This is a genomic window from Amycolatopsis sp. NPDC006125 (assembly GCF_040614195.1).
In the GTDB taxonomy this organism is placed as follows: domain Bacteria; phylum Actinomycetota; class Actinomycetes; order Mycobacteriales; family Pseudonocardiaceae; genus Amycolatopsis_E; species Amycolatopsis_E tucumanensis.
Map to the genome: position 1 here is coordinate 1 of NZ_JBEXTZ010000062.1, position 51,509 is coordinate 51,509.

At 71.9% G+C, this 51,509-nt stretch carries 48 protein-coding genes and 2 pseudogenes; 25 read left to right on the plus strand and 25 right to left on the minus strand.

The features are described 5' to 3' along the window. Together ABZ193_RS27540 and ABZ193_RS27545 are read right to left on the minus strand one after the other, a co-directional pair. The coding region (locus ABZ193_RS27540; protein WP_354712052.1) for a TetR family transcriptional regulator at positions 1–128 on the minus strand (128 nt) is incomplete at its 3' end. A gap of 41 nt (positions 129–169) precedes the next feature. Then, positions 170–637: an Lrp/AsnC family transcriptional regulator gene (locus ABZ193_RS27545; protein ID WP_354712004.1), complete on the minus strand. Its 468-nt coding sequence runs from the start codon at positions 635–637 to the stop codon at positions 170–172. A gap of 156 nt (positions 638–793) precedes the next feature. Here ABZ193_RS27545 and ABZ193_RS27550 point away from each other — a divergent pair, with 156 nt between their 5' ends. Continuing rightward, positions 794–4,243, plus strand: coding sequence for an indolepyruvate ferredoxin oxidoreductase family protein (locus ABZ193_RS27550; RefSeq protein ID WP_354712005.1), 3,450 nt, complete (start codon positions 794–796; stop codon positions 4,241–4,243). A gap of 213 nt (positions 4,244–4,456) precedes the next feature. Next, complete coding sequence (locus tag ABZ193_RS27555) at positions 4,457–5,101, plus strand: nitroreductase family protein (RefSeq protein ID WP_354712053.1); 645 nt, start codon at positions 4,457–4,459, stop codon at positions 5,099–5,101. A 7-nt stretch (positions 5,102–5,108) separates the two neighbouring features. On the opposite strand, the gene ABZ193_RS27560 is transcribed toward ABZ193_RS27555, so the two are convergent. Next, positions 5,109–6,152 carry a helix-turn-helix domain-containing protein gene (locus tag ABZ193_RS27560; RefSeq protein ID WP_354712006.1) on the minus strand — a complete coding sequence of 348 codons (1,044 nt, stop codon included), beginning with the start codon at positions 6,150–6,152 and terminating at the stop codon, positions 5,109–5,111. Positions 6,153–6,321: 169 nt separating this feature from the next. Between ABZ193_RS27560 and ABZ193_RS27565 the strand changes: the two genes are divergently transcribed. From ABZ193_RS27565 to ABZ193_RS27595, 7 genes are read left to right on the plus strand one after another with little or no spacing between them, the layout of a single operon-like run. Beyond that, positions 6,322–6,765, plus strand: a complete 444-nt coding sequence (locus tag ABZ193_RS27565; protein ID WP_020417246.1) for a cupin domain-containing protein — start codon at positions 6,322–6,324, stop codon at positions 6,763–6,765. A 26-nt stretch (positions 6,766–6,791) separates the two neighbouring features. Continuing rightward, positions 6,792–8,387: an FAD-dependent monooxygenase gene (locus ABZ193_RS27570; RefSeq protein WP_354712007.1), complete on the plus strand. Its 1,596-nt coding sequence runs from the start codon at positions 6,792–6,794 to the stop codon at positions 8,385–8,387. Between the two features lie 25 nt (positions 8,388–8,412). Then, the gene (locus ABZ193_RS27575; protein ID WP_354712008.1) at positions 8,413–8,823 is read left to right on the plus strand and encodes a RidA family protein; all 411 of its coding nucleotides are present in this window, start codon (positions 8,413–8,415) and stop codon (positions 8,821–8,823) included. A 5-nt stretch (positions 8,824–8,828) separates the two neighbouring features. Then, positions 8,829–10,163, plus strand: coding sequence for an MFS transporter (locus ABZ193_RS27580; RefSeq protein ID WP_354712009.1), 1,335 nt, complete (start codon positions 8,829–8,831; stop codon positions 10,161–10,163). A 28-nt stretch (positions 10,164–10,191) separates the two neighbouring features. After that, entirely contained in the window at positions 10,192–11,226 is a 1,035-nt protein-coding gene (locus ABZ193_RS27585; protein ID WP_020417242.1) for an NAD(P)-dependent alcohol dehydrogenase, read from the plus strand. After that, complete coding sequence (locus ABZ193_RS27590; RefSeq protein ID WP_354712011.1) at positions 11,223–12,080, plus strand: alpha/beta hydrolase; 858 nt, start codon at positions 11,223–11,225, stop codon at positions 12,078–12,080. Before ABZ193_RS27585 ends, ABZ193_RS27590 begins: the two co-directional genes overlap by 4 nt. Before the next feature lie 13 nt (positions 12,081–12,093). Further along, on the plus strand, positions 12,094–12,777 hold the full coding sequence (locus ABZ193_RS27595) for a fumarylacetoacetate hydrolase family protein (protein ID WP_354712012.1): 684 nt from the start codon (positions 12,094–12,096) through the stop codon (positions 12,775–12,777). 5 nt (positions 12,778–12,782) lie between these two features. On the opposite strand, the gene ABZ193_RS27600 is transcribed toward ABZ193_RS27595, so the two are convergent. Next, the gene (locus ABZ193_RS27600; protein WP_354712013.1) at positions 12,783–13,346 is read right to left on the minus strand and encodes a TetR/AcrR family transcriptional regulator; all 564 of its coding nucleotides are present in this window, start codon (positions 13,344–13,346) and stop codon (positions 12,783–12,785) included. A 55-nt stretch (positions 13,347–13,401) separates the two neighbouring features. Between ABZ193_RS27600 and ABZ193_RS27605 the strand changes: the two genes are divergently transcribed. Continuing rightward, on the plus strand, positions 13,402–14,886 hold the full coding sequence (locus ABZ193_RS27605) for an FAD-dependent monooxygenase (protein WP_354712015.1): 1,485 nt from the start codon (positions 13,402–13,404) through the stop codon (positions 14,884–14,886). Here the strand turns inward: ABZ193_RS27605 and ABZ193_RS27610 are convergent. Next, entirely contained in the window at positions 14,883–15,455 is a 573-nt protein-coding gene (locus ABZ193_RS27610; protein WP_354712016.1) for a TetR/AcrR family transcriptional regulator, read from the minus strand. The two genes, ABZ193_RS27605 and ABZ193_RS27610, sit on opposite strands and share 4 nt — an antisense overlap. Before the next feature lie 79 nt (positions 15,456–15,534). On the opposite strand from ABZ193_RS27610, the gene ABZ193_RS27615 reads away from it, so the two are divergent. The 3 genes from ABZ193_RS27615 to ABZ193_RS27625 all read left to right on the plus strand — a co-directional run bounded on the left by ABZ193_RS27615 (position 15,535) and on the right by ABZ193_RS27625 (position 17,919). After that, positions 15,535–16,260 carry an SDR family oxidoreductase gene (locus ABZ193_RS27615; protein WP_354712017.1) on the plus strand — a complete coding sequence of 242 codons (726 nt, stop codon included), beginning with the start codon at positions 15,535–15,537 and terminating at the stop codon, positions 16,258–16,260. A 193-nt stretch (positions 16,261–16,453) separates the two neighbouring features. Then, positions 16,454–17,110, plus strand: a complete 657-nt coding sequence (locus tag ABZ193_RS27620) for a DUF1326 domain-containing protein (protein WP_027935754.1) — start codon at positions 16,454–16,456, stop codon at positions 17,108–17,110. Then, positions 17,107–17,919 carry a DUF2182 domain-containing protein gene (locus ABZ193_RS27625; RefSeq protein ID WP_354712019.1) on the plus strand — a complete coding sequence of 271 codons (813 nt, stop codon included), beginning with the start codon at positions 17,107–17,109 and terminating at the stop codon, positions 17,917–17,919. Before ABZ193_RS27620 ends, ABZ193_RS27625 begins: the two co-directional genes overlap by 4 nt. Here ABZ193_RS27625 and ABZ193_RS27630 read toward each other — a convergent pair. Continuing rightward, on the minus strand, positions 17,846–18,424 hold the full coding sequence (locus tag ABZ193_RS27630; protein WP_354712020.1) for a hypothetical protein: 579 nt from the start codon (positions 18,422–18,424) through the stop codon (positions 17,846–17,848). The two genes, ABZ193_RS27625 and ABZ193_RS27630, sit on opposite strands and share 74 nt — an antisense overlap. Positions 18,425–18,622: 198 nt before the next feature. Between ABZ193_RS27630 and ABZ193_RS27635 the strand changes: the two genes are divergently transcribed. After that, positions 18,623–18,961 carry an aldo/keto reductase gene (locus tag ABZ193_RS27635; protein ID WP_354712022.1) on the plus strand — a complete coding sequence of 113 codons (339 nt, stop codon included), beginning with the start codon at positions 18,623–18,625 and terminating at the stop codon, positions 18,959–18,961. A gap of 235 nt (positions 18,962–19,196) precedes the next feature. Here the strand turns inward: ABZ193_RS27635 and ABZ193_RS27640 are convergent, their stop codons facing one another. Together ABZ193_RS27640 and ABZ193_RS27645 are read right to left on the minus strand one after the other, a co-directional pair. Further along, positions 19,197–20,504, minus strand: a complete 1,308-nt coding sequence (locus ABZ193_RS27640) for an MFS transporter (protein WP_354712023.1) — start codon at positions 20,502–20,504, stop codon at positions 19,197–19,199. Between the two features lie 33 nt (positions 20,505–20,537). Continuing rightward, positions 20,538–22,847, minus strand: a complete 2,310-nt coding sequence (locus ABZ193_RS27645) for a cytochrome P450/oxidoreductase (RefSeq protein ID WP_354712024.1) — start codon at positions 22,845–22,847, stop codon at positions 20,538–20,540. A 135-nt stretch (positions 22,848–22,982) separates the two neighbouring features. On the opposite strand from ABZ193_RS27645, the gene ABZ193_RS27650 reads away from it, so the two are divergent. Next, a complete protein-coding gene (locus tag ABZ193_RS27650) occupies positions 22,983–23,645 on the plus strand; it encodes a helix-turn-helix domain-containing protein (RefSeq protein WP_354712025.1) in 663 nt (220 codons plus the stop codon). 282 nt (positions 23,646–23,927) lie between these two features. Here the strand turns inward: ABZ193_RS27650 and ABZ193_RS27655 are convergent, their stop codons facing one another. Further along, positions 23,928–24,350, minus strand: a complete 423-nt coding sequence (locus ABZ193_RS27655; RefSeq protein WP_354712026.1) for a hypothetical protein — start codon at positions 24,348–24,350, stop codon at positions 23,928–23,930. Between the two features lie 70 nt (positions 24,351–24,420). Between ABZ193_RS27655 and ABZ193_RS27660 the strand changes: the two genes are divergently transcribed. Next, positions 24,421–25,326 carry a LysR family transcriptional regulator gene (locus tag ABZ193_RS27660; RefSeq protein WP_354712027.1) on the plus strand — a complete coding sequence of 302 codons (906 nt, stop codon included), beginning with the start codon at positions 24,421–24,423 and terminating at the stop codon, positions 25,324–25,326. On the opposite strand, the pseudogene ABZ193_RS27665 reads toward ABZ193_RS27660, so the two are convergent. The 15 genes and pseudogenes from ABZ193_RS27665 to ABZ193_RS27735 form a co-directional block, all read right to left on the minus strand. Beyond that, positions 25,291–26,239 (minus strand): annotated as a pseudogene (locus tag ABZ193_RS27665) (IS481 family transposase). The gene ABZ193_RS27660 and the pseudogene ABZ193_RS27665 sit on opposite strands and share 36 nt — an antisense overlap. Before the next feature lie 108 nt (positions 26,240–26,347). Then, on the minus strand, positions 26,348–28,057 hold the full coding sequence (locus ABZ193_RS27670; RefSeq protein WP_354712028.1) for an FAD-dependent oxidoreductase: 1,710 nt from the start codon (positions 28,055–28,057) through the stop codon (positions 26,348–26,350). A 41-nt stretch (positions 28,058–28,098) separates the two neighbouring features. Continuing rightward, on the minus strand, positions 28,099–29,160 hold the full coding sequence (locus ABZ193_RS27675; protein ID WP_354712029.1) for an MSMEG_0565 family glycosyltransferase: 1,062 nt from the start codon (positions 29,158–29,160) through the stop codon (positions 28,099–28,101). Continuing rightward, positions 29,157–29,990 carry a carbon-nitrogen hydrolase family protein gene (locus ABZ193_RS27680; RefSeq protein WP_354712030.1) on the minus strand — a complete coding sequence of 278 codons (834 nt, stop codon included), beginning with the start codon at positions 29,988–29,990 and terminating at the stop codon, positions 29,157–29,159. Before ABZ193_RS27680 ends, ABZ193_RS27675 begins: the two co-directional genes overlap by 4 nt. 4 nt (positions 29,991–29,994) lie before the next feature. Continuing rightward, positions 29,995–30,855, minus strand: coding sequence for a carbon-nitrogen hydrolase family protein (locus ABZ193_RS27685; protein ID WP_020417212.1), 861 nt, complete (start codon positions 30,853–30,855; stop codon positions 29,995–29,997). Further along, a complete protein-coding gene (locus ABZ193_RS27690) occupies positions 30,852–32,219 on the minus strand; it encodes an MSMEG_0567/sll0787 family protein (RefSeq protein WP_354712031.1) in 1,368 nt (455 codons plus the stop codon). The genes ABZ193_RS27685 and ABZ193_RS27690 overlap by 4 nt, the downstream gene beginning before the upstream one ends. A gap of 4 nt (positions 32,220–32,223) precedes the next feature. Continuing rightward, positions 32,224–33,285 (minus strand): MSMEG_0568 family radical SAM protein, encoded by a 1,062-nt coding sequence (locus ABZ193_RS27695; RefSeq protein WP_354712032.1) that lies wholly within the window; start codon positions 33,283–33,285, stop codon positions 32,224–32,226. Positions 33,286–33,316: 31 nt separating this feature from the next. After that, positions 33,317–33,829, minus strand: a complete 513-nt coding sequence (locus ABZ193_RS27700; protein WP_017982569.1) for an MSMEG_0572/Sll0783 family nitrogen starvation response protein — start codon at positions 33,827–33,829, stop codon at positions 33,317–33,319. Positions 33,830–33,871: 42 nt separating this feature from the next. After that, a complete protein-coding gene (locus ABZ193_RS27705; protein WP_354712033.1) occupies positions 33,872–34,690 on the minus strand; it encodes an amidohydrolase family protein in 819 nt (272 codons plus the stop codon). Next, entirely contained in the window at positions 34,690–36,003 is a 1,314-nt protein-coding gene (locus ABZ193_RS27710) for an MSMEG_0569 family flavin-dependent oxidoreductase (RefSeq protein WP_354712035.1), read from the minus strand. Before ABZ193_RS27710 ends, ABZ193_RS27705 begins: the two co-directional genes overlap by 1 nt. Further along, positions 36,000–36,293, minus strand: coding sequence for an MSMEG_0570 family nitrogen starvation response protein (locus ABZ193_RS27715; protein WP_084506028.1), 294 nt, complete (start codon positions 36,291–36,293; stop codon positions 36,000–36,002). The genes ABZ193_RS27710 and ABZ193_RS27715 overlap by 4 nt, the downstream gene beginning before the upstream one ends. Positions 36,294–36,422: 129 nt before the next feature. Beyond that, a complete protein-coding gene (locus tag ABZ193_RS27720; protein WP_354712037.1) occupies positions 36,423–36,725 on the minus strand; it encodes a HigA family addiction module antitoxin in 303 nt (100 codons plus the stop codon). Between the two features lie 17 nt (positions 36,726–36,742). Further along, the gene (locus ABZ193_RS27725) at positions 36,743–37,021 is read right to left on the minus strand and encodes a type II toxin-antitoxin system RelE/ParE family toxin (RefSeq protein ID WP_354712039.1); all 279 of its coding nucleotides are present in this window, start codon (positions 37,019–37,021) and stop codon (positions 36,743–36,745) included. A gap of 70 nt (positions 37,022–37,091) precedes the next feature. Next, entirely contained in the window at positions 37,092–38,603 is a 1,512-nt protein-coding gene (locus tag ABZ193_RS27730; protein WP_354712041.1) for an MDR family MFS transporter, read from the minus strand. 79 nt (positions 38,604–38,682) lie between these two features. Continuing rightward, complete coding sequence (locus tag ABZ193_RS27735) at positions 38,683–39,753, minus strand: 2,3-butanediol dehydrogenase (RefSeq protein ID WP_354712042.1); 1,071 nt, start codon at positions 39,751–39,753, stop codon at positions 38,683–38,685. 110 nt (positions 39,754–39,863) lie between these two features. On the opposite strand from ABZ193_RS27735, the gene ABZ193_RS27740 reads away from it, so the two are divergent. The 4 genes from ABZ193_RS27740 to ABZ193_RS27755 all read left to right on the plus strand — a co-directional run bounded on the left by ABZ193_RS27740 (position 39,864) and on the right by ABZ193_RS27755 (position 44,861). Next, a complete protein-coding gene (locus ABZ193_RS27740) occupies positions 39,864–40,331 on the plus strand; it encodes a MarR family transcriptional regulator (protein WP_354712044.1) in 468 nt (155 codons plus the stop codon). A 55-nt stretch (positions 40,332–40,386) separates the two neighbouring features. Next, positions 40,387–42,711, plus strand: coding sequence for a nitrate reductase (locus ABZ193_RS27745; RefSeq protein WP_354712046.1), 2,325 nt, complete (start codon positions 40,387–40,389; stop codon positions 42,709–42,711). Beyond that, the gene (locus tag ABZ193_RS27750) at positions 42,708–43,190 is read left to right on the plus strand and encodes a hypothetical protein (RefSeq protein ID WP_354712047.1); all 483 of its coding nucleotides are present in this window, start codon (positions 42,708–42,710) and stop codon (positions 43,188–43,190) included. The genes ABZ193_RS27745 and ABZ193_RS27750 overlap by 4 nt, the downstream gene beginning before the upstream one ends. A 129-nt stretch (positions 43,191–43,319) precedes the next feature. Continuing rightward, positions 43,320–44,861, plus strand: a complete 1,542-nt coding sequence (locus tag ABZ193_RS27755; protein WP_354712048.1) for a DUF11 domain-containing protein — start codon at positions 43,320–43,322, stop codon at positions 44,859–44,861. 118 nt (positions 44,862–44,979) lie between these two features. On the opposite strand, the gene ABZ193_RS27760 is transcribed toward ABZ193_RS27755, so the two are convergent. Then, positions 44,980–46,170 (minus strand): GAF domain-containing protein, encoded by a 1,191-nt coding sequence (locus ABZ193_RS27760; RefSeq protein WP_354712049.1) that lies wholly within the window; start codon positions 46,168–46,170, stop codon positions 44,980–44,982. 187 nt (positions 46,171–46,357) lie between these two features. On the opposite strand from ABZ193_RS27760, the gene ABZ193_RS27765 reads away from it, so the two are divergent. From ABZ193_RS27765 to ABZ193_RS27785, 5 genes and pseudogenes are all read left to right on the plus strand, one after another. Beyond that, positions 46,358–47,323: a thiamine pyrophosphate-dependent dehydrogenase E1 component subunit alpha gene (locus ABZ193_RS27765; protein WP_027935751.1), complete on the plus strand. Its 966-nt coding sequence runs from the start codon at positions 46,358–46,360 to the stop codon at positions 47,321–47,323. A gap of 14 nt (positions 47,324–47,337) precedes the next feature. Then, a complete protein-coding gene (locus ABZ193_RS27770) occupies positions 47,338–48,369 on the plus strand; it encodes an alpha-ketoacid dehydrogenase subunit beta (RefSeq protein ID WP_020417198.1) in 1,032 nt (343 codons plus the stop codon). Positions 48,370–48,371: 2 nt separating this feature from the next. Then, the gene (locus ABZ193_RS27775; RefSeq protein ID WP_354712050.1) at positions 48,372–49,877 is read left to right on the plus strand and encodes a 2-oxo acid dehydrogenase subunit E2; all 1,506 of its coding nucleotides are present in this window, start codon (positions 48,372–48,374) and stop codon (positions 49,875–49,877) included. A 10-nt stretch (positions 49,878–49,887) separates the two neighbouring features. Continuing rightward, positions 49,888–51,285: a dihydrolipoyl dehydrogenase gene (gene lpdA, locus ABZ193_RS27780; RefSeq protein WP_354712051.1), complete on the plus strand. Its 1,398-nt coding sequence runs from the start codon at positions 49,888–49,890 to the stop codon at positions 51,283–51,285. 75 nt (positions 51,286–51,360) lie between these two features. Further along, positions 51,361–51,509 (plus strand): annotated as a pseudogene (locus ABZ193_RS27785) (lipoyl synthase); the annotation flags it as partial.

A 51,509-nucleotide genomic window follows, 5' to 3' on the forward strand; every position in this document is an offset into this window, starting at 1 on the left:
TGCCGGTACAGCGTCGCGCGGGTCACCTTGGCCTCGGCGACGATCCGGTCGATGCCGACCGAGTGCAGCCCCTCCGCGTAGAAGAGCCGGCTGGCTGTCCCGAGCAGCCGGGAACGTGCTTCCGACACCTGTCACCTGCCTTCCGATCACCCCGAGTGTACGGGTCCGGTCAGGGCGTACTGCCCGGCCATTGCTGGCCCCGTGTCCAGGAATCCAGCACGATGAGCGTTTTCGTGCTGGTGATGCGGTGGCTGCGGCGCAGTTCGTCGATCGTGCGCTGCAGGTGTTGCATGTCGCGCACCCGCAGCCACACCAGCGCGTCCGGGTCGCCGGCGATGGTGAACACGGCCTGCGCCTCGGGCATCCGCGTGGTGGTCTGCACGATCTCGTCGACGTTGGTGGTGCCGAAGAAGCGGAGCTGGGTGAAGGCCTCGATGCCCCAGCCGAGTTTGGCGTGGTCGATCTGCACGGTGAAACCGGTGATGACCCCGGCCTCCTGCAACCGATCGACGCGCCGCTTCACCGCGGCCGTGGACAGCGTGACGCGGGAGGCGATGTCGGACAGCGTCCGGCGGGCGTCCTCCCGCAGCAGCGTCAGGATCTCCCGGTCGGTCGCGTCGATCAGCTCGTCGGCCATGACGGGGGATCGTACGCAACAGATGCGAGCCGGAACACTCCGATCGCGAGAATTTTTTGCGTGCTCGGTGGCACCGGCCTGTTCGTTGTTGCGCGGCACCGCTGGCGTTGGCTGAAGTGATCCACGTCCCAACCGGCGTGACGCGAAAGGCCCGGCATGACGACCTTCACCCTGGATGAGCGGTACGTGCGCGAGACGGGAACGGTCTACCTGACCGGTGTGCAGGCTCTGGTGCGCGTGGTGCTGGACCGCATTCGGCAGGACCGGCGGGCAGGGCGGGACACGGCGGCGTTCGTATCCGGTTACGAGGGTTCGCCCCTGGCCGGGTTCGACCTGGAGCTGGCGCGGCACGGGAAGCTGCTGGACGAGCACGCGGTGGTGCACCGGCCCGGCCTCAACGAGGAACTGGCGGCGACCTCGGTGATGGGCAGCCAGCTGGCCGCGGGTCTGGGCTCGCTGCGCACGGACGGCGTCACCGGCTTCTGGTACGGCAAGGCCCCGGGACTGGACCGGGCCACGGACGCGTTGCGGCACGCCAACCTCGCCGGAACCCACCCGCGCGGCGGCGCGGTCGCGCTCGTCGGGGACGATCCGAACGCGAAGTCGTCGTCGGTGCCATGCGCCTCCGAGCACGCGCTGGCCGACCTGGCGATGCCCGTGTTCTTCCCGGCGGATTCCCAGGACGTCCTGGACCACGGTCGGCACGCGGTGGAGCTGTCCCGGGCCAGTGGGCTGTGGACGGCGATGAAGATCGTCGCCAACGTCGCCGACGCGGCAGGCACCGCCGTGGTCGACCCGTCGTGGACGGCGCCGGTGCTGCCCGAGGGCGCCTACGGCCACCGCCCGAGCAGCCGGCTGCTCGGGCCGGAGCTCGCGACGCTGGAGCACAGCCTGCACCGGGTGCGGCTGCCGCTCGCGCTGGAGTACCTGCGGGCCAGTGGCGTCAACCGGATCGTGCGGTCCGGGCCGGGCGACCGGATCGGGATCGTCACGGCCGGCAAGTCCTATCTGGACCTGCGGCAGGCGTTGCGCGCGCTCGGGCTCGCCGAGGACGCGCTCGCCCGCTTCGGTGTCCGCATCCTCAAGCTCGGCGTGATCCACCCCGTCGAACCCGGCATCATCACCGAGTTCGCGCAGGGCCTCGACGAGATCGTGGTGGTGGAGGAGAAGCGCGCGCTCATCGAACCTGCGGTCAAGGAGATCCTCTACGGTCGCACCGGCGCGCCACGCGTGCACGGCAAGACCGGGCCTGACGGCCGGGTGCTGTTCACCGAGCTGGGCGAGCTGGATCCGGACGTCATCGCCAAGGGACTCGCGCGCCTGCTCGGCGACATCGAGCCGGTGCGCGCGTGGCAAGGGCGGCGCAGGCGGGAGCGGATCGCGGTGCCGCTGCTGGCCCGCACGCCCTACTTCTGCTCGGGCTGCCCGCACAACTCCTCCACCAAGGTGCCCGAGGGCACCCTCGTGGGTGGCGGGATCGGCTGCCACACCATGGCGTTGTTCATGGAACCCGGCCAGGTCGGGGACGTCATCGGCATCACGCAGATGGGCGGCGAGGGCGCCCAGTGGATCGGCATGGCCCCGTTCGTCGAGGCCCGCCACCTGGTGCAGAACATCGGCGACGGCACGTTCACCCATTCCGGCAGCCTCGCCGTGCGGGCGGCGGTCGCGGCCGGCGTGAACGTCACGTTCAAGCTGCTGCACAACTCGGCGGTGGCGATGACCGGCGGCCAGGACGCGGTCGGGGCGCTGCCGGTGCACAAGCTCGCCGAACTGCTCCTCGTCGAGGGCGCGGCGAAGGTCGTGGTCACCTCCGACCAGCCGCGCCGGTTGCGGCGGCTGCGGTTCCCCCGCGGGGTCGAGGTCCGGTCCCGCGACGATCTGCTGCGCACCCAGGAGGAACTGGCCGCGATCCCGGGCGTCACGGTGCTGATCCACGACCAGGAGTGCGCCGCGGAGAAGCGCCGGAAGCGGCGGCGCGGCAAGCAGGAAACCCCGGCCACCAAGGTGTTCATCAACGAACGCGTTTGCGAGGGCTGCGGCGACTGCGGCGTCAAGTCCAACTGCCTGTCCGTGCAGCCGGTGAACACCGAATTCGGCCGCAAGACCCGCATCCACCAGTCCTCGTGCAACGTGGACTACTCCTGCCTCGACGGCGACTGCCCGTCCTTCCTCACCGTCGTGCCCGGAGAAGGGAAGCGCCGCAAGCAGATCGCGTCGCTGGAGGCGTCCGAGCTGCCGGAACCGCGGAACGCGGAAGGCGATGTCGCCGTGCGCATCACCGGGATCGGCGGCACCGGCGTGGTGACCGTGGCGCAGATCCTGGCCACCGCAGCCGTTCTCGACGGCAGGCACGTGCGCACCCTCGACCAGACCGGCCTGGCGCAGAAGGGCGGCGCCGTCGTCTCCGACGTCAAGATCACCACGGAACCGGTGGAGCAGGCGCCCAAGCTCGCCGCGGGGGAGTGCGACCTGTACCTGGCGTGCGACCCGCTCGTGGCGGCCGATCCGGCGCACCTGACCGTGGCCGACCGGGACCGCACGGTCGCCGTGGTGTCCACTTCGGAGATCCCGACCGGACGGATGATCATCGACACCGCGGTGTCCTTCCCCGAGCAGTCCAGCATCCGGTCCGTCCTGGACGGCGCGACAGCTCGCGGGCACTACCTGGACGCCCGCGCGGCGGCCGAGGCGCTGTTCGGCGACGACCAGTTCGCCAACCTCCTCCAGCTCGGCGCGGCCTACCAGACCGGCGCGCTCAACGTGAGCGCCGCGGCCATCGAGCAAGCGATCGAAATCAACGGCACCGCGGTCGCGGCCAATCTGCAGGCGTTCCGCCGTGGCCGCCAGCTCGTGGCCGACCCGGACGCCCTGGCCGGCGAACTGGCCCCGGCGCCGGCGGCACCCGGGGCCACAGCCGACCCTGCGGCCGTGCGACGGGTGCGGTCGCTGGTGCGGGCCGAGGGCGGGGAGCTGGCGCGGCTGCTCGACGTGCGGATCCCGGACCTGATCGCCTACCAGGACGAGGACTACGCCCGCGCCTACGCCGAATTCGTCGAGCAGGTGCGCAGCCGGGCCGGTGACGGCGCGGTCACCCAAGCCGTGGCACGCAACCTCTACAAGCTCATGGCCTACAAGGACGAGTACGAGGTCGCCCGGCTCTCCCTCGACCCGGCGCTGCGGGCGGAGATCGAAGCCGAGTTCGGTCCCGGCGCCCGCTACGCCCACCGGTTCCACCCGCCGGTGCTGCGTGCGCTCGGCCTGAACCGCAACATCGCGCTCGGCCCCTGGGCGCAGCCGGTGCTGCGGCTGCTGCGCGCGGGGCGGCGCCTGCGCGGCACCCGGTTCGACCTGTTCGGCTACGCCCGGGTGCGGCGCGTGGAGCGGCAGCTGATCAGCGAATACCGCGATGCGATCAGCAAGGCCCTCCGCGTCGCCGAGGCGAACGAGCCGTCGCTGCTCGAACTCGCCGAACTCCCCGACGTGGTGCGCGGCTACGAGGACATCAAGCTCGCCAACGTCGCCGTGTACCGGCAGCGCCAGGCGGAGCTGGCCGAGGCGCTGGACGTCTCGGCGAGCGGTCGCACGGCGCAGCACAGTGCCTGACGCGGATTCAGCTGCGGCCTACCCGGTCGGCTTGCGTGCTGCGTGGTCGATGAGGGTCGCGGCGGCGGCGCGGGCGTGGCGGCCGTAGCCGGCGTCGTTCAGGATCATCGCGCGGATCGCGCCCCCGTCCGCGAGCGTGACGAGCTGATCGGCGAGTAGCTCGCCCTGCCCGACACCGCCCCGCCCGCTGAGCTCGCGGGGTACGCCGCGCAGCTGACTCGCTGCCCCCGCGCGACGCGGGCGTTCCGCCCGGCGCCGGTTCCGGAGACGACGCTCCAGGACGTGTTTTCCTTGGCGGCAGCCGCACCGTCGAACTCCAATGCGCAGCCGTGGCAGGTCGAGGTGGTGAGCGGCGCGCGGCGCGACGCCCTCGCGGACGCGCTGGTGGCCGCGCACCGGGCCGGCCGGATTTCGGTCGACTTCCCCTACAGCGAGGACATCTACACGCCCGTGCACCAGCGACGCCGTGCCGCCTTCGGCGTGGCGCTCTACGGCGCGCTCGGCATCGGCCCGGATGAGCGCGACAAGCGCGCCGCATACGACGCCGAGAGCCTGCGGTTCTACGGCGCCCCGCACGTCGCGATGCTGTTCGCGCCGGACACGGCGGAGGCCCGGCTGGCCGCCGACGTCGGCATGTACGGGCAGACCCTGCTGCTCGCGCTGACCGCCCACGGGGTGGCGAGCTGTCCGCAGGGCCTGCTGAGCTTCTACGCGGACACCGTCCGGGAGGTCCTCGGCATCAGCGGCGGGAAGCTGCTGTTCGGCATCTCGTTCGGCTACGCCGACACCGAAGCGCCCGTCAACGCGATCACGGTGGAGCGCGAGCACCTGTCCGTCACCACGCGGTTCCACCGCTGAGCGCGGCTCATCCCAGCCGGTAGCGGCGGAGCCGCTGGTAGAGCGTGCCCCGGGAGATGCCGAGGCGGGCCGCCGCCTCGGACTTGTTGCCCCCGCACTCGGCGAGGGTGTCCGTGATGACCCGGATCTCGGCCCGCTCCAGCGGTCCGTAGGCCGCGGTCTCCCGGCCGGCTGCCGTCCCGCCCGGTGCGGAGCCGCGCGCAAGCACCAGCACGACGCCGTCCTCTAGCCGGCCCGGGGTGACCGGGTACAGGCGCGCGCGGAGGCCGTGCGCGAGCGCGATCTCGCTCGCGGACGGGCCCGCCTCCAGCACCGCCGCCCACAGGGCCGGCCGGTCCAGGCCCAGTTCGGCGGCCTCGTCCTCGACGATCATCGTCTGGCGGTCGAGTGTGACCACCGGCCCGGCTGAGGCGGACCGGAAGGACAGGTGCGCGTCGAGCATCCGCCGCTGCCGGGAGGTCGCCGCCTCGCCCAGCGCGGTCGTGATCCCGTCGACCAGTGCCCGGACCGCGACCAGCAGCAGGTGGTTGGCGTCGTCGGCGTGGCACGCCACGTTCACCATGCCCGCGACGCGCCGGGTGATCGGGTGGACCACCGGTGCGGCGACGCAGGCCCACGGGTGCCACGGTTGCTTGTAGTGCTCGGCGCCGATCACGATCGAGGGGCGGCGGGTGGTCGCGGCGACCCCGATCCCGTTGGTCCCGGCGCTCTGCTCGGCGACCTGCGAGCCGGGCTCGAACTCGATCCGGTCCAGAGCCCGGGTGAGGGTCCGCTCGGACTCCCAGCGCCAGGTCAGGAACCCGTCGGGGTCGGCGAGGGCGAGCGAGGTGTCGCTGCCGGTCAGCAGGTCGGCCATGCCCAGCAGCACCGGTGCCGCGACGCGGACGAACGGGGACTGCACGTCGATCTCGCCGTGCGCCAGGTCCAGCCGGTCCGGGTCGACCCCGTTGCTCCGGGATCGCCGCCACGACGCGACGATCTCCTGCCGGATCCGGGCCTGCGCACCGGACTGGAAGCTTTCCCAAGCCAGCCGGGTTTCCACCGACCTCATCGCGCCTCCTCCTCAGCGCCCGCGAGAACACCGTCCGCCGATTATGGCTGGGACGGTCCGGAAAACGCCTTTCGCTGTGCAAATTTTGGACAGCCACCTCGACCCGGGCAGGGCCCGCGGCGCACCGTTCTCCCATCGTCACAGCCACTGATCGAGGAGGACGGGCCACATGGAGTTCAAGGTCGAATGGGACGGTGACGTCACCCTGGTGCACCCGGAGCGGGAGCAGCGCGCCAAGCAGGACGTCAACGCGCTCTTCGGGGTGAACGGGGTGACCACGCCGTCGAAGCACCTGTCGCTCCTGGTGACCTCGCTGGGGCCGGGGGAGAAGTCGAACGTCCACTACCACCTCGAGCACGAGTCGGCGCTCTACGGCCTGCGGGGCAGCGTGCACTTCTTCTGGGGCGCCGAACTCGAACACGACCTGATCGTGGGCGTCGGCGACTTCCTGTACATCCCGCCGTTCTGCCCCCACGTGTCCTACAACCGGAGCCTGACCGGGGACGCGGCGTTCGTCACCGCCCGCACCGACGCGTTCGAGCAGGAGCGTGTCGTGTTGTTGCCCGAGCTGGAGGACGACCGGTGCAAGCCCCGGGTGTCCTACGTCGACTGACCCTCTTTCCGGAAAGGACGGTCTTGATGATCGAGGTACCTGTGCTCGTCGTCGGCGGGGGACCGGTCGGGATGAGCCTCGCGCTGCTGCTCGACCGGTTCGGGGTGGAGAGCCTGCTCGTCGAGCGACGGCCGGCCACGACCACGCACCCGAAGGCCCGGGGATGCCATCCGCGGACGATGGAGCTGTTCCGCATCTGGGGGATCGAGGACCGGGTGCGCCGCGCGGGGCTGCCGCAGGAGTCGGACGTGGCGTGCTGGTGTGAAAGCCTGAACGGGCCGTTGGTGGCTTACACCGAGCCCGCGCCGAGCCCGCACACCCCGGCGCCGCGCTCGATCGTGCCCCAGGACGCGGTGGAGGAGGCACTGGACGACGCGCTGTCCGCCCGGCCGCTGGCGCAGGTGCGCCGGTCCACCGAACTCGTGTCGCTGGCCCAGGACGCCGACGGTGTGACGGCGCGGGTGCGGCGGACCTCCGACGGCGAGGAGTTCGACGTCCGGGCGCGGTACCTCGTCGGGTGCGACGGCGCGAACAGCCGGGTGCGCGAGACCGTCGGCATCGCGATGGACGGCCCGGAAACCCTGGCGCTCATGGCGAACCACTACTACCGCGCCGACCTCGGGCACCTGCCGCACGTCCGCAGCGCGATCGGGTTCCTGGTGCGGCCGCGCGACCGCAGCCGGCCCGACGTGAACGTCCTGGCCACCGGTCCGGACGGGGACCGGTGGCTGGCGGTGCAGAAGCTGCGGGAGGGCGAGGAGCCGCTGTCCGAGGAGCGCCTCATCCAGGACGTGCGGGTGCAGTGGGAGATGCCCGACCTGAAGGTCGAGCGCATCAACGTGATGACCTGGCGGATGAGCGCCCAGGTCGCGCAACGGTTCCGTGCGGGCAGGGTGTTCCTCGCCGGGGATGCCGCGCACCGGTTCCCCACCGCGGGAGGCAACGGGCTGAACTCCGGCGTCCAGGACGTGCACAACCTGGCGTGGAAGCTCGCGATGGTGCTGGCCGGGCGGGCCGATGACGTCCTGCTCGACACCTACGAATCCGAGCGCCGCCCGGTCGCGCAGTCCAACACCGACTTCGCTGTGCGCAACCAGACGCGGATCGACGAGATGGACGAGGCGTTCCGCCGCCGCGAGGAGGAGCCGCAGCGCTGGCGCGACCTGCTCGTCGACCAGAACAAGCAGCTGCACAGCGACGGCCACACGCTGGGCTACATCTACACCCGCGGCGCCGTCGTCGACGACGGTTCCCCGGTGCCGCCGTACGACTCGCAGTACTACTGGCCGACCGACCGGCCCGGCGCGCGGTTCCCGCACTTCTGGCTCGACGTCGAGAAGACCGAGTCGAGCATCGACTGGTTCGACACCGAGTTCGTGCTCGTCTGCGGGCCGGACGCCGACGTCTGGGAGCGGGCCGGACAGGAGCTGGCGGCCTCGGCTGTCGTCCCGCTGCGGGTCAAGCGGCTGCCGCACCTGCTCGGGCCCCTGTCGATCGGCCGGGAGGGCGCGGCGCTCGTGCGTCCCGACGGGCACGTGGCCTGGCGCGCCCGCCAGGCGGGGGAGGGGTCCGAGCTGGCGGCCGCGCTCGGCCGGGTCCTCGCCGGCGGCACCCTCGCCTGACCGACCTCGAAGGAGAAGAGACACCATGACCATCACGCCGAGTTATGCGAACCCGCCCGGGGTCGGGGCGCCGTTCAGCGCGTACTCCCACGTGGCGCGCGCGGGCGAGCTGGTGTTCGTCGCCGGCCAGTGCGGGATCGTCGAGGACGGTTCCGTGGCCGGTTCCGACGTGCGGACCCAGACGATCCGCGCCTATGACAACGTGCGCACCGTGCTCGAATCGCAGGGCGCCACCCTCCGGGACGTCGTGCGGTTCGTCAGCTACCTCACGTCACGGGATCACGTCGCCGAGTTCTACGCGGCCCGCGAAGAGTACTTCGCCGAGCACTACCCGCAGGGGCAGTACCCGCCGAACACCCTGCTGATCGTCGCCGGACTGGTGCGGGCGGAGCTGCTGGTCGAGATCGACGCGACCGCGTTCCGGCCGGAGGGGTGAGGGCGATGTCCGTGCGGGATTCCATCGACCGGTCGGGTCTGAGCCGGTTCCAGATCAGGGTCATCGCGATCTGTCTCGTGATCAACCTCGTCGACGGGTTCGACGTCCTCGTGATGTCCTTCGCGGCTCCGGGCGTGGCAGGAGAGTGGGGACTCACCGATTCCCGGGTGGGAGTGCTGCTCAGCAGCGGTCTGGTGGGGATGGCGCTCGGGTCGGCCGTGCTCGCCCCACTGGCCGACCGGATCGGCAGGCGGCCGCTCACGCTGGTCTGCCTGGCCTTGTGCACCGCCGGGATGGCATTGGCCGCGCTCAGCACCGGGTTCGAGGTGCTCGCGGCCTGCCGCGTCCTGACGGGCCTGGGCATCGGCGGCATGGTGGCGAGCCTGCCCGTGGTCATCACCGAATACGCGCCGCAGCGGCTGCGCGGCACGATGATCGCCCTGTACGGGATGGGATTGCCCCTCGGCGGTGTGCTCGGTGGTGCGGTCGCGAAGCTCGTGGTCGCCGAGTACGGCTGGCGCGCCACCTTCCTCGTGGGCGCCGTGCTGACCCTGCTCATGGTGTTCGTGGTGGCCGCCGCGATGCCGGAATCACTGGACCACCTGATCAGCCGCCGTCCCCGCGGGGCGCTGGAGAAGGTCAACCGGCTCCTGGAGCGGATGCGGTTGCCCGCGGTGGACGCCCTGCCCGATCCGGAGCCCGGCGAACGCCGGGTGCGGGTGGCGACGTTGCTGACCCGGGACGCGGTGCGCACCGTCCTGTTGTGGATCGCCTACTTCGTGATGATGGCGGGCTTCTACTTCGCCGCGAGCTGGACGCCGCTGCTGCTGCAGCACAGCGGGTCCTCGGCCCAGCAGGGCATGAACGCCGGGCTTCTGCTCAACCTCGGCGGGATCGCGGGCACGCTGCTGTTCGGCTTGCTCGCCCTCGAGGTGCGGTTGCGCGGGCTGACGATCGCCTGTTTCCTCGCGGCGGGACTGTCCTACCTGGCGATGAGCTTGTTCCTCGAGTCCGCCGTCGCCGCGTTGATCGCCGCGGTCGCGGTCGGCATGTTCATCAACGCCAGCGGCAACGGGCTCAACGCCATCGCGCCCGGGCTCTACGCCCCGGCGGTGCGCGCGACCGGCGTCGGCTGGGCTATGGCCTTCGGACGCATCGGGGCCCTGACGGCACCGGTCCTGGCCGGGCTGCTCCTCGACAACTCCTGGTCGCCCCGGTCGCTGTTCGGGCTTCTCGTCGTGCCTCTGGTGGCGGCCGCCGTCGCGGTCCTCGTGATCACCGTGCCCCGGCGGACGGCGCGGACGACCACAGCCGCCGAAACACCTGCTCCGCTCGCCTGAGTCAGACGTTCTTGCAAGGAGGAAGAGCATGAAAGCCGTGCGCCTGCACGACTACCACAAGCAGCCGATCGTCGAGGAGGTGCCGGAGCCGGTCCTGACTGGACCGCTGGACGTGATCGTGCGGATCGGGGGCGCCGGCGTGTGCCGGACGGACCTGCACATCATCGAAGGGCAGTGGGCTGAGGCGATGGGACCGCGGCTGCCCTACACCTTGGGGCACGAGAACGCGGGCTGGGTGCACGCGGTCGGTGGCGGGGTCAGCAATGTCGAGGTCGGGGACGCGGTGATCCTGCACCCGCAGCCCTCGTGCGGGCTGTGCCTGGCTTGCCGGGAGGGCCGGGACATGGCCTGCGCCGCGGCCGCGTTCCCCGGGGTGTCCGACCACGACGGCGGTATGGCCGAGTACCTGCGCACGACCGCGCGGGCGTGCGTCAAGCTCGACCCCGCCACCGACCCGGCCGACGTCGCCGCGCTGGCCGACGCCGGCCTCACCGCCTACCACGCGGTGCGCAAGGCGGTTCCGCTGCTGCCGCCCGGCAGCACGGCCGTCGTCCAGGGGGCCGGCGGGCTGGGTCACATCGGCATCCAGGTCCTCGCCGCCCTGACGGCGACGAAGATCGTCGTGGTCGACCGGGACCCGGCCGCGCTCGCGCTCGCCGCCCGCCTCGGCGCGGACACGACGGTGCGGGCCGACGGCAACCAGGTGAGCGCGGTCCTGGACGTCACGGGCGGGCGCGGCGCCGAGGTCGTGTTCGACTTCGTCGCCGAGCAGGGCGCGGAGAACGACGCCTGGGACATGACCGCGGCGGGCGGTTCCCTGTTCGTCGTCGGCTACGGCGGGGAACTGCGGATCCCGACGGTGGCGGCCGTGGCGGCCGAGAAGAACGTGGTGGGCAACATGGTCGGGACCTACCGCGACCTGGTCGAGCTGATGGTGCTCGCGGAGAGCGGGAAGGTGAACCTGCACACCCGCCGCTACCCGCTCGACGCGGCCGCCGAGGCGCTCGACGATCTGGCGCTGAACCGGATCAGGGGGCGCGCGATCCTGGTTCCGCAGGCATGACGGAGCCCGGTGGCGAGCCGGCCGATCCCCGGTTGGCGCGGCCACATCCGGTGCGGGTGCTCGACGGCGCGGTGTCCTACCTCGACCTCCGGTATGCCACGGTGACCGGCTGGCGTCCGCTGACCCTGGACCTGCACCTGCCCCGGAATCCGGACGGTCCGGTGCCCGTGGTGGTCTACGCGCACGGTGGCGGTTTCGTCGGCGGCGGCAAGGAAATGGGACCGTGGGCGACGCTGCCCGCACGCGGGATCGCGGTCGCTTCGGTCGGTTACCGGCTGGCCGGCGAGGTCGCCCACCCCGGCCCGGTCGAGGACGTGCTGGAGGCGATCCGCTGGGTGCGGGACCGGGGTGGCGAGTACGGGCTGGACCCCGGCCGCATCGCCGGGTGGGGGAGCTCGGCGGGGGCGTACCTGGTGGCCCGCGCCGCGTTCTCCGACGACGTGCCGCTGTCCGCGCTGGTGTTGCACTATCCGGTCACGGATTTCGGGTTGTTGCTGTCGGAGGCGTCCACAGGAGAGGAACGGGAGGCCCTGGCGAAAGTGGTTCGCACGTTCCTCGGCGTTCCGGCCGGGCTTCGCGAGGATCAGCTCGCCGCGGTTTCGGTGGTGACCGCCGCGCGCCGGGCCGGCTACCGGCCGCCCGTCCACCTCAGCCACGGCTCCGGCGACCGGCGGTGCGGCCTCACCCAAAGCCGTCGATTGCACGAGGTGGTCCTGGCGGCGGGCGGCCGGTCCGAACTACTCGTCGTGCCCGGGGCCGATCACGCCGACGCGGTGTTCGCGACGCCGGCTGTCGTCGATCCCGCCGTCGAGTTCCTGCGTGCCGCGTGGGCGCGACACGATCCGTTGGACTGAGGGGAAAAACCACATGCGCATCGGAAACCTGCGCGGGCCCGAGGACCTGGGCGCACCGGTGCCGCGGCCGCGCCAGGTCTTCGCCGTCGGCCTGAACTACGCGGAGCACGCGGCGGAGACGGGTTTGCGTGCCGGCGGGGTGCCGTCGGTGTTCACGAAGTTCGCCGACTCGCTGACCGGGCCGCACGGCCGCATCGTGCTCAGCGGGCCGTCCGTGGACTGGGAGGTGGAACTCGTCGTCGTCATGGCACGGGAAGCGCGGAACGTCGCGGAGGCGGACGCTTGGGATTATGTCGCCGGGCTCACCGTGGGACAGGATTTCAGCGACCGTGACGTGCAGATGAGCGGGGCGCCACCGCAGTTCTCGCTCGGCAAGAGCTTCCCCGGCTTCGGCCCGCTCGGTCCCGCGGTGGTGACCCCCGACGAGCTCACGACACCGTTGCGGCTGCGGTGCTGGGTCAACGACGAACTCGTCCAGGACGGTCACACCGGGCAGATGATCCTCCCGGTGGGCGCGCTGATCGAACGGATCTCGGCGGTGTGCACGCTGCACCCCGGCGACCTCGTCTTCACCGGCACACCGGCCGGGGTGGGCATGGGACGGACCCCGCCGAGGTACCTCGCCCCCGGCGACGTCGTCCGCACCCGCATCGACGGCATCGGGGAGATGAGGCACGTCTTCGTCCAGGAGGCGTGAAGCCGTCACAGGCCGATGAGGGGGAGGAAGATCGTGTCGACGATCTCCTCCAGGACGTGGTCGGGCACGGGGGCGAAGGTCACCAGGATTTCGTGGCGCAGCAGATCGAAGGGGAGCGACTTGATGCGCTCGCTCAACCGGTCCGCGGTGATCTCCCCGCGGCTGACGGCGCGCTCGAACAGGACGTCCGTGGCCTTCTCGTGCCGCGCGGTGAGCACGTCGCCGGGGCTGGTGCCGGTCTCCTGGTAGTAGGAGGACAGGTGCGCGTTCATCACGGTGATCAGCCGGGCGCGCGTGGTGTTGATCTCGCGCATCAGGGTGAGGACGTCCTCCCGCAGGCTCCCGGTGTCGGGGACGTCCACCCGCGCCCGCTCCAGGGCGTGCGCGATCGCCGCCCGGACGAGCGCGTCGCGGTCGGGCCAGCGGCGGTAGAGCACGGGCGGGCTGGTGCCGGCGCGCCGGACCACGGCGTCCATGGTGAATCCGGCATAGCCAACGGCCGTGAGTTCTTCCCACGCCGCATCGAGGAGCGCCTTCTCCAGTGCCGCTCCACGCCGTCGTCCGGCCATTCGCACCTCCATTAGATAGACTCGTCTATCTTAGCGGGTGAGCGGAAGGACGAACATGGACTACGACGTGCTCGTGGTGGGCGCCGGGCCGGTCGGCCTGATGCTGGCCACGGAACTGGGACTGGCGGGGATCCGGGTCGCAGTGGTCGAACGGCGCTCCGAGCCGGACACCGCGCCCAAGGCCGGGGGGATCAACACGGCCTCCGCGGAGATCTTCGAGCGCCGCGGGCTGCTCCCGGCGATCGAAGCGGCGCGCGGACCGCTGCCGTTCCAGGGGGAGCGGAAGCGGGCGATCTTCGCCGGGCACTTCGGCGGGATCCAGGTCCCGGCGGCCGCGGTCGACGAGCAGGAGCCGCTCCTGCGCGGGCGCGGACCCGGCTGGTACCTCCCGGTCGAGCAGGTCGAGGTGGAACGGGTCCTCGGCCGGCGCGCGGCGGAGCTGGGCGCCGAGATCCGGCGCGGCGCCGAAGTGACCGGATTCGACGCGGACGACGACGGTGTCACCGTCCACCTGCGCGTGGGCGGCGACCTGCGCGCGGCGTGGCTCGTCGGCTGCGACGGCGGCCGCAGCCTGGTCCGGCGCCAGGCTGGCTTCGACTTCCCCGGCACGGACCCGACGATCACGGTCCGCCAGGCGACCGGCACCGTGCACGGGGCGGAGCTGCTGGGCCAGGGGTGGCAGTACACGACCGCGGGACTCTACGTCTACGGCCCGAGGCCGGGCTGGATCCGCACCGTCGAGCTGGACGGACCACCGGCGGACCGGGAAGCCCCGGTCACCGCGTCCGAAATGGACGCCAGCCTGCGCCGGGTCAGCGGGCTCGACGTGCACGTGACCGACGTCGTCGACGGCGGCACCCGCTTCACCGACCACGCGCGGCAGGCGAGCACCTACCGGCGTGGCCGCGTCCTGCTGTGCGGGGACGCCGCCCACGTCCACTCGCCGTTCAGCGGCCAGGGCCTGAACCTGGGGCTCGGCGACGCGGTCAACCTGGGGTGGAAGCTCGCCGCCACCGTGCGGGGCTGGGCGCCGGCGGGGCTGCTCGACACCTACGTCAGCGAACGCCACCCGATCGGTGCCGACGTGCTCGACTGGACGCGCGCGCAGGTGGCCGCGATGCGCGGTGATGCCTACAGCCGCGCGCTGCGGGCCGTGGTCGCCGATTTCCTCGGCACCCGGGACGGCGCGACGCTCTACGCGAAGCGGATCTCCGGTCTCGGGCAACGCTACGACCTGGGGGACGGCCACCCGCTGGTCGGCGCGCTGATGCCGAAGCTCCAGCTGGACGACGGCAGCCGGCTGGCCGACCACGCCCGCGGGGGACAGGCTCTGCTGGCCGACTTCGCCGGGAACGACGAGCTCGCCGTCCTGGCGAAGGCGTATGGGACGCGTCTGGAGCTGGTGCGGGGCAGCGCGGAGGGCAGCGGCCTGCGCGGTTTGCTGGTGCGTCCGGACGGTTTCGTGGCGTGGGCGTCGGATGCGGGCGACACCGCCGGCCTGGAAGTCGCGCTGACCCGGTGGCTGGGTGTTCCGGGCTAGGTGAAGACGCCCGCGGTGGCGACCCGGACTCGCTTGCGTGCGGCCTGCTCGTCGTCACCGAAGCGGTCGACGCCCCAGGACAGCGTGACGACCAGCTCGTACAGCTCCTCCGCGGTGACGCTCTCGACGGCGTCGCCGGCGGACTTCGCCGCGTCGAGGAGTTCGCGGGTCCGGTCGAGCAGGGGGTTGCACGCGTGGGTCATCGGTGAGCCCGGGTCGTTGTGCGCGGTGGCGACGCAGGAGGGCAGGTCGTGCCAGATGCGCAGCTGCCAGGTCAGCCGCGCGAGCCATTCGGCGAGCGCCTCGCGCGGGGAGGCGGTGCGGGCCAGTTCGCCGGATTCGGCCACGGCCTCCTCGATGCTGGTCTGCATGACGGCGGCGAGCAGGTCGTCCCGCGTCGGGAAGTTCCGGTAGAGCGTGGCGTTGCCCACTCCCGCTTTCAGGGCGATGCCGTCGAGCGAGGCGAGGACGCCCTCGGTTTCGAACGTCTCACGTGCCGCGAGCAGGATCGCGTCGCGGTTTCGCCGGGCGTCGGCCCGCAGCGGCCGCGCCTTCGCGCTGTCAGCCATGACATCCCTCCTTGCGGAAGTGGGGACTGTCCCCGCATACTGAATTCGGGGACACTCCCCACTTGATGAAGGAGTATAGGTGAACCAGTCACTCCAGGGCCGGACCGTGCTCGTGACGGGCGCGAACGGCGGCCTCGGCGAACAGTTCGTGGCCCAGGCGCTCGAACGCGGCGCGAGCAAGGTCTACGCCGCGGCGCGCAAGCCGAAGAGCTGGAACGATTCTCGCGTCCAGCCGCTGGCCCTCGACATCACCGACGCCGGCGCCGTGGCTCGCGCCGTCACGTCCGCCCCCGACGTCGACCTGGTGATCAACAACGCCGGGATCGCGCCGGAGGGCGACTCCATCGCCGGGCCGGAGGACGAGCTGCGCCGGATCTTCGAGACGAACTTCTTCGGCACGCTCCGCGTCGCGAACGCCTTCGCGCCGGTGCTCGGCGCGAACGGCGGCGGAACCCTGCTGAACATCCTGTCCGCGGCGTCCTGGTTCAGCATCCCGACCGGCTACGCGGCCTCGAAGGCGGCGATGTGGTCGGCGACCAACGCGCTCCGGGTGCAGCTGCGCGGGCAGGGCACCCACGTGATCGGCCTGCTGGTGGGCATGATCGACACACCGATGACGACCGGGTGGGACGTCCCGAAGGTCACCGCCGCGAGCGTCGTCGCCCAGGCCTACGACGGCGTCGCCGACGGTGCGCTCGAGGTACTGGCCGACGAGCCGACGCGCGAGCTGAAGTCCCGGCTGAGCACGAAGGCCGAGGAGTTCTACCCCTGGATGGATGCGCAGCTGGCAGAGCTGGTGTCCTGACTCCGGGTCCAGAGTGGACGACCGCCGGGACTGGTGGCGCCACCAGCCCGGCGGCCACCGCCGGGCCCGAGCTCGCGTGCCAAGAACAGTCGATCCGTCGCGTGCCCGCGCGAATGGTTTTCGCCTGCCGGCGTTGCTTGTTCGACCGACAAGCGGGAGGGACACTGGGCTGATTCCCGAAGGGAGGGTGGCGATGACCGGTTCTTCCGTGCAGCCGTGGCGCTTGCGGGGAGTGTGGTTCGACGCGTGCAAGTGCGCGATCCCGTGCCCGTGTTCCTTCGCCCAGCCGCCGACCTACGGTGATTGCGACGGTGTTCTCCTCTGGCACGTGCGTGAGGGGCGGTACGGCGAGTCCCGATTGGACGGGTTGAACGTCGTGATGCTGGCGTCCTTCGTGGGCAACGTGTGGGGCGATCACAGCGACGCCTACGGCGCGGTGTTCCTGGACGAGCGAGCCGACGAGGCGCAGCGCGGCGCCCTGCAGATGATCTTCGGCGGCCAGGCGGGCGGCTGGCCCGCCCGGTTCACCGAGATGTTCGGGGGTGAGATGCGCGGCATGGAGTTCGCGGCCATCGACGCCTCGATCGCCGAGGACTACTCCGGCTGGAGCGTCAGCATCCCCGGCAAGGCGACCGCGCGGGTCGAGGCGCTGACCGGGCCCACCAGCGAGCCGGGCGCGCGGGTGGAGGTCCACAACCTGCCCGGTGCCGAGGTGGGCCCGGGGCAACCGCCCGCGGTGTGGGGCCGGGTCACCGGGGAGTCCGCCGACGCGTTCGGTTTCCGCTGGGAGCGCAGCGGCAACTCCAGCAAACTCATCCCGTTCGAGTGGAGCGGACCGGACGCGGCATGACCCCGCGGCCGGGCCGGGATGTCGCTTCGCACGCGGCTTCGGTGCGGCGGTGGTCGCGAACCGAGGCCGCGCTGGTGGTCGTGCTGCTGGTGCTCGCCGCACTGGCCTGGGTGCTGACGAGCAGGCTCGCGACCGCGGACATGCGCATGGGGGTCCTGACCGGCGGGCCCGCGATGGACGACATGGCCGGCGCGATGCGGCCGTGGCCAGGGGAAGCGGCGCTGTTCCTCGGCGTGTGGGTCGTGATGATGGCGGCGATGATGCTGCCGAGCGTCGTGCCGTTCAGCCTGGGCATGCGCCGCCTGCTGCGCAGCCGGGGACTGCGTGGCCACGGCCTGTTCGCCGGCTACTTCCTCGTGTGGGCGGTGGCGGGGATCGGGGCGTTCGCGTTCGTGCAGGGCCTGGAGCGGGCCGTGACCGGGCCCAGCGTCACCGCCGTGCGGGCCGGGGGAGTGGTGCTGCTGGTCGCCGGGGTGTACCAGCTGACCCCGTTGAAGCGCGTGTGCCTGCGGCACTGCCGGTCGCCGATGGCGCTGCTGCTCGAACACAGCGAGACGGCGGTGCGCGGCCGGTTCGGTGTCCTGCGGGTGGGGGTGAGCCACGGCGGGTACTGCCTGGGCTGCTGCTGGGCGCTGATGGCGGTGCTGCTGGCCGCGGGGATGATGAACCTGGTCTGGATGGCCGTGTTCGCGGCCGTCGTCGCCCTGGAAAAGGTCACCCGCCACGGCGAACTGATCAGCCGCGTGGTCGGCGGCCTGCTCCTCGCCACGGCGATCGTCCTCCTGGCACAGCCGGCCCTGCTGGCCTAGGAGTGGCGGGCTCCGCCCTCCGGGATCGGGTGGCCGCCCGGCTGGCGAGGAGTTTGAGCCGGCCTTCGGACGCGGTGCCGGGTTCGGCCGTGTAGGTGATCAGGTCGTGCACGGCCCGGCCGGGCAGCGGCAGGTCGAGGGACTGGAAGGTCAGGTCCAGGTGGCCGACTTCGGGGTGCCGGAGCCGGTTGGTGCCGTCGTGGCGGATTAGGACGCCGGGGTCGAGGAAGATGTAGCGGGCGATGTTGGTGCGGCCGCGCTGGTCGGCGGTGGCGCTGTCGAACATCGGCGCGAGCAGGGCACGGGCCAGGGGATTGGCGGCGACGGCGTCCGTGCGGCCGTTGCGCACGAACGCCGAGGACATCGTCATGGAGTCGAGCAGCCACTGGACCCGGGGCGGAATCTCGACGTCCCGGCGCCGCGACGAGCGGGCCAGGTCGAACAGGTAGGCAACCGGCTGAGCGAGTCCGGTCTGCGCGAGATCGTGGAGAAGGCGCAGTCGCACGGGTTCACGCTGTGGGACACCGCGGTGGTGTGTACGGCATGGGCCATCCGGAGACGGTCCTCGCCCGCGCGCTGAAGGGCTATGACCGCGGCGAGTGCCAGCTGTCCACGAAGTTCACCCCGCAGATCGCCGGCGTCGGCGGCGAGCCGGTCGCGGACATGCTGGAGCAGAGCCTCGACCGGCTGGGGCACCGACCAGGTGGACCTGTACTGGATCCACAACCCGGCCGACGTGGCCCGGTGGACGCCGCTGCTGGAAAGCGGCCGGATCAGGCACGTCGGCGTCTCCAACCACAACCTGGCCGAGATCGCCCTGGCCGACGGGATCCTCGGCGAGGCCGGCTTCCGCGTGGAGGCGGTCCAGAACCACTACAGCCTCACCTACCGGAGCTCCGAGCGCGTGGGCATCATCGGCCACTGCCGCGAGCACGACGTGCGGTTCTTCTCCTACATGGTCCTTGAGCAGGGGGCGATGACCGGCAGGTACAGCCCGGCGAACCCGTGTGCAACGGCATCCTGCCGCAGCTGCGGGCGCTGACGGACAGGATGACGGCGATCGGTGCGGACCGGGGCGTCTCCGCCGCCGACATCGCCACCGCTTGGGCCATCGCCAAGCGGACCACCCCGATCATCGGGGTCACGTAGGCGGCTCACCTCGACGGGTGGTCCAGGCGCAGCGCTGGCGGACGCCGCGGACGTCGACACGCGCGGCAGCCGGGAGCACGCCATGTGGCAGCGGGTGCGGCCCAGGCCAGGGCCGCACCCGCGCACACTCAGCCGACGCGGTCGAGGTCCACGCCCCTCGTTTCGCGGCTGGTCGCCACCGCGAGCACGGTGATCGCCATGGTGAGCACGAGGTAGCCGATCACCGCGCCGACGCCGACGCTGTCGATCAGCCACACCGCGATCAGCGGCGCCGGCGCCCCGGCGATGATCGACGAGCCCTGGAACACCAGGGACGAGCCGGCGTAGCGGTAGCGGGTGGGGAACAGCTCGGTGATCCACGCGGCCTCCGGCCCGGCGAGCATGCCGTGGAACAGCGCGCCGGCGCAGACACCGAGCCACAGCATCGGCACGCTGGCGGTCTGGACCATCCAGAAGAACACCGGCGCCCAGACCACCAGCGCGACGGCGGGCACGAGCATCGCGATCTTGCGGCCGACCCGGTCGGACCACGCGCCGCCGCCGATCATGCCCGCGAACTGGCACACCGACGCGAACGTCACCGCCAGCACCACATCGCCGCGCTGGTACCCGAACGACGTCGTGGCGTAGGCGATGACGAAGACGGTGTAGATGTAGAACGCGATGTTCTCGCCGAGCCGCATCCCGAGACCGTGCAGGACCGCGCGGGGCCGGGCCAGCGCTTCGAGCACGCTCGACCTGTGCGCGGCCTTGCGCTCGGCACCGGCCCGGGCGGCCTGGAACACCGGCGATTCCTCGACGCTGCGCCGGATCCAGAACCCGATCACCAGCAGCGGCACCGCGACCAGGAACGCCACGCGCCAGCCCCACGCGTCGAAGGCGTCACCGGGGAACAGGCCGCCGAGGACGGTGACCACGACGGTCGCCAGCACCGTGCCCAGCGGCGCGCCGGCCTGCGGCCACGAGGCCCAGAACCCGCGGCGCTTCGGCTCGCCGTACTCGCTGACCATGAGCACCGCGGCCCCGAACTCGCCGCCCAGTGCGAAACCCTGCGTCATGCGCAGCACGACCAGCAGCAGCGTCGCCCAGATGCCGATCTGGTGGTAGGTGGGCAGCAGCCCGATCGCCGCGGTCGAGGTGCCGAGCAGCAGGAACGTGGTCACCAGCATGGGTTTGCGGCCGAACTTGTCGCCGAGGTGCCCGAACACGATGCCGCCGAGGGGGCGCGCGACGAACCCGAGCCCCTGGGTGGCGAGCGCGAGGAGCAGCTGCACGATCCCGTTGCCGCCGGGGAAGAACAGCGGGCCGAGCACGGTCGCGGCGAGCACGCCGTAGATCGCGAAGTCGTACCACTCCAGCACCGCGCCGGCCATCCCGCCCGCGAGCACGCGCCGGAAGCTGGTGGCGGACCGCGCCTGCCGCACCGTTGACGTCATTGTCAGTTCCTTTCGAATGTCCACAGGGGAGGGTCAGAGCCGGAGGGTGATGCGGTCGCCGCAGGCCCGCGAGCAGCAGGTCATCATCCTGGTGCCGGCGGCCCGTTCGGCCTTGGTGAGGACCACGTCGCGGTGGTCGACCTCGCCGTCGAGGACGGGCACTTCGCACGTGCCGCACAGGCCTTCTTCGCAGTCGCTGGGCACGTCGACGCCGGCGGCGCGTAGTGCGGCGAGCACGGTCTCGTCCGCGGCGACGCGCACCGTGAGCCCGGAGTCGGCGAGGTCGACGTCGAAGGCGTGCTCCACGGCGGGGTCGAGCACTCGTTGGGTGGTGGTGAAGTGCTCGACGTGCAGCGCGTCGTCCGGCCAGTGCGCGCTCGCCTCGGCCAGCGCGTCGAGCAGGCGTTCCGGCCCGCAGGCGTAGATCTGCGTGCCTTCCGCCGGATTCGCGAGCAACGCGACGACGTCGAGGCGCGTTCCGTCCGTGCTGGTGTGGACGTGCAGGCGGTCGCCGTGGTCGCGCCGGCACCGGTCGAGCAGGGCCATCGCGGTGGTGTCGCGGCCGCAGTAGTGCAGTTCGTAGCTGCCGCCGGCGGCCTTGACCTGATCGGCCATGGCGATGATGGGGGTGATCCCGATGCCGCCCGCGACGAACACGTAGTGGCGCGCGGCGGGGTCGAGGCGGAAGTGGTTGCGCGGGCCGCGCAGCGACAGCGTGGCGCCGGGGCGCAGGTTTTCGTGCACGTAGCGGGATCCGCCGCGGCTGTCCGGGTCCTTGAGCACGGCGATGCGGTAGGTGCCGGCGTCCGCGGGGTCGCCGCACAGCGAGTACTGCCGGGACAGCTCGCCGAGCTGCAGGTCGACGTGCGCGCCCGGTGACCACCTCGGCAGGGGCTTGCCGTCGGTGGCGGCCAGGGTCACCTCGACGACGTCCTCGGCCGCGCGCTCGACCGACACGACGCTCACCGTCCGGGCCACGGCGCGCTTGGACGGTTCCCCGATCCGCACCGGGCGGCGCAGCTCGGTGATCGACGGGTCGGCCCGTTCCGGGTTGGCGGCGGGATCCCACTGCACCCACAGGTGTTCCGGGCCGCGGAAGGAGGTGTTGGGGACGTAGGTGAACTCCTGGTCCGGCACGAGTTCCAGGTGCGGCAGCCTGCGGGTGAGTTCCTCGAGGAAGATCTGCAGTTCCATGCGGGCCAGGTTCTTGCCGAGGCACTGGTGGCTGCCGTAGCCGAAGGTCAGGTGGTCGGTGGCGTTGTCGCGGCGGAGGTCGACCTCGTCGGGGTGGTCGAAGTGCCGTTCGTCGCGGTTGGCCGAGGAGTTGACGATGAGCAGCTTGGCGCCGCGCGGGATCGGGACCCCGCCGATCGTGGTGTCCCGGGTGACCAGCCTGCGCCACGCCGCGACCGAACCCGAGTGCCGCAGGCATTCCTCCACGGCGTGGGGGATCAGGTCCGGGTCGGCGCAGATCTCCTCCCACACCGCGCGGTTTTCCAGCAGCAGCTTGATGGCGTTGGCGGCGGCGTTGGCCGTGGTCTCGTGGGCGGCGACGATGCCGGCCATCATGATCGAGTGCAGGTAGGAGTCGGTGATGACGTCGGGGTGCTCCCGCTGCGCGCGGATGCTGTAGGGGATCCAGCCGTGCCCGGACGGGTCCCGGCGCAGTTTGTCCAGCACGGTTCCGGCGTACTGCCAGAACTTGCCGACGTTCTCGGCGACGGCGACCTGCTCCTCGGGTGAGGGCCTGCCCCAGGTGTTGACGGTGTGCGCGATGGAGTACTCGCGCAGAGTCGCCATGTCCTCCTCGGGAACGCCGAGGAAGTGCAGCGCCACGGTGAGCGGGACCTCCCACAACATCTCGTCGACGAGGTCGGCCTTGCCCGCGTCGACGAACCGGTCGACGTACTCGCGCGTCAGCCGCCGGACCATCGGCTCGTGGTGGACGAGCTGCTCCGGGGTGAACGGGTGCATCAGGACCCGCCTGCGGGGCATGTGTTCCGGCTCGTCCTCGTTCACCAGCGTGCGGTTCATCGCGTAGCCGTACTTCGCCAGCGTCGCGGTGGCCTCGGCGGAGACCGGCGTGATCTTCTCCAGCGCGATCGAGGGCGAGAACGTGGTGTTGTCGCGGAAGACAGCCTTGACGTCGTCGTAGCGGGTGACGACCCAGTAGCCCAGGCGCGGGCTGTAGAACACCGGCTCCTCTTCGCGGGACCAGCGCACTGCGGCGGGCGGGTCGGCCTGGTACTCGGGGCCGAACGGGTCGAAGGCGCTCGCCCGGGGCGAGACCGGGCAGCCGGCCGCCGCCGCTGCGTGATCGACCGGGCACGACCCTGTGCTCATGCTGTTCACCTCGTATTTTACTGATAACGCACATATTGTTGCGGTGAGCGAACCGCGGTGTAGCGTAAGTGGGGCACGGGGAGGCGTCAAGGTCCGCCGGTAGAGTCGGGCCGGGATCGACAGCGGAGGGGCGGCATGAGCACGTTGCAGACGCTCGACCGCGGGCTGCGGGCGTTGGAGGTCGTGGCGGAGTCACGATCGGGCATCTCGGTCGCCGACCTGGCGCGCGAACTCGACGTGCACCGGGCGATCTGCTACCGCATCGTCGCCACGCTGGAAGGCCATCGGCTGGTGTCCCGCACGGGGGACGGACGGGTGCGGCTGGCGTCCGGTCTGGCGACCCTGGCGGCGAAGTTCGAGCCGCACTTCAACCAGGACGCGCTGCCGCTGCTGAAGGAACTGGCCAACCGCACGTCCGCGACGGCGTTCCTGTCCGCGGCGGAGGGCACCGAGTGCGTGGTGGCGATGGTCGCCGAACCCGAGGGCACCGTGCTGACCGTCGGCTACCGGGTCGGCAGCAGGCACCCGCTCACGCAGGGCGCGGCCGGCCTCGCGATTCTCGCCGCCCGGCCGGAAGAACCCGGCGAGCCGGACGCGGTGCGGCAGGCCCGCCAGGACGGCTACAGCCTGACGCGCGGCCAGCTGGAACGCGGCGCGGTCGGCCTCGCCGCGGGCATCCGGGCCGGCACGCTGGAACGCAGCGTCGGCGTGGTCGCGATCGACGGCCTCGACACCGGCCTCGCGGCCACCGAGGTGATGGCGACCGCGCGACGGATCGAACAGTTGCTCACGGCCTGAGCCGTGGTGATCAGGCGCCGAGGGCCGCGAGCGGACACCACTCGCGGCTCTCGGGCTTGGTGAAGCCGGTCAGTTGTCGTTGTGCCCTTCTGGTGTTGCAGTTGCCGCTGCCGCCCGCGCTGAGCGTGTAGGAGCCGCCATTCCAGTGCTCGGCTCACCCGTCGGTCTCGGCGACAGGGGACCATTCCCGCTCACGCGGGAAGCGCCAGTCCACAAAGGCCGGCTGTCCGGACACCGGATTCACCGGCAGCAGCCCGTGTCCGATCGCTTCCTTGCCACCGCTTAAGGCCAGTCGACCGCGGCCCCGCGCCGGGCGAATTCGAGCGCGCTCGTGCGGCGATTCCGCTGCCGGCGCCGGTGATCAGTCCGGCCTGTCCCGCGAAGCCCGCCACGACAGGGCCTCGTGGTTGGTCCAGACGACCTGGTAGGGATGCCGTGACTGCCAGCTCTGGATGAGGTCCTCGTACCGGGCACGGTGAAGACCGCGTTGAGCGCGTCGAGGTCGGCGACTCCGAGCTGGATGATCGCGCTGGCGACGAAGACGGGACTGTGGCCGTCGGCGGGCACGCGGATGTGGCGCCGGGCCGCGAAGGTCTGGACGAGGCCGGAGCCCAGCATCAGGTTTTCGATGTCTTTCAGGTATTGATCCAGCTCCGCATCCGGGATGGGCTGGTCGAAGGAGACAATCATGGTGTGGTTGAGCACGAACCGATTCAAGCAACGACGGCCGTGCGGAGTCCAAGACCGGTTCGTCATCCGGCGATAACGTGGAGGCATGATCGAGGTCGAGACGCGCGAGCTGGCCTACTTCGTCGCCGTCGCGGAGGAGCTGCATTTCGGCCGCGCGGCGGTGCGCCTGTCGATCGCCCAGCCGGCGCTGTCGAAAGCGATCCGGCGCGTCGAGGAGCGGCTGGGGGTGCAGCTGCTCGTGCGTTCGAGCAGGCGCGTCTCGCTCACGGCGCCGGGGGAGGCCCTGCTGTACCACGGCCGCCACGCGCTGAACGCGATGAGCGTCGCGGTGCAGCAGGCGCGACAGGCCGGTGACGCCGACGCGCATCTGCGGCTCGTGATCAAACCCGGCGGCGACGCGAACCTGCTGTCGGGGATCCTCACCGCGTACGCCCAGCTGCCCGATGCGCGCCGGGTCGACATCCTCTTCGGTGGTGCCACCGACCGCGCGGACTACGTGCGCGACGGCCGGGCCGACCTGGCGCTGCTGTACGCGCCGTTCGACGATCTCACGGGGCTGGCGTACGAGGCGCTCCACGTCGAGGACCGCGTTGCGATCCTCCCCGCCGATCACCGGCTGGCCGCGCGCGACGAGGTGCGGCTGGCCGACCTCGAGCACGAAACGGTGCCGCGGTGGAAAGGCGTGCCCGGCGGCGGGACGGGGCCGGAGCTGGTGGACGTGCCCCAGATGATCCAGATGATCGCGCTCGGCCGCACGATCGCGGTGCTTCCGCGCTCGCTGGTCGAACCCGTGCCGCCGGGAATCGTGTGCGTCCCGGTCGTCGACGCCCCCGCCAGCGAGATCGTCCTGGCTTGGGCCGAGCTGGACCGCCGTCCGCTCGTGGCCTCGTTCGCGGCGGCGGCGCTCGCCGCCACGGGCAAGCGCTGCTGTCGTGACCTGACAGGTTGTGGAGGGTCAGGGCAGTCGGCTGATGGGTGGGTGGGCTGCTAGGGCGGAGTGTGGGCGTTCAGTGTTGTAGTGCTGGACCCAGGTGGGCAAGGCTGTCAGGCGGTGGGTGTTGGAGGTCCAGGGCTGGGCGTAGGCGAATTCGGTGAGCAGGGTGCGGTGGAAGCGTTCGGCTTTGCCGTTGGTCCAGGGGCAGCCGGGTCTGATGTAGCGGCGGCGCAGCCCGAGGGCGGTGCAGACCGCGGCCCAGCAGGTGCCTCGGCGGTAGACCAGGGCGTTGTCGGTCAGGATTCGCAGCACGGTGATGCCGTGGTGGCGGAACCAGGCCACGGCGCGGTGCAGGAACGCGGCGGCGGTGGTGTCGCGTTCGTCGGGCAGGGCCTCGACGTAGGCCAGGCGGGTGTGGTCGTCGATGGCGACGTGCAGGTAGTCGTAGCCGATACCGCGGCCGCGGACCTGCTCGCGGCGGCCGTGCATCCGCCAGCCGCCGCCGTCAGGCACTCGCCCGAGTTTCTTGACGTCGATGTGCAGCAGTTCGCCCGGGGCGCGGCGTTCGTAGCGGATGCCCGAGTGCCGCCGCCGCACTGGCATCCCGGTGATCGGATCGATCGCCGACAACGGTGGTACGTCCCGACGACGCAGGACACGACCGACGGTGGAGGCCACCAGCCCGAGCTGCCCAGCGAGGAACACCGCACCCCGATGGCACTGCTGACGCAACGCCAGGATCGCGGCTTCGGTCTCCACAGGCAGGCGGGTGGGGCTGTGATGCGGGCGGGAGGAGCGATCGACCAATCCCGCTTCGCCCTCCTCCCGGTGCCGCGCCAGCCACTTGTAGACCGTGGACCGCGCCACCCCGAGCTGCTCAGCAATCCGCGCCGGCGGCCACCCCGCCTGATAACGCTGCACAATCAACTGCCGAGCATACACGCGTGGTGCGTGCGTTAGCGTGACCCATCGAGGACCTCCAGGGCTGGTAGTGGATGCGTCGCAACACCCACTCCGCCCGGAGGCCCTCCCCACAATCAACCCAACACGCCGTCCACAACCTCACGAGTCACGACAGCTAGCTCGCCGGTGCGGGGCGCGCCTCCTTCGCGCGTCCGCGGGGTTGCTGGGCGTTCGCCGCGAAGAGGCGGTGCAGTAGCTGGATCGCCACCGAACCTTCGCCGACGGCCGAGGCCACGCGTTTCACCGATCCGTGCCGGACGTCGCCGGCGGCGAAGACGCCGGGCATGCTCGTTTCGAGGAGCAGCGGGTTGCGCTGCAGTGGCCAGGTGCCGTCGCGGAGGTCGGATCCGGTGAGGACGAAACCCTGGTCGTCCCGGTCGATCTCGGCTGGCAGCCAGTGGGTGTGCGGCCGGGCGCCGATCATGATGAACAGCCCGTCCGCGCCGGTGGTCTCCTCGCCGCCGGTCGCGCGGTCGCGGAGCACGAGGTGGTCCAGCCGCCCGTCACCGCCGCCGCCCACGATCTCGGTTCCGGTGCGGACTTCCAGCCCGGGGGTCGCCGCGATCTCGCGCGTCAGGTACTGCGACATCCCGGCGTCCAGCGACGAGGCGCGGACCACGAGCGTGACGCTGCGGGCGTAGCGGGCGAGGTACAGCGCGGCCTGGCCGGCCGAGTTGCCGCCACCGAGCACGTACACGTCGCGGCCGGTCATGGCGGGCGCTTCGGACGACGGCGGGCCGTAGAAGACCCCGGCGCCGCTCAGGGCTTCCAGCGCCGGCACCCCGAGCTGGTGGTAGCTCGCGCCGGTGGCCAGGAGGACCGCGCGGGTCCGCACACGGGCGTCGCCGGACAGGGTGACGACCACCTCGCCGTCCGCGCGCTCCAGGCCGAGCGCCTGCCGCATGAACGCGAACTTCGCGCCGAAGACCCACGCCTGGTCGTAGGCCTGCTGGGCGAGGCGTCGGCCGCTGACGCCGCGGGGGAACCCGAGGTAGTTGCGGATCAGCGAGCTGGAGGTCGCCTGGCCGCCGAGCCCGCCCTCGTCGACGACCAGCGTGCTGAACCCCTCCGACGCGCCGTACACGGCCGCGGACAGCCCGGCCGGCCCGGCGCCGACAATGACGAGGTCGAACTCCATCCGCTCGGGACTCACCGGCGAGCCCGACGCCACCGCCAGCTCGGTGTTGCTCGGGTCGGTGAGGACCGTGCCGTCGGGGAAGAGGACGACCGGCAGCCGGATCCCGTCACCCACCGCGGCCAGGCGTGCGCGGCCCTCCTCGGAGTCGGCCAGGCAGAACGAGTGCGGGATCGCGCACCGGCCGAGGGTCTGGCGCAGCTCGTAGGCCCGGCCGGACCAGCTCTCCCCGATGACGTGGATGGTGTAGGGCGAGGTCCGCCGCGACTCGGCCCAGTCCAGCAGCGAACTCGAGATCGCCTGGTGGAACGCCTCGTCCGGGGTGGCCATCGGCCGCAGGACGTAGTGATCGATGAGCCCGCGGGCGATCGAGGTGTAGATCGCCTCGCCGGTTTCGCGGTCGCCCCAGTCGCCCCACGCGATCAGCAGCCCGCGTTTCGCGTGGGGGTGGAGGCGGCGGGTGCGGTCCAGCAGCTCGCTGCCGGTCATCCCGGGCAGCCACTGGCCGGCGAGGACGAGCGCGACCTCGTCACCCGCGCCGGCGAATTCCTCGAGGACAGTCAGCGCCTCGCGAGGGGAGGACAGGCACACGATCCGGTAGTGCCGGGCGTAGCGCTCCCGCAGCTCCCGCTCGACATCCCCGAGTACGTCCGCATTCCCGTCAACGGCGACGAGCACTGCGCCGGACATGCCGAAGACTGTAACCGCTCGTCGGCCGCCTGGAAACGGCCTCACTCCGCCAGCAGCCCCCGGTACAGCGCCAGGTGCGCCCGCGCCGCGGCGCCCCAGTCGTAGGACGCCGCCAGCCGGCGGCCGGGTTCCCGCAGCCGGCCGGGGTCAGCCAGCGCGGCTCGCATCTGGTCGGCCAGCCCGGCGGGGCCGGAGGCGAACCGGGCGGCGCCGTCGAACACCTCACGCAGCACGGGGAGTTCGCGGGTGACCACCGGGACCCCGGCGGCCAGCGCCTCCATCGCGGCGAGGCCGAAGCCCTCCTTGGTCGAGGGGAAGGCGAACACGTCCGCCGCCGCGACCAGGGACGGCAGCGACTCGTGGGCGACCGGACCCAGTACCACCGGCTCCACACCCAGCTCGGCAGCCCGCTTCTCCCACGCCGTCCGGTAGTCGCGGTAGTCGAACAGCGTCTCGCCGCCCGCGATCACCAGCCGCACGTCCGGGTCGGTCTCGCGCAGCAGCGCGTAGGCCTCCAGCAGATCCAGCGAACCCTTGCGCGGCTCGATCCCGCCCACCGACAACACAAACCGGCCCGACCACGCGGGATCCGGCTCGGCGGTGGCGAACCGCTCGTAGTCGACGCCGTTCGGGATCACCGTCGCCTCGACACCCCAGCCCTCGCGCAGCTCCCCGGCCACCGCGGCGGACACGCAGACGTGCGCATACGGGCGGCGGATCGCGCGTTCGTGGCAGGCGGCCAGCTCGGGCGTCGTGAAGTGGTCGATGTGGTGCACCGTGCGCACGACCCGCTCGACCGCGTTGGCGCTGATGCAGTCCTGGGCGTGCACGATGTCGTAGCCGCCCGGGTCGGACGCGGCCCGCAGCACCTCGATCGAACGCAGGATCCGCGGCCCCACGCCCTCACCTTCGACGTCCGGGAACGGCACGATCCGCACTGTCACCGCTGGGTCGACCGGACGGAAGAACCCGCTGTCCCCACCGCGGCCCAGCGACCACACGGTCACCTCCGCGCCCTCGGCGGCCAGCGCCTCGGCCAGGGCCAGCGTGTGCACGACCCCGCCGCGCGGCTTCGTCGAGTAGCTGAGCAGGGCGATCCTCACGTGCGGCTCCAGTAGGCGTCGGGTTTGCGCTCGGCCAGGTGGTGCAGCACCCGCCGCGCGGTGGCGACCTCGCCGGCGACGTCGACCTCGGCGATCGCGATGCCGGCCTTGCTCCAGGTGCGGGCGAGGATGTCGCCGCCCGGCCCGACCACCTTGGCCTGGCCCAGGAAGCGCATCCCGCCCATCGCGCCGGTCTGGTTGGACGAGGCCAGCACCACCTGGTTCTCCGCCGCGCGCGCCTGGTCGTAGAGGTCGAACAACCGGGCCTGCCGGTCCTGCGACATGCGCGGCGCGCGGTTGGTGATGCTGGTGGGCCACGCCGACAGGCAGGCCAGGATCTCGGCGCCGTCGAGGGCGAGGCTGCGCGCCGATTCGGGGAACGTCTTGTCGTAGTCGATGAGCATGCCCAGCCGCCCCACCGGCGAGTCGAACGCGGCGAAGGAGGTGCCTGCCGAGTAGGCGGCGACCTCGCCGGGCGGCTGGTGCACCTTGCGGTGCCTGCCGAGCACGCCGTCGCCGGTGACGCACGCCGCCGCGTTGTAGCGGTGCTCGCCGTCGGCTTCGCAGTATCCGACGCACACCACCATGTCCGCGGCGAGCGCGGCGATCTTGCGCAGGTGCACATCGTCCGGGGCGAGCGCGGGCGGCAGCGCGCCGGGGTCGGGGTGCCGCAGGTCGGCGAGGTACCCGCCGAGCGCGGCGTCCGGCAGCACCAGCAGCGCCACCCCCGAGGAGCGGGCGTGCTCGATGAGCGTGGCGATGCGCTGCAGGTCGAAGTCGAGGTCGCGGCCGAAGTGCGCGGCCACGGCTCCGATGCGGATGGTCCCCATCGCGTCAGTATCGCGCCGCGGCGAGTTCCTCCTCGCCGGTGGCCAGCGCCGGGTAGGCCGCCGGCCGCCGGTCCCGCAGGTGCCCCATGGACCGGCGCGCCGTCTCCAGCGCCTGCCGCACGTCGAGCTCGGCGACCGCGATGCCCTCGGCGACCCCGGTGCCGGCCAGGATCTCACCGCCCGGGTCGACGACCTTCGCGCTGGCGACGAACCGCAGGTCGCCGAACGCGCCGGACTGGTTGGCCGACAGCCACACGATCTGGTTCTCCAGCGCCCGCGCCTGGTCGAACAGGTCGAAGCGGCGTTTCCACCGGTCCTGCGCGAGGTCCGCGGCGGGGTTGGTGCGGCTGCCCGGCCACGCCGAGACGCACACGCCGATCTCGGCGCCGTCGAGGGCGAGGCTGCGCGCGGATTCGGGGAACGCCTTGTCGTAGCAGATGAGCATGCCCAGCCGCCCGACCGGCGTGTCGAACGCGGCAAACCCGTCGCCGGCGCGGTAGGTGGCGTCCTCCGACAGCGGCTGGTGCACCTTGCGGTGGTTGCCCAGCACGCCGTCGCCGGTTACGCAGACGACGCTGTTGTAGAGCCGTCCCCCGGCGTGTTCGCAGTAGCCGGCGGTGACCACCATGTCGCCGGCGAGCGCGGCCAGCCGCTTGATTTCGGGGCCGTCGACGTCCAGGGGTGGTGGCCCGTCGGCGTCGCCGTCGAGGTTGGCCAGGTAGCCGCCGAGGCAGGCCTCGGGCAGGGCGAGCAGCCCGACGCCGTCCGCGCGGGCGGTGGCGATCAGGGCGGCGATGCGGTCGAAGTCGCCCTCCAGGTCGCGGTCGAAGGGCGCCGCGACCGCGGCCATCCGCAGGGTGCTCATGAGGTCCCCAATCCGGTCACCCCGGCCGCGATGGCCTGGGTCTGTTCTCCGTCCGGCCAGCGCAGCGCGACGCCGCGCCCGGCCACCAGCTCACCGCATTCGGCGCTCACCGCCGGTCCGGCGTCGAGCTCTGCCGGCCCGGTGGTGAGCATCGCGAAGCCGGGGAAGCAGGTGAGCCAGTCGCCGGCGCTCGCGCCGCGGGGCCGGGGCACGGCGGCCACGTCGAGGACGGCGCCGCAGCCGCTGGCCTCGGCGAGCATCCCGAGCGTTCCGGCGATGCCGGCCATCGACACGTCCTTCGCCGCCGCGGGCCGTGCCCGGGCGACGGCGGTCAGCATGGCGCGCAGTTCCGGTGTGCGGCGGGAGGTCGTCGAATCCCATTGCCGTCCGGCGTATCCGGGCCGCCACCGCCCGCCGAGGTCGGCGGTGAGCCGCACCCGCTGGCCAGGCCGTCCACCGCCACCGGGCACCGGGGAGTCCGTGCGGCCCAACGCGGTCACGGCGAGCGAGGCGGGCACGCCGAGTTGCGTGTGCCCGCCGAGCACGGGCACGCCGTAGGCCTGGCTCGCCCGGCGCAGCCCGCCGAGCACGCGGCTGGCGAACGACGCGTCACGCGCGCCGAGGGCATCCAGCAGCCCGACCGGTTCCGCGCCCATCGCGGCGAGGTCGTTGACGTTGACCAGGACCGAGCACCAGCCGGCCCAGTCCGGGTCGCGCTCCACCATGGACGGCAGGATCGCGTCGCACGCCGCCACCACGTCGCTGCCCGGCACCGGAACCCCGTCGTCGCCGACGAAGCCGGGCACGCCGGTCAGCCCGGACAGCAGCGGCCCGAGGTCGCTCTTGGTCGCCCTGGCCAGCGCGGCGATGCGGCCGATCGGGTACCGCATCAGCACGTGCGGGGTGTCCGCGACCGTCACCGGACGCACCCGGTCCCAGCCCAGCCGGGCGAACAGGCTCTCGTTGCGGGCCTGCACCGTGGCCTCGAACCGCAGCACCCCGGCGTTCTCGGCATGCGCACAGGCGGCTCGCACCAGCGCCGGGCCGACCCGGCCCCGGCACGCGGGGTGCACCACCAGCCGCCCACCCAGCCACCAGCCGATGTCCTCGGCGGTGGCCGGGCCGAGCCGGACACCGCCGATGACCGTGCCCTCCCGGTCCCGGGCGACCAGGACGACGGTGCGCGGGTCGTCGTCCCGCTCGTCCCGGTCGTGCGAGTCGAACAAACCCTGTTCGTGCACGAACACCTCGGTGCGCAGGGCGTGGTAGGCGCGCACCGCGACGGCGTCGGCCGGTTCGATGTGGAAGGCGGGACGCCGGGCCAGGGTCGCCGAATCGCCCAGCAGGGCCAGCACGTCGGGCATCACGTCAGGCTCCCGCCGCGCTCAGCACGCCACACGCCCCGCAGGCCGCGCAGCCGGCTTCCTGGTCCGCGCCGCGCATGTCCGCCTCCAGCAACAACTTCGCGACCCGCTCGCTCACGTCGCGCACCAGCGACGCGGGCGGCCCGGACACGCCGTCCCGCCGCGCGAGGGTGCCGGCCATCGGCCGCATCGGCACCACGAACGGGTACACGCCCCGTTCGATCAGCCGAGCCGCGCCGCTTACCAGCTCGTCCGGATCCTCGCCGAGCCCGATCAGCAGGTACGTGGAGACCTTGTTGCGGCCGAACACCCGCACCGCTTCGTCCCACGCGGCCTCGTACTCGGCCAGCGGCACCGAGCCCTTGCCGGGCATCCACCGCCGCCGGACCTCGTCGTCCAGCGACTCGACGTGGATGCCGATCGACGTCGCGCCCGCCGCACGCAGGTCGGCGATCACCGACAGCTCGCCCGGCGGCTCGATCTGCACCTGCACCGGCAGCCCCGGCACCGCGTCGAGCACCGCCTTGACGCAGCGGACAAGGTGCCGGGCGCCGCGGTCCGGGCCCGCCGTGGTGCCGGTGGTCATCACCATCTGCCGCACCCCGTCGAGCCGGACCGCGGCCTCGGCGACCTCGGCCAGCTGCGCCGGGGTCTTCGCCGCGACGGTGTCCCCGGCCTTGAGCGATTCCTCGATGGTGCAGAACCGGCACCGCTGGTCCTCGGCGTAGCGGATGCACGTCTGCACGACGGTCGTGGCGAGCACGTCCCGCCCGTGCAGCAGCGCGATCTTGCGGTACGGCACGCCGTCCGCGGTCTCCAGGTCGTAGAACTTCGGGCGGGACACCGGTTCCACGGTCAGCCCGAGGTCGATCCGTCCCCTGTAGACACGGCCGTCGCGCAGGGTGTAGGGGCTGTCCGGGTTCAGCGGCAGCGCCGCGTTCGCACCGTCGACGACGAGGTGCCCGTCGTCGCTCGGGCCGGCGCCCTTGCTGCGCCGCACGGGCGCGTCCCAGCGCACCCCGTGCACCGCGAGGTCGGTCCGGGCGTCCAGGTTGTCGGTCTTCACGCGCACTGCCTCCTCTTCCGTCAGCCCGGGGTCACCACATGTAGGTCGAGTTGATGATCGCCCCCTTGCGGGCGTAGTGGATGAGCGCGTCCTGCACGTCCAGCGGGTGTGTCGGGATGACGCCCTCGATCAGGTCCTCCTCCCGCAGCCCGTGCAGGGACAGCCCGAAGCGGCAGCAGTAGACCTTGCCGCCCTCCTTGATGAACGTCTTGAGCTGGTCGTTGATGTTGTGCTCACCGGGGAAGGCGGAGTTGCCCGTGGTGGGGAAACCGCGGGTGGCCATGGCGTTCATCGAGCCGGGGCCGTAGAAGTAGATGGCGGATTCGAAGCCCTTGCGCAGCGCGCGGGTGGCCTGCAGGATCGCCACGAAACTCACCGACGACTCGTGCGCGATGCCGTGCACGAGCGTGAAGTACGACTGGCCGGGTTCGGCCTGGTAGTCCGGGAACACCTTGGTGCCGCCGTAGATGCTGGAGCCCTCCGGCAGCGACGGGTGCGGGATCTCGTTGAGGCTCTGCTGCTCGGTCTCGGTCAGCTCGGACACGATGATTCTCCTTGTTGTTGCGGGGGTTGCCACGGGTGCGGATCACCCGTAGAGCTTGTCGAAGGTGCCGCGGAAAACCAGTTCCGCGAGCTCGCCGTCGCCGGCCGCGGCGGCCAGCCGGGCGTACTCGCCGGCCTGGTCGCCCCACGGCTCGTCGCTGGCGAAGAGGATGCGGTCGCCGCCGATGCCGCGGCGGTCGACCTCGGCGGCCAGCCAGCGCGGCGCGAAGCCGATCGCCCAGGACAGGTCGGTGTAGACCTGCTTGCCCGCCGCGATCCAGTCGAAGAACCGGCTGCCCACGAGCTTGATGTGGCCGCTCATGCCGCCGCCGAAGTGCACCAGGTGCACCTTGACGTCGTCGCCGTAGTGCTCGACCAGCGTGCCGACCTCGTCGATGTCGGAGGCCGCGCCGGGGGAGGTGTGCACGTGGACGACCAGGTCGTGCTCGCGGGCGGTGGCGAAGATCCGGTCCAGGCCGGGGCGGCAGGCCGGGTCGGTGGGGCGGCCGCCGAGCAGGAAGCTCAGTTTCAGCGCCCGGACACCGGGTTCGGCGGCCAGGTTCAGCGCCTTCGCGGTGCGTTCGGCGTCGCGTTCCAGCGGGGAGACCCACAGGCCGGCGCGGATCCGGTCGTCGCGCTGGGCCGCCTCGACGCAGAGTTCGTTGAAGGAGAACGCGATTTCCGGGTCCGGCACCCCGTAGTTGGGGATGACCAGAGCGCGTTCGGTGCCTTCGGCGTCGAGGTCGGCGATCAGCTCGCCGATGGTGGCGCGGGCGCCGAGGTCGGGGTGGACGGCGGGGCCGCCGTAGAACGGGTAGGCGGGCAGCACGCCGAGGTGGCGGTGCGCGTCGTTGACCGGCATCAGGCCACCGTCCGGGGCGCGGTCCAGTACTCGTCGGCCGGGTACGTGCTGTCCGGGGTGCCGGCGATCCAGTGCAGCCCGTCGGTGCGGCGGTGCGCGGAGGCGATGTGCGCGGCCAGGTACTCGGCGTCGTCGGCGACGCCGCAGAACCGGCCGGAGCCCCAGGTGTGCTGCCAGGGCAGGCCGATGAAGTACAGGCCGGGGCAGCTGGTGACGCCGCGTTCGTGGGTGGGGTAGCCCCGGCCGTCGAACACCGGCACCTCGATCCAGCGGTGGTCGCGGCCGAATCCGGTGCTCCACACCACGGAGGTGATGCCGCTGGCGTGGAGGTCCAGTTCGGACGGTTCGGTGTCCGGCTGCCACACCGGGACGTACCGGTCCTCGTGTGGCGCGTCGAGGCCGCGGGCGGTGATCCAGGTGTCGATGGAGTCCTTGATGCCTTCGGAGACGGCGTCGGCGGCGTCGAGGTTCTTCTGGAGATCCTGGGCGAAGGTCAGGCGCCCGCCGTCGATGCCGGTGAGCCGGCCGTAGAGTTGCATGCCGTCTCGGGCGAAGGCGCGCAGGTCGATGTCGCGTCCGCCGTCGCGGCCGGTGACGTAGTGGTTGGCGCGGAACCGGACGGCGTCGGCGTCGGCGAACTCGTCGATGCCGCGCCGGTAGTAGCCCATGTCGTCCAGCCAGGCGACGACGTCGCGGCCCCGGTAGCGGCGGGCGACGCGCGGCGCGGTGCCCACGGCCAGGTGCACGCGGCGGCCGGCCAGGTGCAGGTCCTCGGCGATCTGGCAGCCGGACTGGCCAGTGCCGACGACGAGCACCTCACCCGGCGGTAGTTGTCCGGGATTGCGGTAGTCCGCGGAGTGGACCTGCACCAGGTGCCCGGGCAGCCGTTCGGCCATCCGCGGGATCAGCGGCACCTGGTAGGGGCCGGTGGCGAGCACGACGTGGTCGGCGGTGAGGTCACCCTCTGATGTGGACACCCGGAACCCGTGGGCGGTGCGGCGCAGCCGGGTCGCCTCGATCCCTTCGACGAGCGGGAAGTCGAAGGCGTCCCGGTAGGCGCGCAGGTAGGCGACGATCTCGTCGCGCACCATGAACCCGTCGGGATCGTCGCCGGGGTAGGGGAACCCGGGCAGGCGGCACTGCCAGTTCGGGGTGACCAGGCAGAAGGAGTCCCAGCGTCGGTCGGCCCACTCGTGGCCCGCGGTGTCGCGTTCCAGCACGACGTGGTCGATGCCGCGAGCGGACAGGCAGTGGCTCATCGACAGCCCGGCCTGGCCGCCGCCGACCACGACGACCGTGTGGTGGCCGTTCATCGCTCGAACCCCTCGACAACGACCCGGCCGTCCTCGAACGACTTCGCACGGGCCTCGATGTCGGCCAGCTGGGCCGCGGCTTGGGCGCAGCCGAACCCGTAGATGCGGCGCACCCGCTCCGAGGCCTGGGTCAGCGCCGTGCGGCTGCGGTCGACGAACTCGGCGACCGGATAGCTGTCCCCGGGAACGAAGAACTCCTCCACGACCGTGGAGGGCGAGTAGCATTGCTGAACGGAGGCGTCCGGCCAACGAACGCGAAAGACAATCTCCGGCACGGGTTTCCTCCCCATCTGCGGCGATGGGAGTAGTTCACCGGCCCGCGATGTCGGGGGCGTTGCATCCGGAACACCGGCTCGTTTCGGAACGAGGCCTTTGTTGCCAACGGGTTTCGGATGTCGTTGTGCCGGGGCGTCGGTCGGTCAGCAGGCGAGGTCGAGGGGCCGGATCTCGGCGAGCTCGGCGCCGATCTTGTCGCGTTCGCGTTCGAGGTCGTAGCGGGCCTGCAGGTTCACCCAGAACTGGTCCGAGGTGCCGAAGAAGCGGGCCAGCCGCAGTGCGGTGTCGGCGGTGATGGCGCGCTTGCCGTGCACGATCTCGTTGATCCGGCGGGGCGGAACGTGGATGTCGATGGCCAGCTTGTGCTGGGTGAGGCCGAGCGGGGCGAGGAACTCCTCGGCGAGGATCTCGCCGGGGTGAATCGGGGGTAGCCGGTCGTCGCTCATGGTGTTTCTCCTTCCGGTCAGTGGTAGTCGCAGATCTCGACGTCTTCGGGGCCGGCTTCGGTCCAGCGGAAGCAGACCCGGAACTGGTCGTTGATGCGGATGCTGTACTGCCCAAGGCGGTCGCCGCGCAGAGGTTCGAGCCGGTTGCCCGGGGGGACCGTCAGGTCTGTCAGAGTGGCCGCGGCGTTGACCATCTCCAACTTGCGCCGGGCGACCCGTTCGACGGCTTCGAACCGCCTGACGCGATGCCGTTGCCACAACTTCTCGGTGTCTTTGTCCGCGAACGACCTGATCACCGGAGATAGCATAACGCGGCGCGTTAATAACGTCAAACGTTATGGCATCGCGGTGCGTCTCGCCGGCGACTCAGGCCCCGGGACCCATCGCGCCCATGCTTCGCCCGGGGTGGCGGGGCAGTAGGAGCGCGGGAACGATCAGCACCGCCGTCATGCCGAACGCCACCCAGAACGCGAAACCGAACGACTCGGCCAGGATCGGGGCCACCGTCGCCCTCGCGGTGGGTGGCATCGAGGTGATCTGGTTCGCCCCGGCGCCGACCGCGGGGATGCCGCGCGCGGCGAGTTCGCCGGTGAGGTGCTGGGTCAGCGCGGTCACGAGCAGCGCGCTGCCCAGCGAAGCCCCGATCTGCTGGATCGCCGAGAGCGTGGGCGCGGCGCGGGACACGGCACGCCTGTCGAGCTGCGCGTACGCGGCGGCGAACGTCGGCATCATCACCGACCCCAGCCCCAGGCCGCGCACGAACAGGACCGCGCTCAGCCATCCGTACGACGTGCCGGTCCCGAGCACGCCCAGCGGTGCGGTGCCCAGCAGCGCGAGCACGATGCCCACCGGCACGACGTAGCCCGCCCCGATCCGGTCGGTCAGCCGTCCGGCGAGCGGCATCGCCACCATCGCGCCGAGTCCTTGCGGCGCGATCAGCAGGCCCGCGGCCAGGGCACCTTCACCCCGCACGGTCTGGTAGTACAGCGGCAGCAGGAGCAGCCCGCCGAACAGCGCGACCGCCACGAGGAAGATCGTCACCGTGCCGGCGGTGAAATATCGGTCGGTGAACAGCCGCACGTCGATCAGCGAGGCGGGCCCCCGGGCAAGGCTGTGCCACACGTACAACGCGAGGCCCGCGCCCCCGGCGATGAGCCAGGCGAGCACGCTCCACTGCCCGAAACCGCCCTGCGAGCTGGCCCGCGACAGGCCGTAGAGCAGCACGACGAGGCTCCCGGACAGCAGGACGAGACCACGCACGTCGATCCGGCCGGGGTGCTCGGCCTCGCCGCCGCCGGGCAGCTTCCACACCGCCAGCGCGACCGCGCACGCCGCCACCGGCACGTTGACCAGGAAGATCCAGTGCCAGCTGGCGTACTCGACCAGCAGACCGCCGAGCACCGGGCCGAAGACGGGCCCGAGCAGCATCGGCACCCCGAGGATCGCCATCGCGCGCCCCAGCCGCGCCGGCCCGGCGGCGCGGGTGATGATCGTCTGCCCGCTCGGCAGGAGCATCCCGCCACCGAGGCCCTGCACGATGCGGAACGCGATCAGGCTCTCGATCGACCACGCGCTCGCGCACAGCGCCGAACCCGCCGCGAACAACACCACCGACACGATCCACACCGGTTTGGTGCCGAACCGGTCCACGGCCCACCCGGTGAGCGGGATGACCAGGCCCACCGCCAGGAGGTACCCGGTCACGATCCACTGGGCCGTGGACAGGTTCCCGCCGAGCTGGCGGCTCACGGTCTCCAGCGCGACGTTGACGATCGTCGTGTCGAACACGACCATGATGAACCCGCACACGACGACGAGCCCGGTGACGACGACCTCGCGGTCGAGCTTCTCCGCACGCGCGGTGGTGGAGCGATCCATGACGGCTCCCGCAGGCTGCGACGAAGCTCCAAGCTACGCCCGCACCCGCCCACACGCGAAGCGGTTTCCGCCCGTCACGTCAGGCGAGCTGCTCCCGGGGTGAGACGAGGATCTTGACGTTGTCCTCCTTGTTGTCGATCAGCTCCCGGAACCCGCCGTCGACGAGGTCGTCGAGGGTGATCCGGCCGGTGATGAACTGCGACGCGTCGACCTTGCCCTCACGCAGCAGCGCGATGGTGCCGGCGTGGTCGCCGCAGTAGGCCAGCGAGCCGACCAGGTTGATCTCGCTCATCACCAGGTCGTTGACCGCCACCCGCGGCACGTGGCCCCAGATCGCGACGTTGACCACGGTCCCGCCGGGGCGCACCGACGAGATCGCCGACGCCAGGACCGCGTCGATGCCGGCGCACTCGAACGCCACGTCGGCGCCCGCGCCGTCGGTCAGGTCCCGGATCGCCTCGGTGGCGTCGTCGGCCGTCGGGTCGATGATGACGTCCGCGCCGGCGGGCCCGGCCTTCGCCTTGCGGGCGGCGGCCGGTTCCACCACGATCACCCGGCCGGCGCCGCGGGCCTTGAGCGCGGCGGCGGTGACGAGACCGATCGGGCCCGCGCCGTACACCGCCGCGGTACCGCCCTCGGGGATCCCGGACAGCCGCACCGCGTGGTAGCCCACGGCCAGCGGTTCGACCAGGGCGCCGATGTCGGTGGGCAGGTCGCCGAGCTGGTGGATCCAGCGCTGGTCGACCACACACCGCTCGGCGAAGCCGCCCTCGTTGCCGGACAGGCCGATGAAGCCGAGGTTGCGGCAGATGTTGTAGCGCCCCGCCTGGCAGGCGGCGCACTTGCCGCACACGTGATACGGCTCGACGGCGACGCGGTCACCTTCGGCGATGCCGGCGACGCCCGGTCCGACCGCGGACACCACCCCCGCGAACTCGTGGCCCATCACCACGGGCAGCGCGACCCCGGTGAGCGGGTGCGGCGATCCGGCCGGCGGGATGAAGATCGGGCCTTCCAGGTACTCGTGCAGGTCGGTGCCGCAGATGCCGCACCAGTCGACCGAGACCTCCACCTGCCCCGGCCCCACCTTCGGGTCGGGCACCTCGTCGATCCGGATGTCGCCGGGACCGTGGAACCGTGCGGCTTTCATGGGACCTCCTCGTCGCCGAACCGTGCCGTCGAGGGTGACGTGGCGGCGACGGCGCGGCCAGGGTTGCAACGAGTTGCACCCGGCGGGAAAACCTCCCGTACGGTGGTTGCGTGACGCAACCGAACGCGGTGCAGACGGAGACGGAGGCCGCCCTCGCGGTGCTGCGGTCGATGGTCGGCATCGCCGACGCTACGGTCGAGCGGGGGACCGCGGGGCTGACTCTGACCCAGTTCCGGGCGCTGCGCGTGGTCGCCGAGCGCACCCCGGTCACGATGCGGCGGGTGGCCGCCGAGCTGGGCATGAACCCGTCGTCGGTGACCCGCGCCTGTGACCGCCTGGAGGCGGTCAAGCTGCTGCAACGCGCCGCGAACCCGCTGAACAAGCGGGAAACCCTGCTGGCGCCGACGGCACGCGGGCGCCGGCTGGTCGACCGCGTCGACCACGACCGCAGGTCGGTCCTCGCCGAGGTGCTCGACCGGATGGAACCCCGGGCGCGCGAGTCATTGACGCTCGTGTTCGGCGCCTTCGCCGACGCCGCCGAGGCCGTCCTCCACCCCGGCGCCGACACCGCCCGTTGATTGCGCCGCGCAACCGTGGTGGTTTTCCCGTCGGGGAAGCGGGTAACCCGGTCCGGTGCGACGAGACGCGATCGCCGATCCGTGGGGCGCCCGCACGCCCTACGGGCCCGGGCAGCCCTGGCCCGTGCGGGTCGACTCCCAGCTCGCCGAGGGCCTGACCGAGGACGACGTCGACCGCTGGGTCCCGACGGCGGCGGTCCTGCACTCCAACGGCGACGGCCTCGACCTGGCCGTCAAGGACGGCCGTCTCGTCGGCGTCCGCGGCCGAGCTGAAGACCGGGTCAATCACGGCCGCGTCGACCCGAAGGACCTCTACGGCTGGCAAGCCAACGCCTCGCCGGACCGGCTCACCACGCCGCTGATCCGCCGCGACGGCCGGCTCGTCGAGGCGAGCTGGGACGAGGCGATGGCACTGGTCGCCGACCGCAGCCGAGCCCTGCTGGACGAGCGCGGCCCCAGCTCGATCGGCTTCTACACCAGCGGCCAGCTGTTCTGCGAGGAGTACTACACGCTCGCCGCGATCGCGCACGGTGCGATCGGCACCAACCACGTCGACGGCAACACCCGCCTGTGCACCGCGACCGCGGCCGCCGCGCTCAAGGAGACTTTCGGCTGCGACGGCCAGCCCGGCTCCTACGCCGACGTCGACCACGCCGACGTCATCGCCCTCTACGGCCACAACGTCGCCGAGACGCAGAGCGTGCTGTGGAGCCGCATGCTCGACCGGCTCGCCGGCCCGAACCCGCCGTCGCTGTTGTGCGTCGACCCGCGGGACACGCCGGTCGCCCGCGCGGCCACCGTGCACCTGGCGCCCCTGCCGGGCACGAACCTGGCCCTGATGAACGCGTTGCTGCACGAGATCATCGCCCGCGACTGGGTCGACCACGACTACGTGGACCGGTGCACCGTGGGCTTCGACCAGCTCGCCGCGCTCGTCGCGGACTACCCGCCCGAACGCGCGGCCGAGATCTGCCGCGTCCCCGCCGCGCGCATCCGCGAGGCCGCGGCTCTGCTCGGCGGCGCGCAGCGGCTGCTGTCCACCGTGCTGCAGGGCTTCTACCAGTCCCACCAGGCCACCGCCGCGGCCGTGCAGGTGAACAACGTCAACCTGGTCCGCGGCATGCTCGGCCGTCCGGGGTGCGGGGTCCTGCAGATGAACGGCCAGCCCACGGCCGAGAACACCCGGGAATGCGGCGCGGACGGCGACCTCACCGGGTTCCGCAACTGGGCCAACGACGCGCACGTCGCGGAACTGGCGGACCTGTGGAACCTCGAGGTGCGGCAGATCCCGCACTACGCCCCGCCGACGCACGCGATGCAGATCTTCCGCTACGCCGAGAACGGCAGCCTGCGCCTGCTGTGGGTGTCGGCCACCAACCCCGCGGTGTCGCTGCCCGACCTCGCGCGCATCCGGTCCATCCTGTCGCAGGACCGGTTGTTCCTCGTGGTCCAGGACGCGTTCCGCACCGAGACCGCCGAGCTGGCCGACGTGGTGCTGCCCGCGGCGATGTGGGGCGAGAAGACGGGCGTGTTCACGAATGCCGACCGCACCGTGCACCTGTCGGAGAAGGCCGTCGACCCGCCCGGGCAGGCGCGGCCGGACCTGGACATCTTCCTCGACTACGCGCGGCGCATGGACTTCCGCGACCGCGACGGGCAGCCGTTCCCGCCCTGGCACGACGCGGAGTCGGCGTTCGAGGCGTGGCAGCGGGCCAGCGCCGGACGGCCCTGCGACTACACCGGGCTCAGCTACGGCAAGCTGCGTGAGCGCGCCATCCAGTGGCCCTGCGACGCCGAGCATCCCGACGGCACCGAACGGCTCTACGCCGACGGGAAGTTCTTCGCCCAGCCCGGCTACTGCGAGGAATACGGGCGGGACCTGATCACCGGCGCGCCCGCCGAGGAGAGCGAGTACCGCGCGTTCAACCCGGACGGCAAGGCCATGCTCAAGGCGGCGGAGTACGTGCCGCCGCACGAGATGCCGTCCGCCGAGCACCCGTTCGCGTTGATCACCGGGCGCACGATCTACCAGTTCCACACCCGCACCAAGACCGGCCGCGTGCCGGAGCTGCGGGACGCGGCTCCCGAGGTGTGGGTGGAGATGTCCGAACAGGACGCGAAGGCGCACGATCTGTCCGAAGGGGATCTCGCCGAGATCACCACGCCACGCGGCGCGGTCCGCGCCCGGGTGCGCATCAGCGGCATCCGGGACGGGGTGCTGTTCCTGCCGTTCCACTACGGCTACTGGGACGCCGACGACCCGTCCGGGCGACACCGGGCCGCCAACGAGCTCACGATCACCGACTGGGACCCGGTGTCCAAGCAGCCGCTGTTCAAGACCGCGGCCGCCGCGATCCGCCCCGCGGAGGGGACCCGATGAAGATCGCCCTCGCCCTGCGGGAACTGCACCGCGCCGAGAAGACGCTGGTGCGGGACCTGCTCAAGGTGTCCGACCGACACCACGCCGAACCCGAGATCCACCACGTCACCCGCGACCTGGCGCGCTGGTCCCGCGACCACGTCCGCGCGCTGGCCGAAGCCGGCCGCCCGTACGGCCTGGACCTGGGCGCCGAGGTCGCCGAACGGTCGGGCCCGCTGGCGCCGGTGCGCGCCGCGGTGAGCGAGTTGCTGAGCACCCGGCCCGAGCCGGGGGTGCTGTTGCTGGCCGACCTGCGCCGGCTGCACCGCGCGTGCGCCGGGGTGTCGCTGGACTGGGAACTGCTGGCGCAAGGAGCGCAGGCCATCAAGGACGACGACCTGCTGGCCTTGGCGAGCCGCTGCCACCCGCACGCGCTGCGCCAGCTGAAGTGGACCGACGCGATGCTGAAGCAGCTGTCGCCGCAGGTGCTGGCCGGCTGAGCCCGCCAGAGCCAGCCGGCTATTGCACGGCGCGGGGTCCCCCGGGCTGATTAGCCCACGTCAGATCGTGCCGTTGATCCCGGTCCATCAGTGGTCACCGACCGGTGACATCGACTGATGGAGAAACGGATGTCGCAGGAATCAAACACGCTGAGGCGCGCCGTCGCCCGGGTCGGCGGTGTGCTGTCGGCCGCTGGGCTGGCGGCACTGACCATGGTCGGTGGCGCGTCACCGGCTTCGGCCGCGGACGCGCCGGTCGGCTGTGGTTACGGCACCGGCGGGCCCAGTGCCTCCACCCTGTGCTGGCTCGACATGAGCGCCTACAACAACACCCAGGCCAGCTCCGCCGCGGGCCAGAACATGAAAGTCACCCTGCCCGGCGGCTACACGATGACGTTCAACATCGTGAACCGGCCCGCGGGCGGCCCGGCGGTGCCCGTGGCCGCCTTCGCCGTGCCGACCAACGGAACGGCGTCGGCCATGGGCAACAGGGTCTACAAGAACATCCCGGGCAAGCCCGCGCTGTACACCAGGGTCAGCGGCGCCAACACGCTGACCCTGCGGGACATCGTGGTCACGGACTCCGGCGGAGCACGCGTGAGTGGTTACGCGCTGGTGGGCGCCGACGCCGAGAACACCGGCGCCGAGAGCATCACCTGGACCTCGAACCAGCCGATCAACCAGGTGGCCTCGGTTCCCGGAACCCAGGGCTGCCAGGCGAGCACCGCCACCGGTTTCGGCACCAACACCGTGACCTGCACGGGCACCGGGGGAGCCAACACGACCTGGGGCACGCTCGTGGTCAACTCCGTCGGCGCGACCACCTTCTCCCAGACCCTGCGGTCGAGCGCGGGCATCGAGGCCGTCGCGTTCGCGGTGCAGACCTCGAAGCTGACGCTGAACAAGCAGGTCACCGACCGGCGCCAGGCGAACGACTCGTTCGACATCTCGGTGACCTCGCCGGAGGGCACGACCGTGGGCACGGCCAGCACCGGGTTGTCGAACACCGCCACCACCGGCGCGCTGACCGTCCTGCCGCGCGCGGCCGGGCAGGGCTACACGCTCGGCGAGACCGGCCCGACCGGTAACTACGACCAGTCCTGGGCCTGCACCAACGCCACCACAGGCAGCACGACTCCGCTCCCGTCGGGCACCGGCACCAGCGTGCAGGTCTCCCCGCAGCCGGGTGACGACATCTCCTGCACCCTGACCAACACCGGGCAGAAGACGGACCTGAGCCTCGCCAAGGAGGGCCCGGCCACCGCCGCGCCCGGCGACCTCGTCACCTACCGGTTGATCGTCACCAACCACGGCCCCGGGAACTCGACCGGCTACACCGTCAGCGACCGGCTGCCCGCCGGCCTGACCAACATCACCACGACCACCCCGGGCTGCACCGTCAGTGGCCTGGACCTCACCTGCACCGGCGGCGAGCTGGCGGCCGGTGACAGTGCGGTGATCGAGGTTTCCGGCATCGCCGACGGCAGCGTGAAGACGCTCTACAACACCGCGGTCGTCAAGTCCAACGAGATCGACACCGACCCGACCAACGACACCTCCAACGAGGTCACGACCGACGTGGTGCCGATGGTGTCGCTGGCCGTCGCCGGTGGTGTGCTCGCACTCGGCGGTGGCGGCTACGCCCTCAAGCGGCGCCGCAGCAACGCCTGACCGGAGTGATCAGCAGGGCGGGCGGCTCACCTCTGCGGAGCCGCCCGTCACGCGTTGCGCCGGCTGAAGCGGACCGACGCGATGCTGAAGCGGCTGTCCCCGCCGGCCGGCTGAGCCGCTAGTCGCGGATGACGACGTCCACCGCGTCCCGGAAGCGGTACGGGCGGTGATCGAGCAGGTCGGGGAGCCGTTTGCGCAGCCGGGACAGCTCGGCGCGGACGGTGACGGTGCGGGAGGGGTCGCCGAACAGGCGGGCCGCGAGTTCGGTGGCGGTGAGCCCGGCACGGTGGCGGGCCAGTTCGAGCAGGATGTCCCGGTGGCGCGGGGACAGCCGGTGCGTCCAGCTGCCCGTCTCACCCTCCACGACGAGGCTGGGACGACCGCCGGGGCGCGGGTCGAGCACGACGCGGGTGACGGCGGGCCGCTCGTCGTCCACCGGCCGGACGAGGACGCCGTCGGGCAGGAGTTCGACGGTGCAGTGTCCCAGCGCGGGCAGCCAGAGCCGGTCGGTGTCGAGGGCGCGGGGGAGCGGGACGCGGTCGACCGGGGGCAGTCCCTTGGCGGCGGCGACCCAGCCGGACCGGTCCAGCACCAGCGCCGGCCCGGGGACCTTCGGCAGCAGCGGCGCGGCCGTGGCGCGGAGCCGGTCGAGGGCGCAGCGGTGGTCTTCGCGGAGGCTCGCTTCGGCCAGGCCGGCGAGCGCGGTGACGAGGGCGAGGATCGCGGGGTGCGCGGTCGAGACCGGTCCGCTGATGTCGACCGCACCGAGCAGGGTGCCGTCCCGGGGGTCGCGGATCGGCGCGGCCGCGCAGGACCATTCGTGGTGGTTGCGCGCGTAGTGCTCGGTCGAGTGCACCTGGATCGGGCGGTGCTCGACGAGCGCGGTGCCGATGGCGTTGGTGCCGACCGTGTTCTCCGCCCAGCAGGCGCCGTCCACGAAACCCAGCCGGTCGGCCCGCCGGGCCACGCCGGGATGCCCTTCGCGCCACAGGACCAGCCCGTCGGCGTCCACGATCACCACGATGTGCCCGGTGTCCCCGGCGAGCGGCACCAGCCCGTCCCGCAGCGTCCGCACCGCCTTCCTGGTCAGGCCGCAGCCGGCGCGGCGCTCCTCCAGGTCACCGGGGGACACCGGATCCACGGCGGCCCGGTCCGGATCGACACCCTGACGGCTGACGCGAAGCCAGGACTGCGAGATGACCGGGCGGGGCGCGGTGCCCGGCCGGCCCCCGGCCAGGACGAGGTCCTGTGCCCGGGCCACGTTCCGCGCGTACTGCCGCGGGTCGGCGGTGAACGGGTGGTGGCGCATGGCTCCCTGCCGGTCGCGTCGGTGATCCCAGCTCCCGGCAGGGAACCGCACCGGCGGCCAGGGCGGCAAGGGTTGCAGGGAGTTGCACGTCCCGTTCCCGCACCGCAACCCCCTGCAACGCTGGTCCCGCGGCTCCGGGCGCTCCTACGGTCGGCGTTCACACCGACCCGACCAGCTGAGGAGCGCCATGTCCCTGAACAGGCAGGCACTGTTGCGTGCCTATCGGAGGATGTCCGAGATCCGCGCGTTCGAAGACCGCCTCCACGAGGAGAACGCCACGGGCGACATCCCGGGGTTCATCCACCTCTACTCCGGTCAGGAGGCCATCGCGGTCGGCGTCTGCGAGAACCTCGCCGCGACCGACTACATCGGATCGACGCACCGCGGGCACGGGCACTGCATCGCGAAGGGCTGCGACATCGACGGCATGATGGCGGAGATCTTCGGCAAGGACGCCGGACTGTGCCACGGCAAGGGCGGATCGATGCACATCGCCGACCTCTCGGTCGGCATGCTGGGCGCCAACGCGATCGTCGGCGGCGCGCCCTCGCTCGCGATCGGAGCCGCGCTCAGCGCCAAGACGCTCGGCAACGGCGGGGTGGCCGCCTCGTTCACCGGTGACGGCGGTTCCAACCAGGGCACCGTGTTCGAGGCCATGAACATGGCCGTCGTCCTGAAGCTCCCGATCGTCTTCGTCATCGAGAACAACGGGTACGGCGAGGCCACCGGCACCGACTACGCGGTGGGCGCTCCCGACATCGCCGCGCGCGCGGCGTCTTTCGGCATGCCCGCGGTCACCGTGGACGGCACGGACTTCTTCGCCGTGCACGACGCGGCGCGGGAGGCCGTCGAACGGGCGCGCGCCGGTGGCGGCCCGACGACCATCGAGGCGCAGGCGCACCGGTGGTTCGGCCACTTCGAGGGGGACGCGCAGCTGTACCGGACGCCCGAGCAGGTCGCGGAACTGCGCGCCACGCAGGACCCGCTGCGGATCTTCCGCAGCCGGGTGGACGCCAGGAAGGTGAAGGCGGCCGAGTTCGACGCGATCGACGAGGAGTCCCGCGCCCGGGTCGACGCGGCCGTGGCGAAGGCCCGCGCGGCCGCGTACCCGCCCGCGGAGAACTTGCTGACCGACGTCTACGTCTCGTACTGAGAAAGGGAAATCCCATGGCCACGTCGAAGAAGACGTACCGCGAGGCGATCAAGGACGCTCTCGCGCAGGAGATGGCGCGCGACGCCGCGGTGGTGCAGATCGGCGAGGACCTGCGCGGCGGCCAGGCAGGCACCAACCCCGACCTGGAGACCAAGAAGATCGAGGCGTTCGGCGGCGTGCTGGGCGTCACCAAGGGACTGTGGACCGAATTCGGGTCCGACCGGGTGATCGACACCCCCATCACCGAGTCGGCGATCATCGGGATGGCGGCGGGGGCCGCGCTCACCGGCCTCCGCCCGGTCGCCGAGCTGATGTTCATGGACTTCTTCGGGGTCTGCTACGACGCGCTCTACAACCAGGCCGCGAAGTTCCGGTACATGTTCGGCGGCAAGGCCCGCACCCCGATGGTGGTGCGAGGCATGATCGGCGCCGGGTTCTCCGCCGCCGCCCAGCACTCGCAGTCCCCGTACAACGTGTTCGCCGCGGTGCCGGGCCTGAAGGTGGTCGCGCCGTCCAACGCCTACGACGCCAAGGGATTGCTGATCCAGGCGATCCGGGACGACGACCCGGTGGTGTTCTGCGAGCACAAGACGCTCTACGACCAGAAGGCCGAGGTGCCCGACGAGGCCTACACCCTCCCGTTCGGGGTCGCCAACTACACCCGCGAAGGCGACGACGTCACCGTGATCGCCTTGTCGGCCATGGTGAACCGGGCCAACGAAGCGGCCGACAAGCTCGCCGCCGAAGGCATCTCCGTGGAGGTGGTCGACCCGCGCACGGTGTCCCCGCTGGACGAGGAAGGCGTGCTGGAATCGGTGGCCTCCACCGGACGGGTCGTGATCGTCGACGAATCCGCCGCCCGCTGCGGTTTCGGCCACGACCTCGCGGCGTTGATCGCGACCAAGGCGTTCGGGTCGCTGCGCGCGCCCATCGAGCTGGTCACCCCGCCGCACACGCCGGTGCCGTTCTCGCCGGCGCTGGAGCAGGCGTGGCTGCCGAGCGCGGCGCGCATCGAAGCCGCCGTCCGCAAGACGCTGGCGGTCTGATCATGAGCGACATCAAGCTGATCGAGATCCCGAAGTGGGGCCTGTCCATGGAGGAAGGCACCGTGACCGCGTGGCGGCTGGCGGAGGGGGCCGGCTTCCGCAAGGGCGACCTGCTGTGCGAGGTCGAGACGAGCAAGATCACCAACGAGATGGAGGCGCCGTTCGACGGCGTGCTCCGGCGCGTCCTCGCGCGGCCCGGTCAGACGCTGCCGGTCGGCGCGCCGATCGCGGTCTCGGCCCCGGAAAGCGTGAGTGACGACGAGATCGAGCGGTTCCTCGCCCAGCACGGGACCAGCGCGCCGGGGGACACCGCGCCGGTCGTGGCCAACGGTGACGGTGCGAGCCTCGCCGATCCGGTTCCGGTGCGGCCCGCCGCTCCCGAGCCGGGTCCGGCGGGGGACACGGTCGTGCCCGCGGAGTTGCGGGGGCGGACCGGCGAGGACGTCTTCGCCACGCCCCACGCCCACCGGCTCGCCCGGGAGCTGGGCATCGACCTGGCGAAGGTGCCGGGCAGCGGGCGTGACGGCCGGATCTCGGTCGCCGACGTCCACGCCGCGATCGGCGCGGCGGGTGGGCGGGTCGCGTCCACGCCCGCGCCGCCGCGTCCCACCGTGCCGGGACGGTCCAGCCAGGACGACAGCACTGTGCCCGCCACCCCGGTGGCTCGTCGTCTGGCCGCGCGACTGGGCATCAACCTGCACGACTGCCGCGCCACCGGCTCCCGCGGCCGGGTGTGCGAGGCGGATGTCCGGGAGGCCGAGCGCAGGTTCGGCCTGACGGCCGCGCCCGAGGCGCCTGCGGCTCCCGCCGAGAGCGGCGAGCGGGTGGAAATCGTGCCGTTGTCGGCGATGCGCAAGGAGATCGGGCGGCGCCTGCAGACCTCGAAGCAGACCGCGCCGCACTTCCGGGTGAGCGTCGACCTGGAGATCGACGAGCTGCTGGCGTTGCGCGAGCGGATCAACGCGACCGTGCCGAAGGTGAAGCTGTCGGTCAACGACTTCCTGATCAAGGCCTGCGCGGCCGCGTTGCGGCGGGTGCCCGACGTCAACGTGCAGTTCGACGAGAGCGCGCAGGCCGTGCTCCGGCACTCCGCGGCCGACATCTCGGTCGCCGTCGCGCTCCCCGGCGGCCTGGTCACCCCGATCGTCCGGGCGGCGGAGGGCAAGTCGCTCGCCGAGATCTCGGCCGAGGTGCACGGCCTGGTCACCAAGGCCAAGACCGGCAGGCTGCGGCCCGAGGAGTTCCAGGGCGGCACGTTCACGATCTCCAACCTGGGCATGTACGGGGTGAAGGAGTTCGACGCGATCATCAACCCGCCGCAGGGCGCGATCCTCGCCGTCGGCGCCGGCCGGCCGTGCCCGGTCGTCGCCGGTGGGGAGGTCGTCGTGCGCACGCTGCTGACCGCGACGTTGTCCTGCGATCACCGCGTGATCGACGGCGCGCTGGGCGCGGAGTTCCTGCGGGAGCTCAAGCGTCTCGTCGAGTCGCCCGCCCTGATGCTCGTCTAGGAGGACTGCCATGAGCGAGAAGTACGACGTCCTCGTCGTCGGCAGCGGCCCGGGTGGTTACGTCGCCGCGATCCGCGCGGCCCAGCTGGGGCTGCGCACCGCGGTCGTCGAGCGCGACCGGCTCGGCGGGATCTGCCTGAACTGGGGGTGCATCCCCACCAAGGCGATGCTGCACGGGGCGGACGTCGCGCACACCCTGGCCAACCTCGAGCCGCTCGGGTTCCGCGCCACCGGGGTCACCTTCGACATGGCCGGGCTGGTGGAGTTCAGCCGCTCGGTGTCGGAGCGGTTGTCGAACGGGATCGGCTACCTGCTGAAGAAGAACGGCGTGGACGTGATCACGGGGACCGCCCGGTTGGCGGGCCGGGGCGAGATCGACGTCGCCGCCGACGGTGCGCTCACCCGCTACCAGGCGGACCACACGATCCTCGCGACCGGGGCCCGGCCGCGCTCGATCCCCGGGGTGGAGCCCGACGGTGACCGCGTGTGGACCTACTTCCAGGCGCTGACGCCGCCGTCGCTGCCGAGTTCGCTGCTGGTCGTGGGCTCCGGTGCGATCGGCGTGGAGTTCGCCAGCCTCTACCGGGACCTGGGGACGGCGGTGACGCTCGTCGAGGCGATGCCGCGCATCATGCCGGCCGAGGACGCCGCGGTCGCCGAGCACGTCCGCAAGCGGTTCACGGAGCGCGGCATCACCGTCCACCAGGGAGCGATGGTGTCCGGTGTGGACGCCGGGATCGACGCGGTCACCACGACCCTCACCCTCGCCGACGGGGCGGAGGAGAAGATCACCACCGAGCGGGTGCTGGTCGCGGCGGGCATCCAGGGCAACGTCGAGGATCTCGGGCTGGAGGAGGCCGGGGTCGAGGTGGACCGCGGGTTCGTCCGGACCGACGAGTGGTGCCGGACCACCGCGTTCGGCGTCTACGCGATCGGTGACGTCGCGGGCGCGCCGTGCCTGGCCCACAAGGCCAGTCACGAAGGCGTGCTGTGCGTGGAGAAGCTGGCCGGGGTCGAGCACGTCCGGCCGCTCGACCGGCGGCGGGTGCCGGCCTGCACCTACGCGCGGCCGCAGGTCGCGCACCTGGGCCTGACCGAGGAGCAGGCGCGCGCCACCGGGCGGAGCGTGCGGGTCGGCAGGTTCGACTACACCGCGTCGGGCAAGGCGCTGGCGATCGGCGAGGGCGACGGGTTCGTCAAGACCGTGTTCGACGCCGACACCGGGGAACTGCTCGGCGCGCACATGGTGGGCCCGGAGGTGACCGAGCAGATCCAGGGGTTCGGGATCGCCCAGTCCCTCGAAGCGACCACGGAGGATCTCGCCGAGGTCGTGTTCGCCCACCCGACGCTGTCCGAAGCGATGCACGAATCGGTCCTGTCCGCTCTGGGGCGCTCGCTCAACAGCTGACCAGCCCGGTTCCCCTGCCGCGCCGCGACCCGGCTCCGGCGCGGCAGGGGAACTGTCCACGTCCCGGAGGTGCCCATGGACCGTCCCAGCCGGAAGCTGCTGCGGCTCGAGGTCCGCAACAGTGAAACGCCGATCGAGAAGAAGCCGTCCTGGATCAAGACCCGCGCGAAGATGGGGCCGGAGTTCACCGAGCTCAAGGGCCTGGTGCGGCGGGAGGGCCTGCA

What these genes read in the sequence shown, in the direction of transcription:
- ABZ193_RS27715 (WP_084506028.1), bottom strand. Translation starts at nt 36,293, where the DNA reads ATGGGGAGGAAACCCGTGCCGGAGATTGTCTTTCGCGTTCGTTGGCCG.
- ABZ193_RS27770 (WP_020417198.1), top strand. Translation starts at nt 47,338, where the DNA reads ATGGCCACGTCGAAGAAGACGTACCGCGAGGCGATCAAGGACGCTCTC.
- ABZ193_RS27730 (WP_354712041.1), bottom strand. Translation starts at nt 38,603, where the DNA reads ATGGATCGCTCCACCACCGCGCGTGCGGAGAAGCTCGACCGCGAGGTC.
- ABZ193_RS27600 (WP_354712013.1), bottom strand. Translation starts at nt 13,346, where the DNA reads ATGGCCGGACGACGGCGTGGAGCGGCACTGGAGAAGGCGCTCCTCGAT.
- ABZ193_RS27750 (WP_354712047.1), top strand. Translation starts at nt 42,708, where the DNA reads ATGAAGATCGCCCTCGCCCTGCGGGAACTGCACCGCGCCGAGAAGACG.
- ABZ193_RS27595 (WP_354712012.1), top strand. Translation starts at nt 12,094, where the DNA reads ATGCGCATCGGAAACCTGCGCGGGCCCGAGGACCTGGGCGCACCGGTG.
- ABZ193_RS27755 (WP_354712048.1), top strand. Translation starts at nt 43,320, where the DNA reads ATGTCGCAGGAATCAAACACGCTGAGGCGCGCCGTCGCCCGGGTCGGC.
- ABZ193_RS27670 (WP_354712028.1), bottom strand. Translation starts at nt 28,057, where the DNA reads ATGTCCGGCGCAGTGCTCGTCGCCGTTGACGGGAATGCGGACGTACTC.
- ABZ193_RS27775 (WP_354712050.1), top strand. Translation starts at nt 48,372, where the DNA reads ATGAGCGACATCAAGCTGATCGAGATCCCGAAGTGGGGCCTGTCCATG.
- ABZ193_RS27610 (WP_354712016.1), bottom strand. Translation starts at nt 15,455, where the DNA reads ATGGCTGACAGCGCGAAGGCGCGGCCGCTGCGGGCCGACGCCCGGCGA.
- ABZ193_RS27705 (WP_354712033.1), bottom strand. Translation starts at nt 34,690, where the DNA reads ATGCCGGTCAACGACGCGCACCGCCACCTCGGCGTGCTGCCCGCCTAC.
- ABZ193_RS27585 (WP_020417242.1), top strand. Translation starts at nt 10,192, where the DNA reads ATGAAAGCCGTGCGCCTGCACGACTACCACAAGCAGCCGATCGTCGAG.
- ABZ193_RS27570 (WP_354712007.1), top strand. Translation starts at nt 6,792, where the DNA reads ATGATCGAGGTACCTGTGCTCGTCGTCGGCGGGGGACCGGTCGGGATG.
- ABZ193_RS27590 (WP_354712011.1), top strand. Translation starts at nt 11,223, where the DNA reads ATGACGGAGCCCGGTGGCGAGCCGGCCGATCCCCGGTTGGCGCGGCCA.
- ABZ193_RS27735 (WP_354712042.1), bottom strand. Translation starts at nt 39,753, where the DNA reads ATGAAAGCCGCACGGTTCCACGGTCCCGGCGACATCCGGATCGACGAG.
- ABZ193_RS27620 (WP_027935754.1), top strand. Translation starts at nt 16,454, where the DNA reads ATGACCGGTTCTTCCGTGCAGCCGTGGCGCTTGCGGGGAGTGTGGTTC.
- ABZ193_RS27550 (WP_354712005.1), top strand. Translation starts at nt 794, where the DNA reads ATGACGACCTTCACCCTGGATGAGCGGTACGTGCGCGAGACGGGAACG.
- ABZ193_RS27640 (WP_354712023.1), bottom strand. Translation starts at nt 20,504, where the DNA reads ATGACGTCAACGGTGCGGCAGGCGCGGTCCGCCACCAGCTTCCGGCGC.
- ABZ193_RS27720 (WP_354712037.1), bottom strand. Translation starts at nt 36,725, where the DNA reads ATGAGCGACGACCGGCTACCCCCGATTCACCCCGGCGAGATCCTCGCC.
- ABZ193_RS27685 (WP_020417212.1), bottom strand. Translation starts at nt 30,855, where the DNA reads ATGAGCACCCTGCGGATGGCCGCGGTCGCGGCGCCCTTCGACCGCGAC.
- lpdA (WP_354712051.1), top strand. Translation starts at nt 49,888, where the DNA reads ATGAGCGAGAAGTACGACGTCCTCGTCGTCGGCAGCGGCCCGGGTGGT.
- ABZ193_RS27660 (WP_354712027.1), top strand. Translation starts at nt 24,421, where the DNA reads ATGATCGAGGTCGAGACGCGCGAGCTGGCCTACTTCGTCGCCGTCGCG.
- ABZ193_RS27645 (WP_354712024.1), bottom strand. Translation starts at nt 22,847, where the DNA reads ATGAGCACAGGGTCGTGCCCGGTCGATCACGCAGCGGCGGCGGCCGGC.
- ABZ193_RS27565 (WP_020417246.1), top strand. Translation starts at nt 6,322, where the DNA reads ATGGAGTTCAAGGTCGAATGGGACGGTGACGTCACCCTGGTGCACCCG.
- ABZ193_RS27625 (WP_354712019.1), top strand. Translation starts at nt 17,107, where the DNA reads ATGACCCCGCGGCCGGGCCGGGATGTCGCTTCGCACGCGGCTTCGGTG.
- ABZ193_RS27690 (WP_354712031.1), bottom strand. Translation starts at nt 32,219, where the DNA reads ATGCCCGACGTGCTGGCCCTGCTGGGCGATTCGGCGACCCTGGCCCGG.
- ABZ193_RS27560 (WP_354712006.1), bottom strand. Translation starts at nt 6,152, where the DNA reads ATGAGGTCGGTGGAAACCCGGCTGGCTTGGGAAAGCTTCCAGTCCGGT.
- ABZ193_RS27575 (WP_354712008.1), top strand. Translation starts at nt 8,413, where the DNA reads ATGACCATCACGCCGAGTTATGCGAACCCGCCCGGGGTCGGGGCGCCG.
- ABZ193_RS27710 (WP_354712035.1), bottom strand. Translation starts at nt 36,003, where the DNA reads ATGAACGGCCACCACACGGTCGTCGTGGTCGGCGGCGGCCAGGCCGGG.
- ABZ193_RS27605 (WP_354712015.1), top strand. Translation starts at nt 13,402, where the DNA reads ATGGACTACGACGTGCTCGTGGTGGGCGCCGGGCCGGTCGGCCTGATG.
- ABZ193_RS27765 (WP_027935751.1), top strand. Translation starts at nt 46,358, where the DNA reads ATGTCCCTGAACAGGCAGGCACTGTTGCGTGCCTATCGGAGGATGTCC.
- ABZ193_RS27580 (WP_354712009.1), top strand. Translation starts at nt 8,829, where the DNA reads ATGTCCGTGCGGGATTCCATCGACCGGTCGGGTCTGAGCCGGTTCCAG.
- ABZ193_RS27545 (WP_354712004.1), bottom strand. Translation starts at nt 637, where the DNA reads ATGGCCGACGAGCTGATCGACGCGACCGACCGGGAGATCCTGACGCTG.
- ABZ193_RS27760 (WP_354712049.1), bottom strand. Translation starts at nt 46,170, where the DNA reads ATGCGCCACCACCCGTTCACCGCCGACCCGCGGCAGTACGCGCGGAAC.
- ABZ193_RS27650 (WP_354712025.1), top strand. Translation starts at nt 22,983, where the DNA reads ATGAGCACGTTGCAGACGCTCGACCGCGGGCTGCGGGCGTTGGAGGTC.
- ABZ193_RS27680 (WP_354712030.1), bottom strand. Translation starts at nt 29,990, where the DNA reads ATGGGGACCATCCGCATCGGAGCCGTGGCCGCGCACTTCGGCCGCGAC.